Genomic DNA, 57,671 nt, shown 5'->3' with positions numbered 1-57,671 from the left:
CTGCTGCAACTGACATTCCCCCAATTCCCGAATCAAAAATACCAATTGGAGCATCTGCTGATGCGTTAGGCATAGGTTCTAGATCGGTAAATAGAGGTTGTATGGCTGTCATGGCTGTACTGAAGTGTCGGAAATTTTCACTTCCTAAAGCTTAAACCTCAAGTGCCTAATTGCAAGAGCAAATTACCACTTTTTAACTCTAAAATGGTTTCACCATTATCATTTTCGATGAGTGTTCCATAGTTCACTAAATGATAAAAAGACTGACGTTGAATAAGGGCGTTAATTCCAAAACGCACATGCACATAAGGACGTAGTTCCCCGTCATATTCACGCATAAAAATTGGATGTTCAGCATCGACCAAAATCACATCTTGATTAGTCGTGGTCAGTTGTAAAAACTGATCACCTGAAATTTCAACCTGATCTACCTGATTGACTAATAAAGGTTCATCTTCGACCTCAATTTCAATTTGTTCTACGGGGGTTTTCAGGTAGAATTTACCCTCTTCTTTCCATAGGACTTTGGTAAATAGATCTAATAGGGCTTGGCGCTTAATCAATTGACCTTCGTGCCACCATTCTCCATTGGCTTTAACCGTCAAATCCATTTTGCCGCAATGCTTTGGATGCCACTGCTCTAAAGGTGGAATTGACCTTTTGTGACTTTGCTGTACACCTTTTAAGTATTGTGCAATGTTCATTAAGTTTTTATCATCAGATAACGGTATTTTTCCCATATCCGATGGGGAATTATTTTGATTTACCATAGTTTATGCCTTGCTGACGAAAAAATATGACGACTCAGCCAATTGGCTAGATCATGGTTTAAAACTATACTAGCCAAAACGATAAAAGGCACAATAGCATATTTGCGCCTATGGATTAAAACACTCACGGCAGCACCGAATTTCTGAATATGACGGTTGCCACCTTTAAGTATTGAGGAGTCCTACATGGAACACATCGAACGTGAATCGATGGAGTTTGACGTTGTCATCGTAGGTGCAGGACCTGCAGGTCTATCTGCTGCGATTAAGATCCGTCAATTAGCGATTGAAAATAACTTACCCGATCTTTCTGTTTGTGTAGTTGAAAAAGGCTCTGAAGTAGGTGCGCATATCTTGTCTGGTGCTGTGCTTGAGCCACGTGCCATCAACGAACTTTTCCCGAACTGGAAGGAAGAAGGTGCGCCTTTAAACGTACCTGTAACTGAAGACAAGACTTTCTTCTTGCTTTCAGAAACAACATCTAAAGAAGTGCCTCACTGGATGGTTCCTAAAACCATGCATAACGATGGCAACTATGTTATCTCTTTAGGTAACGTGGTTCGCTGGTTAGGCCAAAAAGCTGAAGAATTAGAAGTATCTATCTTCCCTGGCTTTGCTGCATCTGAAGTGCTTTACCACGAAGACGGTACTGTAAAAGGTATTCAAACTGGTGACATGGGTATTGGTAAAGATGGCGAACCAACGCATAACTTTACACCAGGCTATGAACTTCACGCTAAATACACCCTCTTTGCTGAAGGTTGCCGTGGTCACTTAGGTAAGCGCCTGATTGCTAAATATAACCTCGATAAAAATGTTGATCCTCAGCACTACGGTATCGGGATTAAAGAGCTTTGGGAAATCGACCCTGCAAAACATAAACCGGGCTTAGTCATGCACGGTGCAGGCTGGCCATTGGCTGAAACAGCTTCTTCTGGTGGCTGGTGGTTATACCACGCTGAAAATAACCAAGTAACTTTGGGTATGATTGTGGACTTGTCTTATGAAAATCCACATATGTATCCATTTATGGAAATGCAGCGCTGGAAAACTCACCCACTGATTAAACAGTATTTAGAAGGTGGTAAGCGTATTTCTTACGGCGCACGTGCTGTAGTGAAAGGCGGTTTCAACTCATTGCCTAAATTGACTTTCCCGGGCGGCTGCTTAATTGGTGATGATGCAGGTTTCTTAAACTTTGCAAAAATCAAAGGCTCACACACTGCCATGAAATCAGGCATGTTATGTGGTGAAGCTGTATTTGAAGCCATTGCTGCCGGTGTAGAAAAAGGCGGAGATCTTGCCATCGCACGTGTTACTGAAGGCGAAGATTTATTCACTAAAGAATTAACTTCATACACTGATAAATTTAACAACAGCTGGTTAAAAGAAGAGCTTTACAACTCTCGTAACTTTGGTCCAGCAATGCACAAGTTTGGTCAGTGGATTGGTGGTGCATTTAACTTTATCGACCAGAATGTCTTTAAAGTGCCATTTACGTTGCATGACTTAAAGCAAGACTTCGCTGCATTGAAAACGGTTGATGCAACCAGCTTCAAGCCAAACTATCCAAAACCAGATGGCAAGTTGACTTTTGACCGCTTATCTTCTGTGTTTATTTCAAACACTGTTCATGAAGAAAACCAGCCAGCTCACTTGAAGCTGACTGATCCTTCAATTCCAGTGAATGTGAACTTACCGAAATGGGATGAGCCTGCTCAGCGCTACTGCCCAGCTGGTGTTTACGAAATCATGGAAGATAATGATGGTTCTAAACGCTTCCAGATTAACGCAGCGAACTGTGTTCACTGTAAGACCTGTGACATTAAAGACCCATCTCAAAACATCACATGGGTAACCCCAGAAGGTGGTGGTGGTCCGAATTACCCTAATATGTAATTCCTTGCGACACGGCAAAGCGTTGCTTTGCTAGCCGTGTCTCATACCCGAACATGTAATACAAAGAAGCCCCGATTATTCGGGGCTTCTTATTGGAATTCGCTTATTGAAAAGGCGGTATTTTTGCTACGTTTAAATTAAGATTCTTTTTATAAAAAATAAATGTGCCTAACAAAAATAGGCCAAGAAAACCAAAGTTTCGAGCTAAATCGAAGTACCAATCCGATTTACCAAACAATAAATCAATAACTAACATAAGCCCCATAAAACTTGTATGCAAAATCAGACTCATCTTTATTTTTGGTTCAGGAGCAAAATGTGTATTTCTATAACCCAACAGAATTGAGCCAAAAATAATAATAGTAACTAAAATAATGGTGGCAAGAGTTTCAGATAACCAAGAGGTCTCTATATGTAATAAACCAGCAATGCAGAAAAACCAAAGAAAAATAAATAAGCTTCGTTTCACAAAATATTCATTCATTTTTATGCGTCATTGATATACATCATTTTATAGATTATATAATGATTCTTATTTGTAAAAAATTATCATTTCAAATTAATTTTGAATTATTAATGGCTTCTAATAGTTTTTATTAGAAGCCTTATTATTCTATTACCCTTTCTTCACTAAGTAATGAAATTCTTTATGACCATTTTCATCTAAGCGCTCTTCTTGCAAAAGCAACTCATGGCCTAAATGCATACAAAATTTAGGAATATCCCACGAGGTCGAGTTGTCTGTTGCGAAGACTTCAACCACATCACCAGATTTAGATTTGCGGATGGCTTGATGCAACATCATGACAGGTTCAGGACAACGTAAACCACGTGTATTAATTTGGACAGTAGGTGAAATGGATTGTTCCGACATAACAAACTCGAACAAATAGAATTTTCACATTTTAGCATAAACAAATTACTGACCTGTTAACTGTAACTGGCTTTTACATAACAATATGCGTTTTGTCTTTTAGCTGGTTTTATAGATGCATATGCATCTTTTCTTCGGTATGATTCAAAGTATTCATTTGATAGATTGAGTCTTTAGGAAAGATCATGCAAGAGGAACCAAGTCCATCGTGGGGAATGCGAGGCTTACGTAAATGGTTAGGTACAGCACCAGAAACCCGTGATGAATTATTAAAATTAGTCCAAAATTCACGCCGCTTTTTAGAACCAGATACTGTTGCCATGCTTGAAGGTGTTCTTGACCTTCCTGCTACAAAAATTCGTGAAGTCATGACACCACGAACAGCAATGATCAGTTTGCAAGAAGATGATCAGTTACTTGATATTCTTGATGTACTGGTCGAGTCTGCTCACTCACGCTTTCCAGTCTTCTCTTCTGATCAGCCTGATAATGTTGTCGGGATTTTGCTCGCAAAAGATTTGTTGCCATTTCTAACTGAACCGAATACCAAAGTCGATATTCGAGTTCTTATGCGTCAGCCTTTATTTGTTCCAGAAAGTGCGCGTTCCGATCAGGTACTACGCATGTTGAAACATACTCAGACTCACATTGCGATTGTAATTGATGAATATGGTTCAACGGCTGGTCTTGTTACGCTTGAAGATATTCTTGAAGAGATCGTTGGCGAAATCGAAGATGAACATGACACTGCTGATGAAGATGCTCAGTACATTGTCCCTGACAATGACCATACAGTAGCAAATGCATGGATGGTGCAAGCACTTACACCAATCGAACATTTCAATACTGTTTTAGATGCTGATTTTTCTGACGATGAAGTAGAAACTGTCGGCGGTTTATTGCTTCAAGAGATTGGTCTGGTAAGTGATTTACAAGGTCAAACTGTTGAGCTTGGAAATTGGTTATTTACAATTGTTGAAGCAGATGCCCGCACTATTCATCTGATTCGAGCTGTACGTCAATGAGAGCATACTTTGAAAAGCTGTTAGATTCTTCGCAACAACAAAAACAGCTTCCTTTAATTTTTCCTTTACTCATTGCTTTATTTTCAGGTGCCGTATTCAGTTTTTCACTGGCACCTTATTATTGGTGGTGGTTGGCAATATTATCTCCTGCCCTACTCTATGCATCATTACATAAACGCTCAGCCAAACAAGCTTTTGCTATTGGCTGGAGTTATGGCTTTGGTTTATGGTTTGTGGGAGCTTTCTGGCTCTACACGTCCATCCATGTATATGGCGATACCAATGCGTTTCTAAGCGTTTGTATGATTGCCATTATGGCCCTTGTGATGGGCCTGTTTACCGCATTCCAGACTTGGGTTTACCGACGTTTCTTCCCTGAAACACCACTGACTTTCGCACCACTCTGGATTGTTTTCGAGTGGGCAAAAACTTGGGTATTTACAGGTTTTCCATGGTTGTTTGTGGGTTATGCTTTTACCGAACGTTTACTCGATGGTTATGCGCCTCTATTCGGTATTTATGCAATTTCCTTCGTCGTCATTGTATTAGCCTGTGCTTTAGTTGAAGTTCTACGTAAGCGTATTTTCTGGGTTATCCCTTCTGCCTTATTGGTTTTAGGCGCGTGGGGAGCATCATATATACAGTTTGTAAAACCTAAAGCTGCCAAGCCGCTTAGTGTTTCACTCATTCAAGGTAACATCCCACAAGATTTAAAATGGCTAACCGAATATCAAGTTAGAACATTAGAAATTTATGCTGGTTTGACTCAATCTGAATGGGGCCGTGATCTCATTGTATGGCCTGAATCTTCAATTCCACTCTTCCAAACTGACATTGAACCATTTTTGGATGCAATGGATGCACAAGCTAAAAAGAACCACACTGCATGGGTAACCGGAATTCCTTACTGGGATGTTACCAAATCACATGAAGTTGGTAGCCCACTGTATTACAACAGTATTATGGCTTCTGGAAGCGATTCCAGTGGTCTATATAAAAAGCAGCGTCTTGTTCCGTTTGGTGAATACATCCCTCTTTCAGGTCTACTCTCTTGGGTATTACCAGCCATGCAAAATGATATTAGCATGAGCGGTTTTACACGTGGCGAGAGGGACCAAAAACCACTTATGATTAAAGGGCACGCGCTTGCCGCTGCGATTTGTTATGAAGTGGCTTATCCAAACCTTACCCGACGTAATGCGGAAGATAGCGACTTCTTAGTGACTGTATCTAATGACGCTTGGTTTACTGGCACTGCTGGACCATTGCAACATTTACAAATGGTACAAATGCGAGCTAAAGAAAATGGCCGCTGGTTTATCCGTGCAACCAATACGGGTGTAACTGCCTTTATTGATCAAAATGGTCATATCACTGAACAAGCACCGATCGATAAAGAGTTTGTCTTGAGAGGTGATTTACCAGCCATGCAAGGTCAAACTCTTTATAACCGTTTAGGTGATTATCCAATTTTAGGATTTGCAGTATTACTGCTGGTGTTAGGTTGGGTTTATCGTCCACGTAAAGTTGACGTTTCTTTTAAATCCCGCCGCTAACTTACAATAACTTTGTACCCAGAGGCACTTCAAACTCTGGGATACAAAGTGCTACATCACCATCTGCATTATGAAATCCTGTCACCAAACATTCTGACTGAATAGGACCAATTTGTTTTTTAGGGAAATTCACTACAGCAACCACCAACTTACCAACTAAATCTTGTGGCTGATAGAGTTTAGTAATCTGCGCACTCGATTTACGTACCCCTAACTCTTCACCAAAATCTACATGCAAAATATAAGCAGGGTTACGTGCCTTTTCGAAAACTTCAGCTTGAATAATTTTACCCACGCGAAGCTCTACTTTAAAAAAATCATTCCACTCGATTTGTTCCATTTACTTTTTCTCATGTTCTTAAACATCTGATTTGAAGCATATAATATGTACAAATAAAGAAACACCCTCTTTTTATTTCCAGTTTTCAAAATTCGTGCTAAATTAAATCTGCTCATCAAAAAGCCGTAAACGTTTACGTCAATCAACGTGCCAACATACCTCCAACAATGCTTGGAGCTATTTGTTCAAAATATTTTTATATTTTTGAATGGCACTGGCGTTTGTTGGTTTACGGAGTCAAAATGCAAAACTCAAAATCTTTGTTTAGTTTTAAAAAACTTCCAAATCGCTATACATCTATCGTTTTACCCTTTCTTCTATCGATCATTATGACGTTTGTGGTTTCGATGATTAGTACATTACGAAGTTTGGGATTAGAAGAATTTTCCATTTATGTATGGATGTCTGCATGGGCTATTTCTTGGTTAATTGCTTTCCCAACGCTACTTTTTATATTGCCTGTTGTGCGTAAAATTACAGCAATGCTAGTACAACAGCCTGCTTAAATTAAAAAAAATAAAACGTAGATATTCAGTCTACGTTTTATCTAAAAATTTGGTTTTAAAATATTATTAAAAAGCGATCGATAATTGCAAAGATAAATAAGCAACTAAACTCGATAAAAAGACCATTGGTACATAACGATAGGCTTTAAAAAGCAATTGCTCATATTTAGTGGATATTTGTTTAGCTTGCCAGACACTCGCTTTTAATGCAGTAAAGAAGCTCACCATTAACCATGCACTCACAATACTTAATGCAAAGAAACCAATCATAATTTGGCTACTTCCTTCGGTATTAAGCCATAGCTTTAAAAAAACTTCGGCAATCGGCAATAAACCCAAAATCAATAGGACAGACTTCAGCATTACCCAATGAAACTGAGTCAGTTCATCTACTATGAGAAATGCTTTCATTTAATCTCTCCTTTTAATGTAATAAAGTGCTTTTTATTTATTATGCAAAGCTTTTATTTAAATATATAGCTTATTTTTCTCTACATTTTAACTTTCTTGTAACTATTAAATATGGGAATAATTCTTATTATAAGTCTTAAATATAACTATTAACTTTATTTTATATTTTTCAAAAACTTACTATATTTTCGTGATTAAGAAAGATTATCAATTCGTATTTATCAGTTTATCTTTTTAAACGAATTGATAATCTCCATTATATTTTCAATTAAGGTTGGTAATAAATATCTGCATCATTACCTTCACCGCCCTCTTTGCCGTCTGCACCAAACGAGTACAAATCAAAAGCTCGGCTATCTGCACCTGGAATTACATATTGAACATCATTTTTCCAACTATCTTTAGGATAACCACCTTTAACATATCCACCCGGCATCCAATTTTTTGCTGTAGCAGGCTGATTCACTAAAGCATCTAGTCCACCTTCTTGCATTGTTGGGAAATGACCGTTATCGAGCTTGTACTGATCTAAAGCACCAGCTACACCTTTTAATGTAATTTGAGTGGTATCAATTTTTGCTTTTTCACTACGCCCCATGACATTTGGTACGATTAGCGCTGCTAACACGCCTAAAATTACAATCACAACCATAACTTCAATGAGGGTAAAGCCTGAGGCACGTTTCATTCGAACACCGTTCGAACGAGCCGCAAGTCCGAAAGCTACGCTTGAGGAGCAGTCATTTAATAAAGAGCTATGCTCGGAATGGCACGTTGGCTCAAACTGATTTGAAACCGCAGATTCACTGTGTTGTTCCATCGCTGTTTCGCTTTGAATATTTTTTACTTTCATCATTATCTCTAATATCAAAGTTATTAAATCATATTGTTCATATTTACGATTGGCAGCATAACCGCGATTACAATAACCAGTACAATGCTTGCCATTAAAACCAGCATAAGCGGTTCAAGTAATGCCAGTAAGGTTGAAATAAATGTTGTAACCTCACGGTCTTGCATGGTCGATGCTCGTTCTAACATCCGGTCGAGCTCACCTGATGCCTCACCACTTCGAATCATTTGTACCATCATTGGTGGGAAATAACCACTGCGCTCAAGCTGCGTACCCAAGTTACCACCTTCTGTAACACGCTCAGCCGCATGGGCAATTGAATCGCGTATGACCCAGTTATTGGTGACGGCTGCACCAATTTTTAAGGCATCGACCAACGGCACGCCTGAACGGGTCAAAATAGATAAGGTACTGGCAAATCGTGCAGAATTAATACCACGTGACAGTTTACCGAATAATGGCAATTTGAGTGTTAATCGATCAAAAGCATAATGCCCAGCTGTTGTTTTTAGAAACCGTACAAATGCGACAATTCCCACAACTGCAAAAATAATAATAAACACCCACGCATGGCGAATAAAATCGCTCGCTTTCATTAAAGCGACCGTAATCCACGGCAGTGCATCTTTGTTCTGATCAAAGGTTTTAACAATTTCTGGCACAACAAAAGTCATTAAACCCATGACAATAGCAAATGACATCAGCATTAAAATGATCGGATAAATCATGGCGCCCTGAACTTTCTTTTGCATGGCAAAACGGTTTTCGGTGTAATCCGAGAGCTGATCTAAAATCAGATCTAAATGCCCCGAACGCTCACCAGCAGCAACTGTTGCAATATAGAGATCTGGAAAACGTCCAGATTGCTGCATACCTTGAGCCAATGAGTGTCCTTCCATGACTCGCGAACGAACAGACGATAAAAGATTTTGCACATGCGCTTTTTCACTTTGCTTGCTCACCGCACGTAAAGCTTCTTCTAAAGGAATTGCGGCTGCAACCAAAACAGAAAGTTGTCTGGTCATGAGTGCCAAATCATAGGCACTGAACTTTTTTTGAAATAACCCCTGACTCTGATGTTTATCTTTTTGTTCAACAGGGTCAACGCTAATTGGTGTCCATGCTTTATCGCGTAATTGTTGGCGAATCTGGCGTGCTGAGTCTCCCTCAAGCACTCCTTTTTGCTGCTTCCCTGAAGCATCAATGGCAGTAAATTGATATGCAGGCATGGTAATGTTCTAATTTTCCAAAAATAATAGTCGCTGCTGTTGCATCTATGCTACGCAATCATTCATATTCATTCTATAGCCTGTGTAGAATACCCAAGTCCTCTTCACGACGCTATGCCGTTTTTTAAAATTGACGAAATGAGCCTCTATGACCATAACGCCAAAGCCTGATTCAGTTGTTTATCGTGTGCGTGTTGCCGTACCTGTGCATCTGTACGACACTTTTGACTATACACTCACCGAAGCACAATATGAACGGGCTCAAGTAGGCTCACGCGTCGCTATTTCATTTGGGCGACAAAACCTGATTGGTATCATCACTGAAAAAGTGAATCCACATGAGCCATTTACAGGCAAATTTCAGCTTAAAGCCATTTCTGAACTTTTAGATGAACAACCTATTTTAGATGAACAAGTTTTAAGTTTATTGACATGGTCTGCACAATATTACCAATTTCCAGTTGGCGAGGTCATGCAAACCGCCCTTCCGGCTATACTGCGTCAGGGCAAACCGATGGACGTTTTGTTCCATCTCTGGAAAATTACTCCATGCGACAATGTTGAGGCACTGCTTAAACGCTCAGTGAAGCAACAAGATGCTTATCAGATTTTAAAGTTACATCCCTCTGGAACAACAGAGAACATTCTCAATTTAAGTGGCGTAGAAACTGCAACACTTAAAGCGCTAGAAAAGAAAGGTTTGGTTGAATGTACGCTTGAACCACACGACTTTAGCCCTACACCTGTTCAATTGGCACAAATGCCGCTCACGCTAAATGAAGACCAAAAGCAAGCAACTCAACAGGTTATTAAAGCACAGCATCAATACCAAGCATTTTTGCTAGATGGCTTAACGGGTAGCGGTAAAACTGAAGTTTATTTACACATCATGCACGAGGTGCTAAAGCAAGGTAAACAAGTACTGGTTTTGGTGCCTGAAATTGGTTTAACTCCTCAAACCATTTCTCGTTTTAAGTCTCGTTTTAATTGTGATATTGCTTTATTGCACTCTGGCCTTAACGATTCCAAACGGTTACAAGCATGGCAGCAGGCACAGACCGGAAAAGCATCTATTATTTTAGGGACACGCTCAGCGATCTATACACCGCTGCCACGTTTGGGCTTAATCATTTTAGATGAAGAACATGACCTGTCTTATAAACAGCAAGAAGGCTTCCGTTACCATGCACGTGATGTCGCACTATACCGAGGACACTTACAAAGCTGCCCAGTGATTTTAGGTTCGGCAACACCAAGTATTGATAGTTATTATTTGGTCGAAACTGGCAAGTTAACTTCACTGCAACTCAACAAACGTGCTGGACATGCACTTTTGCCCAAAATGCATTTGATCGATCTTAAAATTGTCAAAAAACAGCATGGAATTAGCCAGCCTCTTATTGAACAAATCAAACATACTTTAGCGAGAAAAGAACAGGTTTTAATCTTTTTAAACCGTCGTGGTTATGCACCTGTACTGGTCTGTGAGAGCTGTGGATGGCAAGCCAATTGTCCACATTGTGATGCACATTTTACTTTGCATACCCAGCCTTATTCTTATTTACATTGCCACCACTGTGGAACCATTCATCGCTTACCAGATCATTGTCCTGAGTGTCAGCAAAAGAGCTTAAAAACACTAGGCGCAGGAACAGCTAAGGTCGAAGAACATTTACAAGAATTATTTCCAGAGCATGACGTGATTCGGGTTGATCGTGACAGTACCAGTCGTGTCGGAAGCTGGCAAAAAATCTATGATCGCATTCATCAAAACAAGCCAACAATTTTGCTCGGTACGCAAATGTTGGCAAAAGGTCACCATTTCCCACATGTGACTTTGGTTGCCATTTTAGATATTGATGCAGGGTTACTCAGCGTAGACATCCGTGCGCCAGAACGTACTGCACAGTTAATTGTACAAGTAGCCGGCCGTGCAGGCCGTGGTGAACATAAAGGCCATGTTTATTTGCAAACATTAAGACCCGATCATCCTTTACTCACCACTTTAATTGAAAAGGATTATCGCGCGGTTGCCAAACAAACATTGGCTGAACGTAAAGTTGCTTTGCTACCGCCTTATCGCTATGCAGTACTCATACGTGCAGAGTCGAAAGATCGAGACTATACCTTGCATTTTTTAAATGAAGCTGCTGAGCAACTTCGCCAAGTTGCAGGTGAGATTGTTGATATTTGGGGACCTATTCCAGCACCGATGGAACGTAAAGCGGGGCGCTATCGTGCACACATGGTGATTTTATCTGCCGACCGCGCTCGTCTACATTTTTACTTAAGACAATGGTGGTCTCAATTGGTTCATGCCCCAAGACAGCATCAACTCAGGCTATCAATTGATGTTGATCCGCAAGAATTTAATTAGATGATTTGAATATCATGGTGTGAAGACGTCTTTTTCGTTTTACACTTAAAAGAGACTAATACATTCGAGGCAATGGATGTCATTCCTACTGCAAGCAACTATCTTTCTTGGAGCTTCTCTGATTTTAGTCCCTCTTGGCAAACGCCTAGGGATTGCAACAGTTTTAGGTTATTTATTTACAGGAATACTTCTGGGTCCTAGTGTTTTAAATATTGCTCATGACCCTGAAGCAATTATGGAACTTGCCGAATTCGGTGTCATTCTATTAATGTTCCTGATTGGCTTAGAATTAAGGCCACAGCGTTTGTGGGAAATGCGTGACTCTATTTTTGTAATGGGAAGTCTGCAAGTTCTTATTAGCGGTGGCGTTCTTATGCTGATCGTACTCTTCCTATTTCAACAGCAACTTGCTGTCAGCTTTGTGATTGGTTTTGCGCTGGCACTGTCTTCTACAGCGTTTGTATTACAGCTTTTGACTGAAAAACAGCAACTCAACACAACCTATGGTCAGCAGTCTTTTTCAATTTTGCTATTCCAAGATATTGCTGCGATTCCACTACTTGCAATTATTCCATTACTCGCAGGAACAGAGTCAACCCATCATGGTGTGGCTTATTTTGCGGCTATTATCGCAACATTCACTGGTCTATTTCTATTTAGTCGTTATGTGATGCGTCCATTTTTCCGTTTTGTTGCCAAAAGTGGAGCAACTGAACTCATTACGGCGGTAGGATTATTTATTATTCTTGCAGTCGTTTTGCTGATGGATACGTTAGGTATTAGCACGACATTAGGTGCTTTCCTCACAGGCGTATTATTAGCAGATTCCGAATTTCGTCACGAAGTTGAAGCCAGTATTGCACCGTTTAAAGGCCTACTGCTTGGCTTATTCTTTATGACCGTGGGTATGACTACTCAACTGTCACTATTGATTGAAATGCCGTGGCTTATTATTGGTGGAGCAATCGGCTTACTGGTGATCAAAACGCTGATATTGACCGCCATTGCACGCTATAAAAAATACAGTTGGAATAACAGCCTACTATTAGGAACTTGTTTAGCTCAAGGCGGTGAATTTGCTTTCGTCATTTTAAGCTTAGCTAAAAGTGAAAAGATTTTAACTCAAGCTTTATTAGAACCTGTGACTCTTATTGTGACTTTGTCGATGGTACTCACACCAGTGATTTACTGGTTTATGGCATACAAGGTCATTCCGCTTTTTAATAAAGAACGCCCGCCTGAGTATGATGAAATTCCTCAGCAAGAAAACCCGATTATCATTGCTGGTTTTGGTCGGTTTGGGCAAATTATTGCGCGTATTGCCCGCCTGCAACATCTAGGGTTTACCGCAATTGATAACAATCTTCATCAAGTCGACTTTGTCAGACGATATGGTGGATCACTTTATTATGGTGATGTGACCCAACCAGATTTACTACGCTCTGCGGGCATTGAAAAAGCCAAAGTATTTATTCTAGCGATTGATGATGTCGAAGATTCTATGAATGTGGCACGTCATCTCAGATTAAATTATCCAAACTTAAAGTTATTGGCTCGCGCTCGTGATCGCCATCATGTACATCTTTTAAGAGATTTAGGTGTTGAATATATTTGGCGTGAGACGTATTTATCTTCATTAGGAATGGCTTATCGGGCCTTACGAGAACTCGGTATCTCTGATGAGCAAGCCTATAACAATATCGAAATCTTTCGGGATTATGATGAGAAATTGCTCATACAACAGCAAAGTATTTATACTGATGAACAAAAGATCTTTGAAACGCATCGTAATGCTTTAGCCGAACTTGAGCATTTGTTTGAAAGTGATGCACAACAACAGGCCACTTCAAAACACGATGTGAATTTAAAGCGTCATTTACAGCCAAATCGCATCGACATTACACGAGATCATCTAGAATAACTTGAGATTTCGAAGAATGGCTATATTAAGGACTTATTCACATTGCCTAAATAATTGGAAAATGGACACCAAGCTGTCCTTTGTCCTACTTGCGGCTTCGCTGCATTCCCTAAGCTTGATTAAAAAGAAATTGTTATAATCTGCTTAGGGCCCTGGAGAATATTATGTCTGATTTACGCCAACGCTTTTATATAGAGAACTTTCCTGTTCGTGGGGAAGTCGTTCATCTAGAAGAAGCACTACAAACTATCTTAGCTCAACGTGACTATATGCCTGCCGTTAAAATTCTGCTAGGTGAAATGTTGAGTGCGACTGCATTACTTGCAAGTACACTAAAAATCAAAGGCCGTATCAGCTTGCAAATCCAGGCTAGCGGCACCTTTAAGTGGGCAATGGCTGAATGTAATCATTTAGGTGAAGTTCGTGCTTTAGCCGATTATGAAACCGATCCACGCTTCATTGAAGCAACAGACAGCAGTACAGTTCTCGGCGCTTTAGTTAACCCCGTTTTATTTATCAATATTGAACCGGAATTTGGCGAGCGTTACCAAGGCATTGTACCTCTTGATCAGGCAAATTTAGCGGGTTGCCTCATGCAGTATTACGACTTATCTGCACAAATTCCAACTCGAATTGTGCTAGCGAGTACTGCTAAGCGCTCTGGTGGTTTACTCATTCAGCTTTTACCACGTCATGATGACGAAGAGCAAAAGTTGGTTGATGAAGATTTATGGCCACGCTTGACCATGTTGACCGAAACATTAAAAGCTGAAGAGCTCACCAATTTAGATGCAACCGAGATCTTATATCGTTTATATAATGAAGAAGAGGTTCGTTTACCAGAAATTGAAGCACTCAAATTCGGCTGTACATGTTCAAAAGAGCGCTGTGCTAATGCGTTGATTCAAATTGGTGTAGATGCTGTTCATGAAACGTTAGAAGAACAGAACCCTATTCGTATGGACTGTCAGTTCTGTAATACGCAATACACCTTTACCGCTGAAGAAGCTTTAGCGTTATTTGGTGAGCATTTGAGTTAATCGTTAAACTTTATAAAAAGGCGGATATACCGCCTTTTTATTTATCCTTATTTTTTGATGATCGTTTTCAATATCTTATTTTAAATAAGATAATATAAGATTACTTTATAGCCCAATAAATAAGATACTTATATTCCATGAATTATTTTGATTATTTTCTATTTATTTTTAGCGTCATTATTATGATTGCTACCCCCGGCCCTGTCATGATTTTAGTTGCAAGCGCTGGACTTAAAGGTGGATATAGAAAGGCACTTGAAACAATTTTTGGTACAAATTTAGCCTCACTTATTTTAATTTTTATTTCAGTACTCGTTTTAAAGGGAGTACTGAGTGTTAACGATAGTTATCTCAATATTATCCGTATTTTAGGCTGTCTATATATTGGATATTTAGGTTTCACTATTCTTAAAGAAGTCATTCAGGCACCTCACCCTGAAGCGATACAAACAGTTTCGGCACAAAATGGTGGCTTCAAAAAGGGCTTTTTTGTCGGAATATCCAACCCGAAAGATATTATTTTCTTCTCTGCTTTCTTTCCGCAATTTGTTTCTATTACACCACAGCTCAACCTAAGTTTAACCATACTCACCCTGACATGGATTGTTTTAGACTTCTTAACTTTATCTCTGGTTTATGTATTTTTCCGCCGTCTTTCTAATAGCCATTTATATCCAAAAATATTAGGGCTTTGCGGCCTATTACTTCTATTGATTGCTATTTACGGCTTGTACCAAACTTTTATCTAAATACTTTTATCTAAATAATGAGAGGTATAGCCCTAATCCATCTATACCTCTTTCTCTCAATTTTATTTTTTAATAGAACAACTCTTATACAATCTAGCTTATTGAAAACTCTAAAAATCGTTTCATAATGAAATAAACCACACCATCCTGATAAAACATTATGGCTAAAAATTATTATGAAGAATTAGGGGTTACACGCAAAGCCTCTGCTGATGAAATTAAGAAAGCTTATCGAAAATTAGCTCGTAAATATCATCCTGACATCAGCAAAGAAAAAGATGCCGAAGAAAAGATGCAGGCAATTAATGTTGCCTACGACACGTTAAGCAATACAGAAAAAAAAGCTGAATATGACCAGTTATTAGATCATCCACAAGGTTTTAATAACTTTGGTCAGGGTGCTGCGCAAGGTGGTTTTGATGGAGCACAGTTTTATCGCCAAGGCTTTACAGGTGGTGAACAAGCAGACTTTAGCGGTTTTGAAGATTTATTTGGTCGCTTTGGTGCAGGATTTGGTGGTGGTCAACAGCAACACCAGAGACAACAGCGTAGTTATCGCGGTGAAGATCAACATGCCAGCATAGAGGTCGATCTTGATATTGCCTATCATGGATCAACGCAACAAATTACCCTGCAAATTCCGACCGTGAATGCTTATGGCGAACCTGAAGTTCAACGTAAAACCCTTCAAGTCAAAATACCAAAAGGTATGAAAGAAGGTCAGCAAATCCGATTAAGTGGACAAGGACAAAGTGGTATCAATGGCGGTGCTAACGGCGATCTCTATATTGAAATCCAGTATAAAGATACAGACCGCGTTCATGTCGAAGGCAGTGATGTATATTTGACTGTAGATGTAGCTCCGTGGGAAGCAGCGTTAGGTCAAGGTATTGAAGTAAAAACACCAGCTGGACCTTTAAACGTTAATTTACCTCACAATGCAAAACAAGGACAACAGCTACGTTTAAAAGACAAAGGGATACCTAATAAAACACCAGGGCATCTATACTTAATCTTAAATATTGTATTTCCACCTGCACATTCTGAAAAAGAAAAACAAGCCTATCAGCAACTGGCAGAAGCCTTTGCTTCATTCGAACCTCGTTCATCTCATTAGGGAGCAAGATTATGACAACCATTCATTATCGAGAAATTGTATATGACGGCCATACCTTTAGTGCTGAGGTCGTTGATGAACAATCCACGTTTGATCTACAACAATTCGCTCAAGCTTGTGGTCAAAGTCCCGACTGGATTATTCAACTAATTGAATATGATATTTTATCGGTCAATACCGCACCTGAAACCCATCAGTTTATGGGCGAAGATGTCTCTCGTGCTCGTAAAGCTTATCGTCTACAACGTGACTTTGACGCAAGTTTGGCAGCAGTTGCAGTGATGTTAGATTTGATTGATGAAGTACAACAACTTAGAAAACAGTTGAAGCATTTTCACTAAGATTTTTTCTTCTAAATAATCTTTCACACAGGTATGAGCTAACGTGATGGGCGGCATGGATGCCGCCTTTTGGACTGCGGTAACATGGATGTACCATCAGTCCAAGGAAGGGGTTTTGTTACTTTTGCCCAGTCAAAAGTAAGGATATGCCTAGACAATAAGTATCAAATTAATCCCTAAATTTGAGGCAGTACTAACAAATCAACTTTACTAATCTTTGAAAATTCCTATTACTTCAACCGAGTAATCTTCTCCACTTCCTTCAAAGTCTGCTTAATCGGTTCATATTCCAAAAACCAAAATAAATTCATCCGATCTTGACGGTGCTGTTGGGCCAATAAATCGATTACACTTCGTTCACCTCGCCCCACCAAATGCTGTCGATAAAAATAGTACAACAGAAAAATCGTACTAAGCAGCATGACCCCTAGCATAATCCAGAAACCAACTGGTGACTTAAGACCTGGAATAAACTCAAAATTCATTCCATAAATACCCGTTAAAAGAGTAAGAGGCGCAAAAACGGCGGTGATAATTGCAAGAATCCGCATGTTTTCATTGGTCTGGTTCGCAATGGCTGAAAAATGCAGATCAATTGCGGACTGAATTGCGCTACGCAATCGTAATGTATGTTTTTGAATACGTTCAACATGACTCATCAAATCATTTAAACGTACCAGTAAAATATCTTGTGAATTGTGGATATGCTTGCCAATCACATGGTGGTAATTTTCTACGATTTCATCTCTAAACTCTTGCAAGCTTTCAATTTGCTCCTCGCATAGATTTTCCACTTGCTGAAATGCCATATTCTCATGAAATAATTGATGCCATTGTTTAAAACGACGATTACCCTGAAGCAATTGCTGTTGCCAATGCTCGACTCTTCTCGTCAATGGTGAACGGATATCAAGATAGCCATCAATCATACTGTTTAGCAGCCGTAACGATAAATCGATTGGTGAATTTGGTAATTTACGGGTTTTATTTTGCTCTTCTAAAGTTCTACATAAAATGTTATCAAGACGTTGAATATAATTTTCAATAGACTTATTTCCCGGCTCACGCACACTAATCAGCACATCTGGCGTCAAAATAAAGCTAATTGGTGTAGTTGCCAAACCAAAAACACTGTCTTGGGATTCAGCATGTTTAATTTCATCATCAGGCGTAACTAGCTTTTTAAAAATCAGTAAGTCATATTCTTCAAGCGTGTCAAAGGCGCAAGGATGTTCAATATTCGAGATATCCCGCATATGAAACTCATTAATAACTACGCCTGAAAGCTTTTGAATCTCTTGTTGCCATTCTTCATTATGATTGACCACATCCGTTCTGAGACTATCAATCCAGAAAAACTCTAGAACATGTTCACTATGCTGTTCACGGCTTAAAAAAACATAGCCCTCAGCTTGATGGCGATAAAAGTAATAAACCTGCATACCACGATGATCTGTTTTGTATTACTTGCATCATGCCATAAAAAAAGTCCGCATCAAGCGGACTTTTTCATGTGACTAGAACAATTATGCTTGTTCAATGTCTTTCATAGTCAATTTAATACGACCACGATTATCAACATCAGCAACTTGTACTTTCACTTCCTGACCTTCTTTAAGAACATCAGTTACGTTCGCAATACGTTCATTTGAAATTTGCGAAATGTGAAGAAGACCATCAGTACCCGGCATGATGTTTACAAACGCACCGAATTCTACAATACGGATTACTTTACCGTCATAGATCTTACCTGGTTCAACTTCAGCAGTAAGTGCTTGAATTTTTGCAATCGCAGCACGAGCAGCAGCTTTAGTTTCACCAAATACACGAACTGTACCATTGTCTTCAATATCAATTGCAGCTTTAGTTTCTTCAGTAATGGCACGAATCGTTGCACCGCCTTTACCAATAACATCACGGATCTTGTCTGGATTGATGTTAATGACTTCAAATGTCGGTGCATGAGCGCTGATTTCAGGACGAGCACGTGAAATGACTTTATTCATTTCGTTAAGGATGTGCATACGACCAGCAAATGCTTGGTTTAATGCAACTTCCATAATTTCTTCAGTAATACCTTCAATCTTGATGTCCATTTGAAGTGCAGTAATACCGTTTTCAGAACCTGCTACTTTAAAGTCCATGTCGCCTAAGTGATCTTCATCACCCAAGATGTCAGAAAGTACTGCAAAACGCTCACCTTCTTTTACTAAGCCCATTGCGATACCAGCAACTGGTGCTTTAAGTGGAACACCCGCATCCATAAGAGATAATGACGCACCACATACAGAAGCCATTGAAGATGAACCGTTAGATTCAGTAATGTCAGATACAATACGAATCACATACGGGAAGCGGTCAGCTGCAGGAAGAACTGCTTGAACACCACGACGTGCTAAACGGCCATGACCAATTTCACGACGCTTAGGACCAGATTCACGACCAGTTTCACCTACAGAGTATGCAGGGAAGTTGTAGTGCAACATGAAATTGTCAGTTTTAGTACCTGACAATGTATCAACCATTAGTGCATCACGAGTATTACCCAAAGTTGTTGTTACCAACGCTTGAGTTTCACCACGTGTAAATAATGCAGAACCGTGTGCGCGATCTAATACGCCAACTTGAACGTCAATACCACGAACAGTTTTAGTATCACGGCCATCAATACGTGGTTTACCTGACAAGATGTTGTCACGTACTGTACGGTATTTAAGTTCTTCAAATAATTCGTTTACTTCGTCAGCAATACCAGTTTCGTCATTTTCAGGAACGAACTGAGCTACAGCTTCTGCATAAAGTGCATCAAGTGCTGCATAACGATCTTGTTTAACCGCAATCGTATATGCTTCAGAAATTTTAGCTTCGAAAGCTGCTTTTAATTGCTCAAGAAGAGCTTCGTTTTTGCTTGGAGCAACCCAAGTTGATTCAACTGCACCAGCAGCAGCAGCAAATTCTTTAATTGCTTGAACAGCAATTTGCATTTCGTCATGACCGAAAAGTACGGCACCTAACATTTGGTCTTCTGAAAGTTCTTTCGCTTCAGATTCAACCATCAGTACCGCAGATTCAGTACCCGCAACCACAAGATCAAGATCACTTTCTTTCAATTGTTCGTGGGTTGGGTTAAGAATGTATTCGCCGTTGATTAAACCAACACGTGCGCCTGCAATTGGACCACGGAATGGAACATCTGCAATTGACATTGCAGCTGAAGCACCGATCATTGCAGCAATGTCAGCATCCATAGTCTTATCAGAAGAAACAACAGTCGCTGTCACTTGGATTTCGTTATAGAAACCTTCTGGGAACAATGGACGAATTGGACGGTCAATAAGACGTGAAATTAAAGTTTCAGCTTCAGACTGACGACCTTCACGTTTACCATAACCACCTGGGATACGACCCGCAGCATATTGTTTTTCTTGATAGTTAACTGTTAACGGGAAGAAGTCCTGACCCGCTTTTGCTTTAGGTTGAGCAACTACTGCAACTAAAACAGTTACGCCGCCCATTGTAACTAAAACTGTATTTGCTTGACGTGCAACACGACCTGTTTCTAAAACAACAGTGTGTTGACCATATTGGAATTCTTTACGAACGATATTAAACATTGACATGTATTGTATTTTCCTAATTTTATTCTAGTGAGACCCCTAAGGTTTGGCATTCAGACTACACCGATTGGTAGATAAATGACAAAGCTTAGAAGCCATCACACTAGGCCAAAAATTTTAAATAATGTTAAAAGTTAAACGCAAAGAAGGAGCGCACAAGCGCCCCTTCTAAACATCACTTAACCTAAAATTAAGTGAAACTCTCTTTTCAGCGATAAAGCATTGCGACATGCGAAATAGCGAAAACAAAGTGAAAATCGAATTAACGACGTAAACCTAAAGCACCGATCAAAGCAGTGTAACGACCGTGGTCTTTACCATTTAAATAGTCAAGCAATTTACGACGTTGGTTAACCATACGAATCAAACCACGACGGCTATGATGGTCGTGTTTGTGAGCTTTAAAGTGACCTTGTAAATCATTGATTTGAGCAGTCAATAAAGCTACTTGTACTTCTGGTGAACCAGTGTCATTTTCAGCGCGAGCAAATTTAGCAATGATCTCTGCGCGGTCTGCATTAGTTAAAGCCATTCGATTTCTCCGAGATGCTTAAAAAAAAGTAAACGATATGAATCAGTTGAGGCAACTGACTGCCGTGCATCACTACAGCAAGTCGCCTATTTTAAGGTATCTATAGGTGGATTGCAAAATAGTTTTCAGTAACTTGTCATTTTAGACACTGACATGAGCATATTAACTCTGCACACTACCCTTGAATAAAAAGAAATAAGCGCGAGGAACGTGTGAAAATTTTTTCAACCAACACTTGTCCAGTACCGGACAATATTGAGCAAGTTATTCGTCGTAAAGATGAGGTTGCTGCTGAACAGGGTGGAATGACTGAACGCCAGATTCAAAAAATCTGGAACAGTGTAGAAGCATTATATAAAACCGGAAATTATCCACTCATTACTTTTTGTCTACGCAGACAAGGTAAAGTTCTACTGAACAGAAGCATTGGATATGCTCAGGGGAACTCTCCAGCAGGACTACAAGAGAATGCTTTGATTGCGACTCCAGATACACCTGTTTGCCTGTTTTCAGCATCAAAGATGATCACCGCCATGTTAATTCATCTATTAGATGAAAAAGGCGAAATCAATTTGCTTGATCCTGTGAGCTACTATATTCCGGAATATGGCGTAAATGGTAAACGCCGTGCGACTATCTTTCATTTATTAGCACATCGTGGCGGCATTCCCTATATAGACGGCGATGTCACACCAGAATTACTCTTTGATAAAGATCAAATTTTAAAACGTTTATATGCTGCCAAACCTGTGTCTCCTGCTGGTAACCACCTTGCCTATCATGCTGTTACGGCAGGTTATATTTTAGGAGAAGTGATTGAGCGGGTGACAGGGCAAGATTTACGTGAATTTGTGCATCAGACTATCGAAAAACCGATGGGAATGCCTTATTTCAACTATGGTTTAAAACCAGAGTACCGCTCAGAGGTTGCTTTAAATTGTGCAACCGGCCTACACCCCCGCCTTGGTACCGACCACTACCTGAACCATGTGTTAGGTGGAGGGTTGCAACTTGCAGTTGATGTCACAAACGACAACCGTTTTATGGACACAATTTGCCCAGCCGGAAACATCTATACCAGTGCAGAACAAGCTGGACGTTTCTTTGAAATGCTTTTAAGTGGAGGAAGCTATGGCGGTCAGCAAATCTTCAGTGAGAAAACGATTTTCAGGGCAACACTGCCGACTACAGGCGTTAACATTGATCGTACTTTATTAATTCCAATGCGCTATGCCTTAGGACCAATGTTAGGTAGTAACCCTGTAGGTCTTTTTGGTCCAATGACAGGACAAGCTTTTGGTCATTTAGGGTTCTCTAATATTTTATGTTGGGCCGACCCTGAAAGAGATATTAGTGTGTCTCTGTTAACAACGGGCAAATCTGTCGTGGGAACACACCTTCCTGCTTTAGCCAACGTGCTTTATCAGATTTCGACACAATGCCCACGCATTCCTAGAGATCAGCGCCGATCTTTGTTTGGTAGTGATTCACACGAAACTAACTTAGTATAAAAGCAAATAAAAAACCCAAGCATTTCTGCTTGGGTTTTTTGCGCTGTAGTTTTTGTTTATCGTGTTATTTCTGTTTTTATTATGGTTGGTGAGATGCTAGTCACATCCTTCTTGTTGTTTTAACTCACTTCCAGTGTCTTTGTTTCTATTTCCTTATGTGATGTATTGTGACACATCCAATTATGAAGAAAAGTAGTATTTTTCTTATCATCATGTAAGCAAAAACGTACAGGTCTGTATAATATTTGGTAAATAACCATTTTTAACATTTAACGTACAGTTCTGTATAACATATAACTTAACAATTCACAGGAAAAATGGCTGTTTAAAAATCATATTACAGATAAATATATTGATATTATTGATATAAATTTTTAAAAGAAAACATACTAAATAGAGGTCTAAAACAGATTTTTTTTGATAATTTTTTAGAAGTAAATTAAAACGTGAATATAAAAAAGCCCTGTAGTCTCTCCCAAAACTACAAGGCTTAGCGGCTGTAAGTTTCCTCTTTATACACCTACATCATTGTAAGTTCGCAGTCTCTCGACTTAAGCTATTATTATTGTGCGATTTTGCCCGACATTCCGTGCCAAGCTCGTTGTGTGTTTATAATCTCAAAAACGTGGGGTGTACTCTAGCAGCAAATATCTCGAATCTATGTAAGCTTTTTCTTACAAGGGTAAAAATATTAAGTTTGTCTTAACGAACTAACCGATTAACTTTCTGAACTAAACCACTTTTTCGTGTAGTACGAACTGTAAATGCCTGAACTAAAGCTTCTGGATGAACCAAAAGACTTACTACTTTTTTAGCTCGTGTAATCGCAGTGTAAATAAGCTCTTGGCTTAATAAATTCTTTGCAGCCTGATCAAGAACCACAGCAGTGTGTGTAAATTCAGACCCTTGCGACTTATGAATTGTTAAAGCGAATGCACTTTGGATACTTTTAGGTAACCGGTTTGCCGCCACCCATTTATTTAAACTTGGAAAATATACTTCAAATTGCTGTGGCTGAGTTCTATGCTCAAAACACAGGCCAATATCTCCATTTGAAATACCGAGCTGATAATCGTTATAAGTCATCATTACCGGACGACCTACATACCAACCACCCACTGTAACTATTGATAACTGTTGTTGTAGCCAGCGCTGCGCATACTGGTTTAACTGTTGTAAGCCAAATGGGCCGTGACGGACCGCCGTTAAAATACGGTAGTCATCGAATGCTCTTACTACGTTTTGAACCTGTTCAATCGAGCGTTCTTCTTTTAAATAGTTTTTTAGGCTCTTTACATAGCCTTGGAAACCTAACATGAGTTTCTGATAATAAATTTCGACTTCTGTGTGATTCCCTTCTGGTAAATACTCAAGCTGAACCACATCTGGCATGTCATTTTGTAAAACTATAGGCTTTAATTCAGAAACCTCAACAATATCAATCTCAAACTGCTGCAAAACCACTTCATGATTTTGTTGATAGGTTTGTGCCTGAATAAATTTAGCAACTTGCCCAATCAACGCCCCTTCAGCAAAACGACGACTTGTTTGTAATTGTACTCTGTTGTCGGCTAGTGCCTGTATTTGTTGCAAGTCAGCAAGTACTGCACCTACATCAACGGAAGCGAGCTGATTTGCATCTCCTAATAAAATAATTCGACAAGACTCTGGCACAGCCTCAAATAGAAGAGTAGCCAGATTTAAATCCAGCATGGAGGCCTCATCCACCACAATCACATCGTAAGGAAGCGGTTGTTTTTGATTAAACCGTGGTGTTTGACTATGCCCCATCCCTAATAATCGATGAATCGTTTGTGTTCCCTGATTTCTAAGCTCTTCACTCATTAATCCAGATTCAAGCAATTTAGGGTCATTAAATGAATTTTGTAGCGCCTCTTGCATGCGCTGTGCTGCTTTACCCGTTGGAGCAGCCATCGCCACACGAATATGCGGAATTGCTTGGCTAAGCACAGCAATAATACGTGCAAGTGTATAGGTCTTACCTGTACCCGGCCCACCCGTAATAATACTCAGGCTCTGCCGAGCAACCATTTGTAAAGCTGCCTGCTGATGAGGGTCTGTGAGTAAGCTTATATAGTCATCACAAGATACAGGCTGAATTAATTGTTGCTTTAATCGACAAATTTGTTCTGCAAGGCGTTGCTCTAGGTGCCAATATCGGTATAATGCCAACCCCTGCTCATCGTAGACGCATGGTGCAACTTTTGAAGTCGCTTGATCGGCTGATATAGCAAGTTGACCAAGTGCTGCAATTTGCTCTGGACTGACATCGATACAGCTATCACCTTGCAAGCTAGCTTCAATAAGCTGCTGTAAATAAGAAGCGGTATCTGGCACTTGTGATTGCTCAGTAAATGGAGCCTGATTTAAGAAGTTACTCCACGTTGTTAACCAGCTTAAATCGGCTTGTTCAGGGCTATTTAGATTGTCCACACACTTATCCACCTAGTTTTCCACACGCTTGTCCACATGGTTATAGACAGGCTTATCCACATGTCAAGTATTTGTTAATCTTAAAATTACCTAACTTATCAGCATTTTTCATGCGATTTTATCCTCAGCAAAATACCCCAAAATGGCATCAAGACGCAGAATAAACTCAATACTAGGTTGCCAGTAATAATACCCCTGCTCTGCTTCACCATTCATGCCACGCAAATAAAGATAAGTCGCCCCACCTAAATGTTGCTCAATTTGGTAATCCTGCATTTTGACTTGCAAATAGCGATGTAATGCCACCAAGTATAGACCTGCCTGTAGCCAGTAACTTGCTAAAGACATGCTTTGTGCAATGTTATCGCTACGATAATCAGCAAGATCCTCTCCTAAATAATTACTTTTATAATCGGCAATGTGATAGCGCTGTCCATCAAAATAAACCAAATCGATAGAACCATTGAGATAACGGGCCGAACGTGCTTCAAGTAGTTCCGGCATATTTAGGCCATATTCAGCAAAGAGTTGCTGAACACGAGTCATGGCTAAAACCCGATCCGACAATGCCAAATAAAAAGGAAACTCCGACAAATGCTGCTCTGGTTGGAGTTGGTTCAATCGGAAGCCCTGATAGAGTGGCGTTCGTAAAACATCTTGCAACCACTGTGCAACTGACTGATAAAGCAGATTCTCAGCGTCTTCTTCCTCTGGAAAGCTCTCTTTATATTTACTGATTAAATCTAGCCAGAGACTACTATAGTCATTTTTAAAACGACGACGTATTTCTATGACCCAGTCATCTGAACATTGAAAATCGATATGCTCAAAAATTTCATGCAGGAAATTACCAGCAAGCGTTCCTCGCGGAAAATTATTCTTTATCCAGTCAATCGGCTGAGCACTGATTGTTTCAACAGTGTTGACCAAGTCCAGCTCATCTTCTGCTAATACAACATCATTGCTCTGACTCGCCAATAAATCTGTGCCAACCTTATGTTTTAAATGCTGCGCCAAGTAACTGAAACTGGTTTTACCACGAGAATAAAAACGCTGTTCAGGAAACCCTTGTGCTTGTATTTTAATAATACTTGTTTGTTTGGCTAAATGAATTGCCTGTGGAATCTGCTCCAAAACCATTTCATCTGTACAGCAATGGTGCTGAAAAGGCTCATTCCTATTTTTCCAGAAAGCTAAGCCTGAAACTGATTTACCATCAGCATCTTGTAAAAGTGCATAGACGCGATGACTTGCTCGCGTAAGAGCCACATACCAAAGGCGATTCTGTTCAGCGAGCGCTCTTTCTTCGTGCTGCTTAAGTTCAACTTCATTCAAATAAGTCTTATCAGCAATCGCAACGACTCGTTGAGTTAACGTCTGGCTTGAGTCTGGCTGGATTACATCTTGGGTCGAAAAATTCAGAGTTTTGTTATTTTCTCGAAACGGCTTGTCTGCACCTAATAAGAAAACAATCTTAAATTCCAGTCCTTTTGACTGGTGAATTGTCATGAGCTGAACACCAGCTTCACTCGACAATTTACGTTCTAGCTCCCAATCACGGTCAAGAGGAGAACGCAACTGTTTGAGATACCAGTGATAAAGGTTTTGTGCCCCTGAGTATTTCTCACTGTGCTGACTCAAAATTTCAGTTAAATGACGCAAGTTCACCACAACCCGTTCATTATCTTTACTTTGAGCAGCCACCAAATTTTGCCAGATATCAAACTGGCTTAAACATTGTTGCCATGCAACTAAAAAACCCTGACTAGACCACAGCTCTCTAATACCATCAAAACCAGTCATGAACTGGCTTAAGCCTTCTGCTGTCTGCTCAAGTTGCAACAGTTGCTTCAAGTCCATGGCAAACAAACGGCTAATTAAAGCCCGCTTCACTTTTGCCTCATCGTAAGGATGAAGTATGGCTGTCAATAAAGCACCGACGTCTTGAGCAATTGTGCAATCAAAAACACTTCGTTTCGATGGACGATTAACTCGAATGCCTAAACGCTCTAACTCATATTGAACTTTATCAAGCCCATCATGATTACGAGACAATACCGCAATATCATCTTCGTTTAAGACTTGAATCTGAGAGTCTTTTTGAAAATATAAATGACCCTCATGAGAACGATTGAATAGATCTCGAATCTTCCATGCAACTTGCTGTGCTTCCGTTTCTTTGTCTTTGAGCATCAACCAGCGCAAAGGATGAGGATTATTATTGTTGTGTTCAATCAGTACAGGATGAGGCCGAGTACCTGCCCGAATCGGGTCATATTGGACCTGTTCACCAAAATCCATTTGCCGTTGAAATAACGCATCAACAACTTCAACCAGATCGCTTACCGAACGGTGGTTATGAATTAACTTATATTCGCGCCCATGTTTGGCTTGAATATCTTTATAGGCATTTAAGAAGGTGAGCATATCCCCACCACGGAAACCGTAAATTGCCTGTTTTCGGTCACCCACCATAATCATGCAGCCTTTCTGGTAACGCTGCGGATGGCGCCAAATACTGGCGAGCATGTCGTCTTGATCTTGGTTAGTGTCCTGAAACTCATCGACCAGAATTAAGGGATAGCGCGCCTGAACAAATACTGCAAAACGTTGTCCCTGCTCGCCCTTTAAAGCATCAGACAGTGTACGGATTTGCTGAGAAAAGGTCGTTTCGCCTTTATTTTGTAAAACCTGCGGTAGTCTTTTTTTAACTTCGACACACAAATAGGCCTTCAAATAAATATGAAGCTGGTCGAACTGCTCAGCATAGTTTTTCAGTACACCAAAGAGTTGCTGGATCTGCTGAACTGTAGGATGCTGATAAAACCCATCCGAAACTTCTGCGGGACATTTTTTAAAAACTTTCTGATCGGCAATTTGACCTAAAAACTTAAAAACAAGTTCACGCTGTGCTGATAGCGACCCATCAAAAACTAAAATACTGTCGCTTTGCGTTAAAACTTGCAGTAGCTGCGGTAAACATTCACTAAATAGTTTATTAAAAGCACCGTTTCGAAATACCGTACCACTCACATGCTTATAGTGTTCGCCATCGAGCTGGTAATAGTGCTCTAAAAGGCTTAAGTCAATTTCTGTCGCCAACTTTTTGAGCTGAGCAAGTTGTTCAAATTGAATTGTTGGTTTTTCAGGAAGCTTAAAATGAGCCGAACTAAAATTAAGTGAGTCTTCGACGAGTTTGACAAAACTATCAACACTCTTAAGTTCACCTGCCAGATACAAAGCATCAATCACGGTTTGAGGCTGAGACTGTATCCATTCACGTAGTACATCATGAATGAGTTGTCGGCTGTAGGTTTTTGCATCGTCGGTAATTTGAGCGCGTTCAATTTTGCCACTCTCAAAAGCAAACTCACGCAAGAGTTTTTGGCTAAAGCTATCGAGTGTCCCTACAAATAGCTCATCGAACTGATCTATAACTAATTTTAAACGCTCACACGCATAGGCAATACGCGTCGCAAAGCTTTTTAAAATGTGTTGGAGTAACAAATCAGGCTCTTGCTCAGCCTGCGTAATTAATTCGTGTTCTGTAAAACTGCGCTTCGTCTCTAAATAACGATACGTTTCGACCAAACGGGCACGAATACGGCTTTTTAACTCAGCAGCGGCAGCACGGGTAAACGTGGTCGCAATCACTTGTCGAGGCAAGTACTTTTCAAGAAAAATACGGACCATCAAGCTCGATAAAGTATAAGTTTTTCCTGTACCTGCTGAAGCTTCAATTAAGTGTAATCCACTAAAATCAATATCAATAATAGGTTGATAAGACACCTGTACTCTTGAGTTCATGTCTTACTCCGAATGTTGAAATTGAAAAACTGGATGATACAGATCATACGCAAATTCATCACAAGCATGTTGAAGCAAAGCTTGTGCATCTTGTTCTTGTAAAATAAAGCTCCAGTCTTTATGCAGCTTGCAAGCTTCATTTTGAGTCATATCCATTGTGGTAAATGACCCTGTTTCATTCCAGTATTTTAACAGCTCAGCATAGCTCTTCTCATCCAGTTTTGCTTTTTCTGCCTGATCTACTGTTTCCCACTGATATGCTTTGGCTTTTTCTAGCGGTTTTAATAATAAGGCTGCTGGCAAAACTAGTGGTTGTTGTTGTGCGTAACGCCAGATTTTAAACCACGGTTGTAAATATTGCCGAGCCTGTTCAGAACTCACTCCACTACAAATCACGGTTTGATCGCTAAAAACCACAATACGGCGTTTTTCAGCTCCTGCACTTCCCTCATTCAAATAAGCTAACCAAAGTAAGTGTTCCAACCAGACTTTCGCGCGTCTTTTTGCTCGGGCGCTTGAAGGTTCCATACTGACCCAATCCCGAGTTTCAGACTTTGGAACAGTAATATTCATATGAAGCTGTTTGGCAATTCGCCAAACTCGCTGAGTCGTTTCAGTTACCACTGGCGCGTATTGATGGAGGCGTTCAAGCAGGCACTCTTGTTCAAAAACACCTTGTTGCCATGCGCTGTATTTGACTTTACCTACAGGCAATTGATCAAGTAATACCTCAGGTTGTGCTTGTTGATCAGATTGCTGTAAAAAATGTCGAATTGCATAACGCCCTAAACCATCTAGTAACAAAGGTTCATTTTGGTCGAGCAGTCCGACACTTCCTAAGTTCTCTACTCCTAAAGTTTTCAAATATAGTCGTGCGGGGAACGTCACATCCTGTATCCACTGCTGGCTATCTAAAACCAACATGTCAGGGGCTTGCAGCGGATAGGTGGTATTCGCCCAAGGTTGACGATTTCCTGAGACTTGCTGAATTTGTGAAGCGACCTTAAACCAATGATCTTGGTAACGAACACCACTTTTTTCTACAGTAAAACCTTTCGGATCAAAAGGCTGTAAATGATGGAGGTGATAAAGCTGCTTTAATTGTGATGGAATTTCAATCCCTTCAACAACTACATTTTCAGGTACATCGTTTTCGGCTTTTACAATCAAGGCAAGGTGTTCACGGAACTCTTGAAGAATACTGGAAGGCTCTCTAACCTCGCCATCGTTCACATCAAACCCATTATAAAACAACCATAAATTTTCTTGGGCTAATAATAATGCATCTAAAAAAGCACCCTGATCATCTTCAAGACGAGAGCGGTCTCCTAACTGTTGACGCAATGCATCCATTAAATCAAATGGAACATGTGTATCACGGTTTGGGAATTGCCCTGCATCAAGATTTAACATCACTATTAAGCGATAAGGGAGCGGCCGAATGTGTCCAATTTGGGCAAAGGTAATTTGCCCTGTCGGTTCCGCTTGTGCACTTTGGCTTTCTAAAGTCCGTTGAATTTCTTCAATAATATAAGGTAGAGGCAACGTGATTTTGCGCAAAGTTCCTGTTTCTGTCTCTGCGTAATAGCTTGCGAGCGTCAACATTCGCTCTTGTTTTTTGACAATTTCCCGAACAGCTTTTAAAGCAGCAACACCCACCTGCTCAAATTCGACAATATCTTTACCCAGCACCTGAAGCCAATATTCAACCGTATAGACTTGCCCCTGTTCATGCAGGGTTAACCAATCACGGCGCTCATTCAAATCTTGATAAATCTGAATGAGTGCACCAATCAACTCAAAATCACCTGGTTGAACTTTGGCATAACTCAGCACCTGATTAAATGTTTCATGTACAGGCACAGCAATGCCTAGAGCCAATCGCTCTAAAGCAAATTTAAAACTATATCGATAATCGTCATCACCCTCACACAAACTGCGCTTGAGATGCTCTGCATCAAGTCCTCGTTTAAACCCTGCATCGGCAAGTAAATTTAAAATTCGCTCAACCTGAGCATATTCAAGTTCGTATCGTTGCTGAGTCGCATGCAAGCTTAACCAGTCAGCAAAATCATCAAAGCTAAAACGCCCTTGCATGAGCTGAATACGCCCAATCACGGCACGCCAAGCATTTAATGCATCGAGTGAGGCAACACCTGCAATTTTCACTGGTAAATGCACCCCCTGCTCAGTGGCAGTTGCATGAAATACACTCCGAATTAAAGGCTCTATATCGGTCAAATTGGGAACTAAAACCAAAATATCATTTGGACGACGCGGCTGCTCATGTGCTTTGGCCAACCAACCAATCAATTGCTCTTTTAGTACTTCAAGCTGACGTAAAGTAGAATGGCAAACGTGAATCTGAATAGAGTCATCGTCTGGGGCAAGATCATATTGCTTAGCTTGGGGTTCCACCAAATGCAAAATATCGGACTGAACTTTACCGAGTAAACTTTCAGGGAAATCATCCACAAAAGCATCAACCCATTTACCCTCTTCACCCGTAGATAAATTTGATAATAGCGAAAAGTGATCGCGGGCTTGTTTACCCAATCTTGTTAAAAGTGGATGTCTGGACTCACGTGCTTCAGCATTAAAGTTGAGTGTAAATTTATTAAAGAAATCGCTAATTTCAGCATCCGTTGCCTTAGGGTTTTTCGCAATAAAGCGCTCTTTCACCCCTAAGTCATAACGCTGTTTCCACAGTGGATCGACGCTATCTGCCCAATATTCTTGCGAAGGGTTATAGTGCAAAATTAGCACATCAATATATTGCCCTAAACGGCGCAAGAACTGTAACTGACTTGGCGGTAAATCCAATAATGTAAAGATCACCACCTGATGAGGTAATCTTGAAATAGCCCATTTACTGCGATCTGGATGTTCGATCTCTTGCCAAAACAACGCATCAATTTGCTGCATCTGTAAAAAGTCATCATGAAAATGTTGCTGCCACAACCAGCGCTGCCAACGTTCTAACTCTTGAGTTTGATGCAATGCAAAAGCAGTAACCTCTTCGTCTTTTTGCACAATATATTTTTCAATATCGAGCGCTCGCCCTTGCCCCCAAGCAGCCAACCAGTTCTCTGGACACGTACAACTATTTTCACAACCACGCTGACACTGTCCACGATAAATCATGTAGTTACTAAATAGATCGGCAACCTGCTCAGCGACCCAATACAGCATTTTTTGTTTTTTAAGTTGTTTATCTATGCCTTGCTCAAGCCGGTCTGCGCTGTCATAAATGCGCTGAACAATAGAATGGAGAGGATGTGAGGTATCTATGCTAATTGCATCAGGTTGTATAAATTCATACAAAGCCTGATGAACCCGCCATTTAAAAATTAAACGTGGAATGTTCGCTTTACGGACCTGTTCTTTATGGGTAGTTAAAACTTGCTGGTAGGCATACCACTGGAAACCTCGTACCCGTTGATGAAACTGGTAATTGGCACTCATGCCTTGCTGTTCTGCAAGTTTCTGTATTAGCCACTGCTCAACCGCAGGACTTGGAACAACAAAATGCTGTGTTTTCAAAACCTGTAAAGGATGCGTTGAAGTTTGCGATGTAGACGCTAATACACCTTGCAACAACACATCAATACGTTGGCTTTGAATAACATGAATCCCCATTTATTTCATATCCTGCTTGCATAATTTATGCACAAAATCATAAACATTCATTACTATACAACTGAATCTGACTATGTCACGTTGGTTTAAACACAGCATAATTTAACTTTAGGTGTCACTTACACTTGGTTTGAATGACGCCATCAAGAAACTTACACAGGTAGACATTATGAAAATTGATAACATTCCTGACTATATTGATCCTAGCCTAAATCTGGAACAAATTCGCGATGAGTGTCATGACCTCATCAAGAAAAGAGCTTACGTCTCAGCAGGAGCGGCAATTGTACCCATTCCTTTTTTAGACGTGGTGATAGATTTGGGAATTTTGTCGTACCTTATTCCAGATATCAATTCCCGTTTTGGCTTAGCACATGAGCACGTTAGTGTTTACGACCCAAAAACTAAAACTATTCATTGGGATGAATTACGTAAACGCGGTTTTGAATTTTCAGGTTTTGTAGTGGCACGTACTACTGTTAAAAAAACATTTAATGGTTTTTTGGGCAAAATCGTAACGAAACAGGTGACTAAATTTATACCGCTAGGCGGACAAATTGTAGCAGCAAGTTTAGGCTATTTCATGATGAAAAAAATAGCAGAAACTCACCTGAATGACAGTTACAATCTTGCAAAACGTATTCAGCAAAAAAGCCGTACCACTATTGTAAATTAGTAGATACCTTATGGCTGAGAGCTTAATCTGCTCTCAGCTGTTTTAAAACTGCCTTTAATACTTCTAGACGTGCAGTATATTTATCATCCGTTGCAACAATATACCAAGGTGCGTATTCAGTACTGGTTCGCTCAAACATATCTGCTGCCGCTTTTAAATAATCGTCCCACTTATCACGATTACGCCAATCTTCTGCGGTAATTTTAAAGCGTTTATGCGGTGTCTCTTCTCTGGCTTTAAAACGCTGTTCCTGCTCATCTTTGCTAATCGCTAGCCAAATTTTTACTACAATCGTTTGACTATCAAATAAATCTTTTTCAAAACGATTAATTTCGTCATAAGCACGCTGCCACTCTAAAGGTGAAGCAAAACCTTCGACACGTTCAACGAGTACCCGCCCATACCACGTCCGATCAAAGATCGTGATTTTTTCAGCCTCATTAATACGGTTCCAAAAACGCCATAAATAAGGATGTCGTGCCTCGTACCGTTCAGGTGCTCCAATACAATGAATATCATATTCACGCGGATCTAGGTTTTTAACAATTCGCTTAATTGCACCACCTTTACCAGCGGCATCCATCCCCTCAAAAGCAATCACGACATTGCGTTTATCAAAACGCATTGCATCAGCAATTTTTTTGCTGAGTTTATCGAGCTCTTTTTTATATTCAGCTTTTTCAAGTTGCTCATTAGAAGGTTTCAATAAACTCTCTGGAATTTTAGCTTGTTGCCATTTTCCTTTAACTTCAGTTTCATGGTCAGGAAGTTGACGCATGTGTTGTAAAAGGTATTGAGCAAAAAACTGATCGCGTTGTGTTTCATCTTCGCCATCAATAATGTACCAATCGTCGGTAAAACGGCGGCGTAACTTTTGCAAGGTGTCATATTGTTTTTTATTACGCCAGTCTAGACCATGAAGTTTATGCCAGTGTTGCTCTGACGGATCAATTTTGTCTAAACGTTTTTGCAATGATTTCCATGAAAGGTCGAACCAGACTTTGACTACATCGACATAATTATTTTTCAAATCTTGTTCAAACGCCCGCATACTTTCAACGTAAGCATCAAATCGCGCCTCATCTAAAGGTTCAGACACATGCGTTGCCGTAACAAGTAAATCGCTATACCAATTGCCAAACATCACCACTATTTGACCTTCGGTAGGAATAAACTCCGAATAAGATTGCCAAAATGCTTCTGTATCTGTCAGCACACGTGGTGCATCTGCTTTTACTCGTAAATATCTAGGATCTAACCACTCGCGAAGCTGCTTAACCGCCTCACCTTTTCCAGCCAGTTCAATACCACTCATTAAAATGAGTGTACTTTTAGCATTGGGCTTTCCGCGACTTTCTTTTAGGGCATATTGTGCTTCAATCAAATCGACCGAAAGCTGTTCTTCATCTCGAATTTCAAATTTTGGTTGTTGTTCACTCATAGTCCACGACTCTAATGATTTATTGTTTAATTTCGTTGATATTTAACTTATGCGGTTAAATGATGAATTGCTATACAAATTATGTCATTGCGGCCAAATTCCATCTAAAAATTGACGCATGAATCATTTTTTTTACATCTTCTCGCCATAGTACAAGGTTACAATGCCTCTTATGATTTTTTGTAAATAGCCCAATATTAGAGTCTTACATGTCTAAACTCGCTGCTTTTGATGAACTTTTACAACAATATAAAACATTTAATTATCACGACAATCCGATGCTTGCCCAACGTTTGCAAGATGTACAAACATGGCTAAAAGAACGGATGAAAGATACACATCATGAATTTTTCAACTTGCCTGAACATAAACTCATGGCACAGTATTTTTTAAATCGTTTATATGGTGGTCCAGAGTTTGATGCCCTTGCAGCACAAATTGAACGTCTATTGAAATATGCACATAAAGCCGAAAAAGTATTGCCTGAGAATGCGATTAAAACTGGAACTAAATCGGTAAGTTTAGCTGTGCTTGCCACTCAGCTTGATGAACAAGTGGCGATACAGCTTCTTGAGGATTATCCAGCTGACACGGTATTAACTGATGAAATCATGCGCTTAACCCTAACCAAACTTGATCAGGCAGAAGCTCGTTATCAACAACTTGCTCTTCTTGATGATTTAGGTACAGCACTCGATAAATATATGCGCTCATTTATGATGTTTACGGCTTTTAAAATGTGTAAAGGCATTGCCCAAAAATATCACTTCGAGTTGATGTATGATTTTATCCAAGATGGTTTTACTGCAATGAAACCGTTAAAATCAGCCGAGACCTTTATCAAGACTTTTACGGAAAAAGAACGCCAGATTATTGAAAATGTACATTCAGGGCATCCGAATCCGTTTAGAGTGTGATAAGGTCGGCACAGAGAAAAAATCAACCTTACGAAGTTGAGATTTTATTCATTATATTTGCATGATGATGCCTGTAAAAATAGACAAAATCTGTCATCATGCAGAACTTATTCCGTTTCACTTGAGTTTGAGTCTAGGAGAGACAATATGTCTAACGAAAACCAAAAGCCAACATCTCCAACTGAGCAGGCACAAAGTTCAGACAAAGTTAGCCCTTTCCTAAGCTCACCTTTACCGCAAGGTACCCCTCAAGGGCAACAACAAACTTTACAACAAACCTTAACTGATACACCGGTTAACGGTTCTGTACCGAAATACAATTTACCACGTGGTGCTGGCAATACTGGCAACGTGGGAGAAACCACACACTTTGGTTTCTCGACTGTTAAAACTGAAGATAAAGCTCAAAAAGTTGCAGAAGTTTTCCATTCGGTTGCAAGCAAATATGACTTGATGAATGACTTGATGTCATTTGGTATTCACCGCCTTTGGAAACGCTTTGCAATTAACATGTCAGGTGTACGCCGTGGTCAACATGTGTTGGACATTGCTGGTGGTACAGGTGATTTAGCGAAAGTATTCAGCCGCGAAGTTGGTCCTCAAGGCCATGTCGTTCTTTCAGATATCAATGAGTCAATGCTCAACGTAGGCCGTGACCGTTTGATTGATGCAGGCTGTACCAATGTCGACTTCGTACTTGCCAATGCAGAAACTTTAGAGCCTTTTGCAGATAACAGCTTTGATCTACTCACCATTAGTTTTGGCTTACGTAACGTGACTGATAAAGATGCAGCACTTGCTTCTATGTTCCGTGTATTGAAACCAGGCGGTCGTTTGCTTATTCTTGAATTTTCTAAGCCTGTATTTGAGCCATTCTCAAAACTTTATGACCTCTACTCATTCACTGCTTTACCAATTATGGGTAAATTAGTTGCCAATGATTCAGAAAGTTATAAGTATTTGGCTGAATCAATTCGTATGCATCCAGACCAACGCACCTTAAAAGGTATGATGGAAAATGCTGGCTTCCAGAACTGTGACTATCACAACCTTACTGCTGGTATCGTTGCCGTTCACCGTGGCTTCAAACTGTAAGGGTTAACGATATGTGGTCGATTCTGGCACTCGGTGCAGTCGAACGTATCATTCATCATCTGATCGATCTGGATGCGGTTACTCGCATTCAGCTTAATCAGTTACAGGGCAAAATGTTGCGTGTCGTAATCGACAGTCCGCAACTTTCTGTCGATGTATTCTTTGACCAAGAAAAAGTACGTCTTGAACCTACCGCAACAGGGCATAGTGAAAAGCCTTCTATTTTTGAACAACGCCCTTTTGATGAGCAATTCAAAATTTCTGAAGCTACAGCAACTTTGCATGTTAAAGATGTCATTGAGCTGATCAAACTATTGGTCAGCGATCCAGATCAGATTGGCAATATCCCATTGCAAGGTGATTATCACCTGTTACAGGATATTCAAAAAATCATGCAACAAGCTGAACCAGATTTAGCTGCGCACTTATCAAGATGGGTTGGTCCTCAACTTGCCCACGAAATTGGCAAGATTCAGCTTGCACCAAAACATTTAAAACGCTCTCTTCAAAGTCATCTGTTTTTTGCTGAAGATGCCTTAAAAGAAGATAGCGGTCTATTTGCCCCTCGCTGGGAAATGGACGATTTAAGCCAAGCAACGCGCAAGCTTAATCAAGACATTGACCGTCTAGAAGCAAGATTGCAGCAACTCAACGCACAACTACAACCCTCTCAAGACTAGGTAAGACTGTATATGATTCCGCACGTTTCACGTTTACTCGAACTTTGGCGTATTGCAGCGCACTATAGACTCGATACGTTGTTCCCTGCGGATGAATTACCAGTTAAAGCTCAACGTGCATTAAGTGTTATTAAAATGCACCCAGCCGCATGGTCTAGTCGTGAACGTAAAAATCCTTTAAAGCTCAAAGAAGCTTTGGAAGAGATGGGGCCGCTTGCAATTAAGCTTGGGCAATTACTGTCAACCCGACGTGATTTGATTCCACCTGAAATACTCGCTCAATTGGTCTTACTTCAAGATCAGGTAAAACCTTTTGATAGCAATGTTGCCAAACAACGTATTCAAGATTCGTTAAAAGCTGACGTAAATACCTTGTTTGCTCGCTTTGATGATCAGCCATTAGCTGCTGCGTCAATTGCGCAAGTTCATACTGCTGCTTTGCATGATGGTCGTGAAGTCGTTATTAAAGTGACTCGTCCTGACATTCGCAACCAAATTTTGCAAGACTTTGAAATTTTGGCGTGGTTAGGCAACACACTAGAAAGCCGCCTTGAAGCTGCGCGTGCGTTGCATTTAAGCGAAATTATTCAAGACTATCGCCAGATTATCTTAAATGAGCTGGACTTGAGTATTGAGGCAGATAACACCCGTCGTATGCGCCATTATTTTACTGGCTCAACCATGATGTATGTGCCTGAAGTCTACATGGACACCAAAGATGTCATGGTGGCAGAGCGTATTACAGGTGTTCCTATTTCAGATACGGCGACTTTTGACCGTCTAGGCATGGACCGCGCACAACTTGCAGAAAAAGGATTAACCATTTTCTTCACGCAAGTATTCCGCGATAACTTTTTCCATGCCGATATGCACCCCGGCAATGTCTTTGTAGAAACAATTAACCCAAGCAATCCACGCTTTATTGCGTTGGACTGTGCAATTATGGGCGAGTTATCTAAGCATGACCAGATGACGATTGCCCGCATGTTGCTTGCTGTAATGAACAGCAACTTTATGCAGCTCATTCAAATTGTGCACCAAGCTGGCTGGATTCCACCGGGTACAGACCAAGATGCGCTATCGCGTGAAATGCGTCGCACCGTTGGACCAATGGTGTCTAAACCGATGGATCAACTTGATTTTGCTGGCATCTTAATTCAAGTGATGGATATTGCCCGTCGCTTCCATTTAGAGATTCCACCGCAACTCATGTTGTTGCTAAAGACTTTAGTGCATGTTGAAGGCCTAGGGACCGATCTTTATCCGCAGCTCGACATCTGGAAATTGGCAAAACCAATTTTGACTGAATGGGTCAAAGCGAACATGAACCCAGTCAAAAATATAAAAGAGTTAGGACAACAACTACCTGACCTGCTTTTAGGTGCTCAAGATTTCCCAAGCTTAATTGTTGATAGTTTAAATGGTTTAAAAAATCAGTCTGCTTGGCAAGACCGTCAGTTACGCGAAATGCAGCAACTTCGTTTGCAAATGGAACATCAACAACGCCGCAGTTGGATGTTCGGCAGTACTATGCTGATTTTACTAACCATCGCGATTATTAGCCCTTGGTTTGTTTCGGTTATTTTGATTGTGCTGAGTAGCTTATTAGCACTTTGGCGTATATTGAAATAAATTCTAAATCCCTTGCAATCGCAAGGGATTTTTCTATGACAATAATTTAATTTTAAAAAATTTTTCTAGATCAGTGATAAGTTCATTGTTAAATTGAACCTATAAATACTTCAAAAGAATAAACAATGAAAACACCTCATTTTGCCATTATCGGTGCTGGTACAGCAGGTTTAGCAACTGCGATTTTGCTCGCTCGCGAAGGCAATAATGTGACTATTTTTGAACAAGTTGATGAATTATCTCCGGTAGGTGCAGGTCTTTTACTACAACCTGCAGGGTTAGCCGTATTTGAGCATCTTGGTGTACTTGATGAAGCCTTAACACTAGGTGCAAAAGTCACAGGTTTAGAAGGGCAACTTCCTGATAAACGCCTTTTAGTAAATAGTCACTATCATGAAGCGTCAACAAATCTTTATGGTTTAGGTATTCACCGTTCTACTTTATGTCACGTTCTTACTCAAAAACTTTCTCAATATTCAAGTCACATTACTTGGCGTATGAGCCACACAATTGAAAGAATTGAAGAACACCCTAATGAAACTCGGGTCTTTGGCTTTAATCACAACCAAAAGTTTGATGATTGCTTTGATGCGGTCTTAATTGCCAATGGCGCTCGTAGTCAATTGCGACCAAAAGCATGGGTAAAAGTCGATCAAGCTTATCCATGGGGTGCTGCTTGGAGTATCGTGCCTGAATGTTTAGCACTGAATCCCCAAATTCTGCATCAATTTTATGATCACTCCAAAATCATGATGGGGATTTTACCTACAGGGGCAATCCCTTCTGCACCCGAGCAACGACTTGCGAGTGTATTTTGGAGCCTACCTACTGCACAATTACCTACATTTTTGAAAGATGAGCAGTCTAAACAGACTTGGTTAAACCAAGTTTCAGAGCGCTGGCCTGATGTAGCAGAATGGTTAAAACAGATTTTGTACAACAATCAAATTCAACCTAAATGGCTATCTGCCCAATACCGTGATGTGGTGATGACTCAATTTGGGCAAGGCCGAATTGGTGTTATTGGTGATGCTGCTCATGCTATGAGCCCTCAACTGGGACAAGGCGCAAATATGGCTTTATTGGATGCTTGGGCTTTTTCTCAATCATTGCAACTTGCCCAAAAGAACCAAAATATTGACTGGTCACTCCTCTGGCAGCACTATCATCAACATCGCCGCTCTTCCACCCAGTTTTATCAATTCCTCAGTCGCTTATTAACACCACTCTATCAATCTGACCATTGGTGGGCGGGAGGTTTAAGAGATCTCGTGTTCCCTTGGATGTATCAGATCCCTTATTTTCGAAAAGAAATGGCAATCACAGTTTCTGGCTTAAAAGCAGGTCCATTTCAACAACTTGATTATCAGAAAATTGCTCAATATTGCGAAAAAGAAAATGCACTTAATTCAAAAAGTGAATCTCTTCCCGACTATTAACCTCACAAAAGAATAGCGAGTTATATATGAAAATCAGCCACCTTGATCATCTCGTTTTAACCGTTGCAGATATTGAAAACACCTGTAATTTCTATCAAACAGTATTGGGGTTTGAGGTCATTACGTTTAAAGGTGACAGAAAAGCTTTAAAGTTTGGGCATCAAAAAATTAATTTGCATCAACTAGGCAATGAATTTGAACCCAAGGCATTGCATCCAACTTCTGGATCTGCCGATCTGTGTTTTATTTCAGAGACACCAATTTCAGAAGTGGTTACACACCTTAATCAGTTAAATATTCAAATTGAAGAAGGCCCCGTCGAACGTACCGGTGCAATGCACCCTATTCTTTCAGTTTATATTCGCGACCCAGATCAAAATTTGATTGAGATTTCGAATAACTTAAACTTATAAGTTATTTAAAATTTACAGGGATATTTTGTAATTGTTTTTCAATATCCCAATTCTTAGGTTTCTTTTTTAATTCCCACCAATTAGCACCTGTCTCCAACCATTTCTTGCGGTACGCTTTTACAGATTCTTTAGTATAATCCTCATATCCAAATTCAACACCACAACAACCACAAATCTCAAAGTTTGGATTTTCCCCACTTTCACCCCATGGTTCTTCACATTGTATAAGCCCACATACTCGACAAGCAAAATTTTCTATTTTATCCAAAATTTATTTTCCTAAGTTATTTAATGAACGCAGGTAATTTTTCAATCTATTTTATTATAGAGATTAATTTTTAGCTGAAAAAGCGATTTAAAAAGTCTTATTCTATAAAAAAATATTATTTAATAACGCCCATCTTATGGAAAAATCATATAACTGATTTTTTATACAACAAGCATAGCCAACCCTAAGCACAAGCGCTACACTAGCTGCTTTCCACTCAATGGATTTCCACTCATGTCAAACTGGTTAGATGAAGTTAAATTTGATTCCAATGGTCTTATCCCTACCATTGCTCAACATCATCAAACCGGACGCATTTTGATGGTTGCGTGGATGAACCGTGAAGCACTCGCTCTAACAGCGGAAAAAAATCAGGCTGTTTACTTCTCTCGCTCTCGCCAAAAACTCTGGCACAAGGGTGAAGAATCAGGCCATTTCCAAACAGTTTATGAAATTCGTCTGGACTGCGATGCCGATGTCATTGTGTTACAAATTGAACAGCACGGCGGTATTGCATGTCATACAGGTCGTGAGTCTTGTTTCTACAGTAAACTTACCCCACAAGGTTGGGAAATTGTCGATGCACAGTTAAAAGACCCTACTGCAATTTACGGTGAAAATGCTAAAACAGAAGCTCACGATCACGCCCACACCACTGAACAAGTTGATGTACTTGCTCATTTAGGTCAATTGATGCAAGAGCGGAAGCAAGCGGAAGCAGATACCTCTTATGTTGCCAGCCTCTATAAAAAAGGCATCAATAAAATTTTAGAAAAAGTCGGCGAAGAAAGTGTAGAAACCATTATTGCTGCTAAAGATTTTGCAGTTCAAGATTCAGAAGCTCACTTAAACGATCTCGTTTATGAAACAGCTGATTTGTGGTTCCATACTATTGTCATGTTGGGTTATTTCGATCTTAATCCACAACTTATTATTGACGAATTAGCTCGTCGTCAGGGTTTATCTGGTTTAGTTGAAAAAGCTAACCGCAACAAGGTATAAAATCACTCAGTGTCGAATATTGAAAAACCTAAAGCTACCTATGAGCAAGCAATTGCCATAGACAACGCACGTCTTGGGCAATCATTTAAAGTGATTGCCTATGCAGGTACAGGTAAAACCACTACTTTACAAATGATTAGCGATGCCATGCCTGAGCGGCGCGGTATGTATTTGGCTTTTAACAAAGCGATTGCTGGTGAAGCCCAAAGCAAATTTCATCGCAATGTCGACTGCCGTACTTTTCACTCACTTGCCTTTCGTAGTGTGCCCCGTGGTGTAACTGACAAATTACGTCTACCGCGCTTAAGTCCAAGTTTTATTGCTAAAGAATATCGACTAGAGCCGATTACTTTACGACGCATGATGGGTGGGCGTTACGAGAAATATGTCTTAATGCCAAGCCGACTAGCAAGTCTTGTCGCCAATGCGGTGGGTTACTTCTGTTCAACGAGTTCTCAATACCCGGCACCTCGCCATATTCAAGCACCGAATTGGTTACATCCAGACGATATTATCGAATTACAAAAGCATCTTTATCCTGCTGTGGAACGTCGTTGGCTAGAGTCGATTGACCCGAATCATCAAGCCGGAATTGGCCATGATATTTACCTTAAACTTTGGGCATTATCTGAACCGAACATTCCTAGTGATTATGTGTTATTTGATGAAGCACAAGATGCCGACCCTTTAATGCTGGGTATTTTGCTTCGACAAAAAAATACGCAGGTCATTTATGTAGGCGATGCTCATCAGCAAATTTATGCATGGCGTGGTGCGATTAATGCTATGCAGCAATTACCATTACCTGAATCTCGCCTAACCACGTCTTTTCGTTTTGGTGAAACGATTGCTGACGTTGCCAATGCTTTACTGGGCGGCTTAAATGAGACTGTTCCTCTACTTGGCAATCCGAACCAGAAATCAAGTGTAGTTAATAAACCTCACACTAAAATGCGTGACGCAATTTTATGTCGCACTAATGCCCGTGCAATGGAACTTTTGTTGGCAGGTTTAGTTCATGGCGATAAAGTGAGTTTGCAAGCAGACCATCAAAAACTAAACCGTTTTGTAGATGCTGCAAGCCTCTTGAAACAAGGCAAACGTGTCACTGATGTTCCTGAGTTAGCATGGTTCAATTCATGGCATGATGTTCATGAATACTGTGAAACCAATGAAGGTAGTGACATTAAACCTTTGGTTAAATTGGTTGATGATCACGGGACTGACCCATTAAAGAAAGCACTTGCAAAGATTACACCCATTGAGCAAGCTGATTATGTCATCTCTACAGCCCACAAAGCTAAAGGGTTAGAATGGAACCGTGTTCATATTGAAGATGACTATCAATTTAAAATTAATGGCTTAGAACACAAGATTACAGATGAGGAGTTAAGATTACTTTACGTTGCCTGTACTCGTGCTAAAGTAAGTTTAAATATCCATCATCTTTATGATCTGATACAACAATTAAAACTAAGGGCGCCTTTAAGTCTTCGTCAATCGGTTGGTTGAAGCGCTCATACTTAGGTGAGCCTATGAAACTTGAATCGATCCAATTTAAACATATTGCTTTATTTCACGATCTTAAAATACAGTTTCAATATGAAAAACAGCCTATTACCTTAATTTTAGGTGAACAAGCAACTGGTAAAAGTATGTTACTCAAACATACTTACCATGCTTTAACTTGGTTCCCTGCCCGTCTTAAAGATTTACGTAGCCCTGGTATTGTCATGCCTGATCAAGACATTACTCAGTCGCGCCTACAATCAAGAATCGAAGTGACCATTCAAGTTCCAGCAGAAATTGGCCATTTACCTGAAAGTACCTCTGCCCAACAGGTGGATTCTTCACTATGTAGCTGGAAACTTTTTAAAACTCTAAATTCAAGTGGCATTGGGATAAGCCAAGTTGAAACGCAGCAACTTGATCAAACTATGGCCCTTTATCAGCAAGTCACAAAAAAAGATCCACTAGAAGGACTGCCCTTAGTCGCTTACTACCCAGCCGAGCGATTTGTAAATGATATTAATCTGCTGAATAAAAATTTACCTGGCATTACCCAATCCATTTCAGCCTATGACATTAGCCCACTGCCATTTACAACGTTTACCCGTTTTTTTGAATGGCTACGCGAAATTAGCGATATCGAAAATGCCCAAGCTGCACATCTCGTACAACGTATTATTTCCAAACAATCAGATCAGCAAGATCAAACAGAACTATTAAATGAGCTTCAAAAAGAGTTATCAGGGCAGCCTAAACAGCTCACCTCCCCGAATCTTTATGCACTGAAAAATGCATTAAATATTGTTCTGCCTGAACTTAAAGACCTATATTTGCAATATCAACCTCGGCTCCAGCTCATGGTTGACTATGAAGGTCAAACCCTACCGTTTCAGCAGCTTTCCAACACCACAAAAACTTGGATTGCGTTGCTAGGTGATGTAGCCCGTAGACTCTGTTTACTTAATCCCTTAAGTTTAAATCCTTGCCTCGAAGGTGAAGGGATTTTATTAATAGATCAGATTGATGCACAGCTCGACTCCACACATTGCACAGAAATCTTGAATCGGCTTCATCAGGCATTCCCGCGCTTACAAATTATTGCAACAGGAAGTCGTGAGGAATTACTTGAACATGCTTCCAACTATCAATGTTTAAAATTAGAACACGGTAAAATTAGCCATCTTGATTTAAATACAACCAAGCAACAGCTTGAAAACATCTATACATTGCTGCAAAGAAGCGAACCATTAACACAGTCTATAGAGGCACAACCTCTTAGCTTAATTGATCCAACACCATCTCCAGCACAAATTGGTGTTTTATTTCAGCAAATCCAAAATCTAAATGAGCAACAAAAAAATGAATTATTACGCATGATTCATGCTGGAGACACACCAGAAGAAAGCCCTTCTGTTTAAATTTTATGACCCATTTACTCTATTTTTATAGTGAAATTCGGCCTCACACAATATAGAGTTTAAGCAGGATTTTTAGGCTCTAAAATCACTAGATGTTGTTACTACATGTAATAACATCAGATTTTTACTGCTTTTTTAGTGTACAATAAATTTCATTTTGCGTTTTTATTCTTCAAGTTGCGCAATACAACTTGTTTCTCGCTTTATTTTCTAATTTGGTTGGGCTTTTCAGAATACAAGCCTTGGAAATCTCTTTGAATTCCTATCTGTTCTGAAATTAAAATTTCACTTTTAGGTCTCGGCCTAAATCACATATGGATACGAGTGTGCTACCGATAATTATCTTATTACCGTTAATATTAGGCACCACCCTTGTTTCATTGCTTCAACGGTTCTCACGTGGAGTAACGGCTTTAGGGGCAATCGGAGTCAGTTTAACCAGTTTTGGTTTATTACTGGCTCAAGCAAAAACTGTGCTTGGTGGTGCAAGCATTCAACAGAGCTGGGATTGGTTACCTCAATTAGGAATTAATCTAAGCTTCAGACTCGATGCTCTTGGTTTACTATTTTCTCTACTTATTACCGGTATCGGTACACTCATTTATATATACGCCTACTACTATCTTGGCCCTAAAAATTCTTTAAGCAAACTATATGCTTTACTCATGCTGTTTATGGCAGCAATGCTGGGTATTTCGCTCTCTAATAATCTTATTATTTTATTAGTCTTTTGGGAGCTCACCAGTATTTCATCTTTTTTATTAGTGGGTTACTGGAGTCATTATGAAGCTGCTCAACGCGGCTCTCGAATGGCACTCACTATTACAGGGATGGGCGGTTTGGCGTTGTTGGGTGGATTTGTTCTATTAGGACAAATCACTGGAACCTATGAAATTAATGACATCATGGGTATGAAAGATGCCATTCAAGCCCATTCCCTATTTATTCCAATGTTATTGCTTATTTTGCTTGGTGCATTTACGAAGAGTGCTCAGTTTCCATTTCATTTTTGGTTACCCAATGCAATGGCTGCGCCCACTCCGGTGTCTGCCTACCTACACTCTGCAACCATGGTAAAAGCTGGGATCTTTCTACTTGCCCGCTTACTGCCAATTTTTGTAGGGGCTGCGATCTATCACAATATCGTGACGTTTGTCGGCCTATTTACACTTTGTATGGCCGCATGTTTTGCCATTTTCAAAGAAGACTTAAAAGGTTTACTCGCCTATTCAACAATTAGCCATTTAGGTCTTATTGTCTGTCTACTAGGTATCGGTTCGCCTTTAGCTGTTGCTGCTGCCATTTTTCATATTATTAACCATGCGACATTTAAAGCAGCCCTGTTTATGCTTGCAGGGATTATTGACCATGAAACTGGTACACGTGATCTTCGAAAACTCAGTGGTATTTGGCAATTACTTCCTTTTACAGCCACATTAACCATGATCACCGCTGCTTCTATGGCAGGGGTACCACTCACCAATGGCTTTATTTCTAAAGAGATGTTCTTTACCGAGCTATTGGCGAATCTTTCAGGTTCAACAGTTATCTTTGCCAGCATTATTGCAACTCTGGCTGGTATCTTTGCAGTAAGTTATTCAATTCGCTTAGTGCATGGCGTGTTTTTTGATGGCCCAATTGGTAAACAAGTTCCAAATAAAGATGCACATGAACCCCCGATCGGTATGCGTGCGCCCGCCATTCTTCTTGCTGTGCTATGTATCTTGGTTGGAATTTTACCTTCTTTATTGGTAGAACCACTGGTCAATAGCGTAACGAGAGCAAGCTTGATGCAACCAGAATTTGCAGGAACTCATCTTGCAATCTGGCACGGATTTAATGCTCCTCTCATCATGAGTATTATTGCTTTAGTGGGCGGCTCACTCTTCTATTTTGCTTTGGCAAAAGATGGCATGATTCGTAAAATTGACCTTGACCCACGTCTTGGCAGATTACAAGGCCGTATTTTATTTGATTTATTTTTAAAACATTTATTACTCACAAGCCGAAAAATCAAACAAAAAACTGAAAATGGCTCATTGCAAAGTTACTTGTTTTTGATCATTGCTTTTAGCATCATCATGGTAACCATGCCGCTACTTAATCAAGGGCTCACCACAGGCACACGTGAACTCACTCATGCCCCATGGATTGCCATCGTTCTCTGGCTAACCTTATTCTCGGGTTGCTGGATGATGCTATGGTTCCACCATGAACGTATTAAAGCAGTCCTCATTAGTGGTGCAATTGGTCTGGTTGTAACGATGGTATTTGTCACCATGTCAGCTCCAGATTTGGCATTGACTCAAATTACCGTGGATGTTGTAACCACTGTTCTTTTATTAATGAGTTTATCTTTACTTCCACAGCTAACGCCTTATGAATCTCTGCGCTCAAGACGTTTAAGAGATGCCGCTTTAGCCATTGTTGGAGGCTTAGGGATAGGCTGGATTACGTGGCTGATTTTAACCCGTGATCATAATTCGATTTCATGGTTCTTTGCCCAACAATCTTTACCACTCGGTGGTGGTTCAAATATTGTAAATGTCATTTTAGTTGACTTCCGTGGTTTCGATACCTTTGGTGAAATTACGGTACTAGGAATTGCGGCTATTGGTTCACTTTGCCTCATGGATGGCATGCGTGTACATGGTACAACCATGACCCAAGGTCTCACCTACCGTTTTAATCCATCTCCGCTCATGTTCCGTATTACAGCCTCTTGGGTATTGCCATTAGCGCTTGTCGTAAGTGTTTATATCTTTATGCGCGGCCATAACTATCCGGGTGGTGGCTTCATTGCAGGTCTAATCACCTCAATGGCGTTAATCATCCAATATATTGCGCTAGGTCAAGACCAAACTGAACAATTACTCAAAGCAAAATCAGGACGTCTTTACGAAGTCTGGATTGGTTCAGGTTTAACAATTGCTGGGCTTACTGGTGTAGCTGCATGGTTCTGGTTACGCCCATTCCTTACCAGCGCGCACGTGTATGTTGAATTACCAATTTTAGGAAAACTACATTTGGCTTCAGCTGCAAGTTTTGACTTAGGCGTTTATATCACCGTTGTTGGTGCAACGATGTTGCTCATCTCTGTATTGGGAGACTCTCGCCACTCAAGTATGTCTGGTCCTGTAGTACCACATCGGGAGGAATCATCATGATCAGTTTAGAATTCTTATTGGCTTCTGCTATTGGTTTACTTGTTGCCACAGGTATTTATCTGATTTTGCGTGCTCGTACTTTCCCTGTCGTGCTTGGATTAGCTGTAATTGGCTATGCTGTAAACCTATTTTTATTTGCCATGGGCCGATTACAAATCAGCTCACAAGCAATTTTAACCGAAACAACAAAAATAACCGATCCACTTCCTCAAGCGCTGGTGTTAACAGCCATTGTGATCGGTTTTGCAACCACCGCTTTTATTGTACAACTGGCGCTGCGTAGCCGTTATGAGTCAGGTAGTGATCATGTTGATGCTAAAGAAGACATCTCTCCAACATACGACCCACGCGAGGATGAGCCGTAATGTTTGATTTTTTATCTTTCTGGCAAGAACATGCGCCTATTTTTAGCATTCTCATCCCGGCATTTACTGCTTTTATTTTATTACTGCTCGGCAACCCTGGAGCAGGTGCTTTAAAAGATGACTGGCGACAACCATGGCGTCGTGGCATTAGTCTTGTTTCGGCAATTGCTGGATTAATTACCGCAATTGTATATTTGAGCTTTGCAAGCACGGGCCAGATTACCATTTACCAACTGAGTGAATGGTCAGCACCGTTTGGCATTGTACTCGTATTAGATCGACTTTCTGCTTTTATGCTGGTACTGACCTATGCACTAGTTGTCCCAGTTTTATGGTATGCAAGCGACAATTGGGATACCCGTGGTCGCTATTTTCATGCCATGGTTCATTTCTTGTTAATGGGTATCTGCGGAGCATTTTTAACAGGCGATTTATTTAACCTTTTCGTCTTTTTTGAAATCTTGTTGATGGCTTCGTATGTTTTGCTTTTACATGGACAAGGCAAGCCACGCTTTCAGCTGGGTGTTCACTACGTCATTATCAATCTGTTAGCCTCTGCCCTATTCTTAATTGGCCTTGGTATGATTTATGGTAGTGTGGGTAGCCTCAACATGGTGGATGTTTCACGTCTTATCCCCACACTCGAAGCAGATCAACATAAATTAGCCGTAGCAGGTGCGTTACTTTTATTTGTAGTGTTTGGCATTAAAGCAGCCATGCTTCCTGTAGGTTTTTGGCTACCAAAAACTTATGCTATTGCAAGTACGCCTGTAGCTGCAATTTTCACCATTATGACCAAGGTCGGTATATATTCGATTTTGCGTGTGAATGGAACTGTATTTGACGATGCGCTTAGCCAAGAAATCTTAAAAAGCTGGTTACTTCCTATTGGTTTAATTACATCACTCTATGGTGTGATTGGAGCAATTGGAGCAGATCGATTACGTCGCTTTGTCGGGTTTATGGTGCTTTCTTCAATTGGCACCTTGCTCACGGCAATTGCCATGTCGAATACACAAGCATGGTCTGGCGCATTATATTACTTAGTGCACAGTACGCTGATTGGAGCAGCTTTTTATCTATTTTGTGGATGGATAACCTCACAACGTGGAGATTTTAAAGATCACTTAAAAGTTGCTCCAAGAATCAAACAAGAAAAAGCGGCTATGCTGACTTATTTCTTGATTGCCATGATGCTCGCGGGTTTACCACCTTTTAGTGGTTTCCTTGGAAAAGTATTCATTTTACAAGCGACCGTTGAAACCAGTTATCAAGCATGGATCATTGGTGTGATACTTGTTGTTAGCCTATTAAGTATTATTGCTCTAACACGTGTTGGCTTTATCTTGTTCTGGCGAGCAACACCTCCTGAACAAGATCCAATCCATCCTGCTTATATTCTTTATCGGGCCTTACCAGAACGAGCCCCACCACGTAATGATAAAGTCATCTATGTGTTACTTGCTGGCTTAATGGCTTATGTCGTATTTGCTGCACCTATTCAGCATTACACATTAAGTACTGCTCAGCAGATTCAAGATCATGCGCTTTACCAACGCACTATTCTTAAAGTAGATCAAAACGGTGAATTTATCAGCGTGCAACCATTTGATCCCGCTTACCTACCAGAAACTAAATATGGGGGTGAAGTTGAAGATCATAATGCTTACCTCATTCCTGATATTATTTCGAAAGATACCTTCAATGGTGAACATATTTCAGAATATAAACATCGACAAATTCAGCAACAGGACAAACTACAAACGCCTACCATTGTTGATGAAAGTCAATTGAAACCTATGGAGCCATAACAATGCAGTTATCTCATTTGCTTGAACGCTGGTTTCCACATCCATTTGTTTCCGTTCTTATCATTTTATTTTGGCTGATGCTGTCACATAGTCTTGATGCCAGTGATCTTTTGACGGCTGTGCTTTTAGGCTTGATCATTCCTCGTTTAGTCAAACCGTTCATTACTCGCACACCGCATATTCACTGGAAACCTGCTGTTAAATTATGCTTTGTAGTTCTTTGGGATATTGTGATTTCTAACTTTCGAGTAGCAAAGCTCGTTTTAGGACCTACCAAAAATTTACATCCTAAATGGTATCGTGTGCCACTAGAAACAGAACATGAGCAGGTCAATACATTACTGGCGATGATCATTACGACAACGCCAGGTACTGTCTCTGCGGGTATTGATCAGGAACGTGGAGATATTTTGGTTCACGCCTTGAGCACGGATGATACCGAATCTGACATTCAAGACATCAAACAACGCTATGAAATTCCACTTATGGAAATTTTTGATGTAAAAAGCGAAACGGAGGCAAGTGTATGACAATCCTACCCTATGCTCTAGGTATTAGCTTAATTGCCATTACAATCTCTATGCTACTTTGTCTTTTCCGAATGGTAATCGGTCCATCAATTGTAGATCGACTTTTAGCACTCGATACTCTTTTCTTAAATGCAACTTGCCTCATTGTTGTGCTAGGCATTTACTGGATGACGACCTCTTTATTTGAAGGAGCGCTATTGGTTGCTATGCTAGGCTTCGTGTCTACAGCAGCTTTAGCTCGTTACTTCACAACCGGCCATGTTGTCGATTAAGGAGAGATCAAAATGCAGTTTGTAATGGAAATTATTGTTTCGGTCTTTCTGGTTTTTGGCGCTTTCTTTATGTTAGTCGGCTCAATTGGTATGGTCCGCTTACCTGACTTATTCATGCGCTTACATGCACCCACAAAATCGAGTACGTTAGGATTAGGCAGCTTCTTGATTGCTTCCATGATCTTTTTTGCTTTTCAAGGTCGCTTTGGTTTTGCCGAGCTACTGATTACACTTTTAGCTTTTATTACCGCACCGGTTTCAGCAAATTTAATTGCTCAAGCTGCGCTACATTTACGTTTGCGCTCGCTTAGTGGAGAAGTTCCCGAAGCAATTGAACGCCCTTTGCCTTGGGATCGTTATAAAATTGGACAGCGTTTCTCGCAAAATAAACCTCCTATGGACCCTCCTAAAGAATAGGCGAAAAAACCAACCAATAAAAAAGCCACCCAAAGGTGGCTTTTTTATTTTTAATTTATATTACTGTTCGTCATCTGACTCGCGTTTCGGTAAATCATTTACCGCTTTCTCGATCAGACCAAACATATAGTTACCATACGCATTAGTCTTATCATAATGGAAACGCAATCTTGGCGTAATACGTGTCTTGATACGACGGCTCAATTCATGACGCAAGAAACCAGAAGCTTTATTTAATACGTCTAAAGTTTCTTTATTTGCTGCTTCACTTTGCTCATCACCAAGCTCACGTCCCATTACAGTGACATAAACTTCAGCATAACCCATGTCTGCACTGACTTTCACCGCAGAGATGGTCACTAGACCACCTAAGCGAGGATCTTTAAGCTCCTGACGGATCAGCTCAGACAACTCGCGTTGTACTGAATCCGCCATGCGCTTTAAGCGTTGGCTACCCGCCATTAAAGACTCCGTTTAATCAATTGAACATCATAGACTTCGATCTTATCTTTCACTTTGATGTCTTTATAACCTTTCACCGCAAGACCACATTCCATACCGGCACGAACTTCTTCAACCACTTCTTTATAGCGACGAAGAGATTCAAGCTCACCTTGGAACACAACCACGTCATCACGTAATACGCGAATCGGTTTATTACGATGCAATACACCTTCAAGTACCATACAGCCTGCTGCTGCACCAAACTTACTTGAGTGGAATACTTCACGTACTTCAGCAACACCCAAGATAGTTTCACGATGTTCAGGAGCAAGTTTACCACTCATGGCATCTTTCACATCATCAATCAATTCATAGATGATGCTGTAGTAACGAATATCGATACCGTCTTGGTCACTTCTCTGACGAGCAGTCGTATCGGCACGAACGTTAAAGCCCAACAATACAGCTTCTGAAGATTCAGCAAGAATCACATCAGACTCAGTAATCGCACCAACACCCGAACTAATTACACGAACTTTTACTTCATCAGTAGATAATTCATGTAAAGCTGCATTCAATGCTTCTAAAGTACCACGTACGTCAGTTCTTAAAACAACGTTCACTGTAGGAACATCTTTTTTGCCCATTGACGACATGATATTTTCAAGACGCATTGCGCTTTGACGATCAATACGTTTTTGACGTTCACGATCAGCACGAGCATCAGCAACTTCACGTGCTTTCTTCTCGTCATTTACGACAAGAACTTCATCACCTGCCATTGGAGCATCTGGAAGACCCAGAATTTCTACTGGAATAGATGGTCCTGCTGATTTAATAGGCTTACCATTTTCATCAGACATTGCACGGACACGACCATATGATGAACCTGCAAGAACAAGGTCACCAATGTTTAATGTACCGTTTTGAACAAGAATAGAAGTTACTGCACCACGGCCTTTATCAACACGCGCTTCAATAACAACACCTTGCGCAGCACCTTCAGCAGATGCTTTTAATTCCATCAATTCTGACTGAATAAGAATTAAATCAAGGAGTTCATCAATACCTTGTCCACTGTGTGCAGAAACCTTAGCAATCGGAACATCACCACCCCATTCTTCTGGAACGATTTGTTTCGTTGTTAATTCATTTAGCACACGGTCTACATCAGCAGATTCTTTATCCATTTTGTTGATTGCAACAATAATTGGAGTACCTGCTGCACGCGCATGGTCAATTGCTTCTGCAGTTTGTGGCATTACACCGTCATCTGCTGCAACAACCAATACAACGATATCCGTTGCTTTAGCACCACGTGCACGCATTGAAGTAAATGCAGCATGTCCCGGTGTATCAAGGAATGTAATGATTCCTTTGTCTGTTTCAACGTGATATGCACCAATATGCTGGGTAATACCACCTGCTTCGCCTGCCGCCACTTTCGAACGACGGATACGGTCAAGCAATGATGTTTTACCATGGTCAACGTGACCCATAATGGTAACAACTGGCGGACGAGTTGTTTGCTCACCACGTGCTTCTTCAGCCGCTTCAAGCAAGTTATCTTCCGCTTGTGTATCAGAAACTAAAACAGGGTTATGGCCCATTTCTTCAACAACAAGTGCTGCTATATCTTGATCAATAGCTTGTTCTTGATTAACCAACTCACCCATTTTCATAAGTGATTTGATAACTTCACGTACTTTAATCGCCATTTTTTGAGCAAGATCGGCAACAACAATGCTTGAACCGATTTCTACATCATAAACTTGCTTTTTAACTGGCTTTTCAAATCCATGCTTATTTGCCTGACTTGATTTTAAACCACGTTTGTTATGGTTAACAAAGCTTTGCTCTTCTTGACCACGACGACCACCTTTTTTACCCGCACGAGGGTTAGTGGTTGCGCCACCGCGTTTAATTTCACGGTCTTCTTGCTTAAATGAATCTTCATAAGCTTGGCCAACCAGACCTGAAGCAAGTGGAGAATCATCAATCACACGAATTGTCGTAGTAGCTTCGTCATTTGAATACTTAGACGCCATTTTGCGCATTTGTTCAAGTGTACGTTGCTGAGCTTCTTCAGCCGCTTTACGACGCGCAGCTTCTTCAGTCGCTTTTAACTGAGCTGTTTGTGCTTCACGCGCTTTCTTTTGCTCTAATGTTTCTGCTGGTTTTGGTGCAGGTTTTACTGTACCACCACCACGTCTTTTCACGACTACAGCAGCTTTAGGAGCTGTCTGTGCAGCGCTATCTTGTTGATGAGCAACACGCATAGCATCTAAAGTTGCTTTTGCTTTTTGCTCTGTTTGAAGACGCGCGTTTTGCTGTGCAGTGTCACGCGTTTGCTGTTCTACACGTGTTTTAGCTTCAGCTTCTGCACGTGCTTTAGCTTCAGCTGCAATTTGTTCAGGGTTTGGTTTAGCAAAAACCTGTTTTTTACGTACTTCTACGTTAATTGTTTTTGCTTTACCTGAAGTACTTGCAACTTTAGCGGTACTGGTTGTTTTACGTTTCAACGCAATTTTTCCTGTGTTACCACTTTCCTGACCATGCACTTTTTTCAAATGATTGACTAAAGTATCCTGTTGTTCAGTGGTAATAATATCGTCTGCTGTACGTTGAGGCAAACCTGCTTCACGAGCCTGTTCTAGGAGCTTCTCAACAGGACGTTCTACACTGAGAGCTAACTCTTTAATCGACTTGTCCGTCATATTTCATCTCCTAGTTAAACCATGATTCGCGAGCTTTCATGATCAATTGACCTGCTTTTTCATGATCAAGACCTTCAATATCAGAGATATCATCAGTAGCCTGATCTGCCAAATCGTCGACAGTAATAATACCGCGCGCGGCAAGCGAGTAAGCGATCTCAGAAGTCATGCCTTCCATAGTTAGAAGGTCTGCGCTCGGTTCTTGAATATTTTCTTGCTGTTTCAAAGCATCAGTAAGTGCTGCTTCTTTTGCACGACTTTGCAATAACTCAACCAATTCAGCATCAAGCTCAATTTCGTCAAAAGTTTCAGCTGGAACATAAGCAATCTCTTCTAAAGAGGTAAAGCCCATTTCCACCAATGCCATTGCTAAATCTTCTTCAATATCGAGACGTGATACAAACATGTCAAGATATTGCTGAGCTTCATTTTGCTGACGAGCACGATACTCTTCTTCAAGCATCATGTCGAGTTTGTAGCCAGTTAAATCAGAAGCTAAGCGAACGTTCTGGCCTTGTGAGCCAATCGCACGAGCCAATTGATCGCTGGTTGCAAAAATAATATCGGCACTTCTTGCATCTTCATCAAGCACGATGCCTGAAACATCAGCTGGTTCTAATGCACTTGCAATGTACTGAGCTGGATCATCAGACCAGACCACTACATCAATACGTTCACCGTTTAACTCTTGTTGTACTGCTTGAATACGCGTACCACGCATACCAATACATGCACCGACAGGGTCAATACGATGGTCATTTGTTTTCACTGCAATTTTAGCACGAACGCCTGGTTGACGTGCCGCTGCTTTAATTTCAATAATTTCTTCAGAAATCTCAGGAATTTCTTTTTTCATTAAAGCAATTAACATTTCAGGCTTAGCGCGTGATAACAACAACTGAGCGCCACGACCTTCACGGTTCACATTGTATAAAATAGCGTTCATACGTTGTTTCGGGCGAAGAATTTCTTTAGGAATCATTTCTTCGCGCGCAAGATAAGCTTCTGCGTTGTCGCCTAAATCGATAATAAAGCCATCTTTGGTTTGTTTTTTCACTTCACCGTAAATCAACTCACCAACTTTAGACTCGTATGCATCAGCAACTAAAGCACGCTCAGCTTCACGAATTTTTTGTACAATAACTTGTTTTGCAATTTGTGCAGCGATACGACCAAACTCAATAGATTCTACTTCGAGTTCACGTACATCACCAATTGACCATTTAAATGGGTCAAGGTCAGAAATCGCATCTTGGCAAGCTGGCATTTCATGATCTTCATCTGCCACAACAGTCCATTGACGGAACGTACTGTAATCACCAGTTTTACGATCAATTTCTACACGAAGCTGAGCTTCTTCAGCATGCGTACCTTCGTAAAATCTTTTCTTCGTTGCGGCAACTAGAGCTTGTTCTAAAGCCTCGAAGATCGCTTCACGACTAACACCTTTTTCATTACTAACCGTTTCAACAACGGTAAGAATTTCGCGGCCCATAAGTCACCTACCGATTTCTTATAAAATTTAAATAAATTTAATCTTGATAGATCAAGTTTGCTTTATCGATATTGTTGCTGTCGATCTCAAGCACATGCTGCCCATCAACTTCAACCTGAATTTCTTCATTTTCAAGGTCTACTGCGATAAGTTTTGCTTGAAATTTACGACGGTTTTCTACTGCTGCAATCAAACGCAAAGCAATTTGTTGTCCAATGTAGCCTTGTAACTGTTCTAGTTGAAAAAATGGACGATCCCAGCCCGGTGAAGAAACTTCTAATGAATACTCACCTGAAATTGGATCATGAACATCCAGCATTGCGCCGACTTGTTGTGTTACACGCACACAATCTTGTACACCAATACCACGGCCTTGTTCTACTTCGCCATCTTCATCAAGTACAGGCTCAGCATCTTCACTTACCGCTTTGTCGATATAAATACGCAATAATGAACGTTTGCCTTGTGGGAGAAACTCGATTCCCCAAAGGTCGACACCACATGCTTGTACTGCAGGAACAATTAAGTCATGCAATGCTTGGGATTTATTTGATAATTTCATTTACTCTCGTCATTCTCGTGCGATTCAATCGGTTGTTTTAACCGACACAGACCTACTATAGTGAAGCATGACTATTTGACCAATTGATGTCGAAACTACACGATAGCGATACGATAACCAATAAAAAAGGGCGTTAATCGCCCCTGTCTTGCACAGAAAACAATAGTCCACTGTGCAAAAAGGCCCACTTGTTTGTGAGCCTCTTTTAAGAAACTTGGTAGCGGGAGCTGGATTTGAACCAACGACCTTCGGGTTATGAGCCCGACGAGCTACCAGACTGCTCCATCCCGCAACAACGTGCAAAAATTATATACAAATATCAAATAAAGTCAATGTAAACTTACTAGATATTTGCCTGATTAAGTTGCACCTTAATCAAATTGGTAGCGGGAGCTGGATTTGAACCAACGACCTTCGGGTTATGAGCCCGACGAGCTACCAGACTGCTCCATCCCGCAACAAAAACAAACCACACGCATCAACTTTCTGGTTAAAAGCTGGTGCGGAAGGGGGGACTTGAACCCCCACGCCCGAAGGCACTACCACCTCAAGGTAGCGTGTCTACCAATTCCACCACCACCGCAGCTTGTGGGACGCATTCTAGTGCTTCCCACCACAAAAGGAAAGCCCTATTTCGAATTATTGACTCGTTTTTGGTGCAGTTGGCGAAGTTTCAGGCAATGTGCTTGGTGTTGGCGCAGTAGTTTGTACAGTTTTTAGACTATAAGCCTCTGTAGTTTGCTTTTTCGCAAAAACAGCTAGGGTTAAACTAGTCACAAAAAACAAGGCTGTTAACACAGCAGTAAGGCGAGTAAGGAAGTTAGCTGAACCCG

Annotated in this window: 48 protein-coding genes and 3 tRNA genes (2 of these 51 cut by a window edge); 27 read left to right on the top strand and 24 right to left on the bottom strand. The window is 40.5% G+C overall.

Features of this window, described 5'->3' with window-relative positions; translation table 11 throughout:
• Both murI and HL290_RS10715 read right to left on the bottom strand, forming a co-directional pair.
• Positions 1-112: the beginning of a glutamate racemase gene (murI, locus tag HL290_RS10720; protein WP_017391348.1), read on the bottom strand. The gene continues 755 nt to the left of window position 1, outside the view; the window shows 112 of its 867 coding nt (coding positions 1-112); the start codon lies at positions 110-112; its stop codon lies off the left edge, out of view.
• Between the two features lie 46 nt (positions 113-158).
• Positions 159-770, bottom strand: a complete 612-nt coding sequence (locus tag HL290_RS10715) for a DUF1285 domain-containing protein (RefSeq protein ID WP_132070979.1) — start codon at positions 768-770, stop codon at positions 159-161.
• A 186-nt stretch (positions 771-956) separates the two neighbouring features.
• Here HL290_RS10715 and HL290_RS10710 point away from each other — a divergent pair, with 186 nt between their 5' ends.
• Positions 957-2,669 (top strand): electron transfer flavoprotein-ubiquinone oxidoreductase, encoded by a 1,713-nt coding sequence (locus HL290_RS10710; RefSeq protein WP_198496461.1) that lies wholly within the window; start codon positions 957-959, stop codon positions 2,667-2,669.
• 103 nt (positions 2,670-2,772) lie between these two features.
• On the opposite strand, the gene HL290_RS10705 is transcribed toward HL290_RS10710, so the two are convergent.
• Together HL290_RS10705 and tusA are read right to left on the bottom strand one after the other, a co-directional pair.
• The gene (locus HL290_RS10705) at positions 2,773-3,153 is read right to left on the bottom strand and encodes a hypothetical protein (RefSeq protein WP_198496460.1); all 381 of its coding nucleotides are present in this window, start codon (positions 3,151-3,153) and stop codon (positions 2,773-2,775) included.
• Between the two features lie 132 nt (positions 3,154-3,285).
• On the bottom strand, positions 3,286-3,543 hold the full coding sequence (gene tusA, locus HL290_RS10700; protein WP_005037115.1) for a sulfurtransferase TusA: 258 nt from the start codon (positions 3,541-3,543) through the stop codon (positions 3,286-3,288).
• Between the two features lie 185 nt (positions 3,544-3,728).
• On the opposite strand from tusA, the gene HL290_RS10695 reads away from it, so the two are divergent.
• Both HL290_RS10695 and lnt read left to right on the top strand, forming a co-directional pair.
• Complete coding sequence (locus HL290_RS10695) at positions 3,729-4,568, top strand: HlyC/CorC family transporter (protein WP_004794939.1); 840 nt, start codon at positions 3,729-3,731, stop codon at positions 4,566-4,568.
• Complete coding sequence (lnt, locus tag HL290_RS10690) at positions 4,565-6,124, top strand: apolipoprotein N-acyltransferase (protein ID WP_198496459.1); 1,560 nt, start codon at positions 4,565-4,567, stop codon at positions 6,122-6,124. Before HL290_RS10695 ends, lnt begins: the two co-directional genes overlap by 4 nt.
• Before the next feature lies 1 nt (position 6,125).
• On the opposite strand, the gene HL290_RS10685 is transcribed toward lnt, so the two are convergent.
• The gene (locus HL290_RS10685; RefSeq protein ID WP_198496458.1) at positions 6,126-6,464 is read right to left on the bottom strand and encodes a tRNA-binding protein; all 339 of its coding nucleotides are present in this window, start codon (positions 6,462-6,464) and stop codon (positions 6,126-6,128) included.
• 242 nt (positions 6,465-6,706) lie between these two features.
• On the opposite strand from HL290_RS10685, the gene HL290_RS10680 reads away from it, so the two are divergent.
• Positions 6,707-6,970 (top strand): DUF2798 domain-containing protein, encoded by a 264-nt coding sequence (locus tag HL290_RS10680; protein WP_198496457.1) that lies wholly within the window; start codon positions 6,707-6,709, stop codon positions 6,968-6,970.
• Positions 6,971-7,036: 66 nt separating this feature from the next.
• Here HL290_RS10680 and HL290_RS10675 read toward each other — a convergent pair whose 3' ends face one another.
• From HL290_RS10675 to gspF, 3 genes are all read right to left on the bottom strand, one after another.
• Positions 7,037-7,381 carry a hypothetical protein gene (locus HL290_RS10675; protein ID WP_003654643.1) on the bottom strand — a complete coding sequence of 115 codons (345 nt, stop codon included), beginning with the start codon at positions 7,379-7,381 and terminating at the stop codon, positions 7,037-7,039.
• 268 nt (positions 7,382-7,649) lie between these two features.
• Positions 7,650-8,234, bottom strand: coding sequence for a type II secretion system major pseudopilin GspG (gspG, locus tag HL290_RS10670; RefSeq protein ID WP_198496564.1), 585 nt, complete (start codon positions 8,232-8,234; stop codon positions 7,650-7,652).
• Positions 8,235-8,257: 23 nt separating this feature from the next.
• Positions 8,258-9,463, bottom strand: coding sequence for a type II secretion system inner membrane protein GspF (gspF, locus tag HL290_RS10665; protein ID WP_005045048.1), 1,206 nt, complete (start codon positions 9,461-9,463; stop codon positions 8,258-8,260).
• 148 nt (positions 9,464-9,611) lie between these two features.
• Between gspF and HL290_RS10660 the strand changes: the two genes are divergently transcribed.
• From HL290_RS10660 to HL290_RS10635, 6 genes are all read left to right on the top strand, one after another.
• Positions 9,612-11,840 carry a primosomal protein N' gene (locus HL290_RS10660; protein WP_017391354.1) on the top strand — a complete coding sequence of 743 codons (2,229 nt, stop codon included), beginning with the start codon at positions 9,612-9,614 and terminating at the stop codon, positions 11,838-11,840.
• A gap of 76 nt (positions 11,841-11,916) precedes the next feature.
• On the top strand, positions 11,917-13,761 hold the full coding sequence (locus tag HL290_RS10655; protein WP_198496456.1) for a monovalent cation:proton antiporter-2 (CPA2) family protein: 1,845 nt from the start codon (positions 11,917-11,919) through the stop codon (positions 13,759-13,761).
• Between the two features lie 164 nt (positions 13,762-13,925).
• Positions 13,926-14,801 (top strand): Hsp33 family molecular chaperone HslO, encoded by an 876-nt coding sequence (hslO, locus tag HL290_RS10650; RefSeq protein WP_004640903.1) that lies wholly within the window; start codon positions 13,926-13,928, stop codon positions 14,799-14,801.
• A gap of 137 nt (positions 14,802-14,938) precedes the next feature.
• Positions 14,939-15,550 (top strand): LysE family translocator, encoded by a 612-nt coding sequence (locus HL290_RS10645; protein WP_045436893.1) that lies wholly within the window; start codon positions 14,939-14,941, stop codon positions 15,548-15,550.
• A gap of 160 nt (positions 15,551-15,710) precedes the next feature.
• A complete protein-coding gene (locus HL290_RS10640; protein WP_198496455.1) occupies positions 15,711-16,667 on the top strand; it encodes a DnaJ C-terminal domain-containing protein in 957 nt (318 codons plus the stop codon).
• A gap of 11 nt (positions 16,668-16,678) precedes the next feature.
• Positions 16,679-17,008, top strand: coding sequence for a chaperone modulator CbpM (locus HL290_RS10635; RefSeq protein ID WP_045436891.1), 330 nt, complete (start codon positions 16,679-16,681; stop codon positions 17,006-17,008).
• Between the two features lie 230 nt (positions 17,009-17,238).
• On the opposite strand, the gene HL290_RS10630 is transcribed toward HL290_RS10635, so the two are convergent.
• From HL290_RS10630 to rpsO, 3 genes are all read right to left on the bottom strand, one after another.
• Positions 17,239-18,450 (bottom strand): magnesium transporter CorA family protein, encoded by a 1,212-nt coding sequence (locus HL290_RS10630; protein ID WP_198496454.1) that lies wholly within the window; start codon positions 18,448-18,450, stop codon positions 17,239-17,241.
• Positions 18,451-18,534: 84 nt separating this feature from the next.
• The gene (gene pnp, locus HL290_RS10625) at positions 18,535-20,622 is read right to left on the bottom strand and encodes a polyribonucleotide nucleotidyltransferase (RefSeq protein WP_198496563.1); all 2,088 of its coding nucleotides are present in this window, start codon (positions 20,620-20,622) and stop codon (positions 18,535-18,537) included.
• 265 nt (positions 20,623-20,887) lie between these two features.
• Positions 20,888-21,157 carry a 30S ribosomal protein S15 gene (gene rpsO / locus HL290_RS10620; protein WP_002114951.1) on the bottom strand — a complete coding sequence of 90 codons (270 nt, stop codon included), beginning with the start codon at positions 21,155-21,157 and terminating at the stop codon, positions 20,888-20,890.
• Positions 21,158-21,369: 212 nt separating this feature from the next.
• On the opposite strand from rpsO, the gene HL290_RS10615 reads away from it, so the two are divergent.
• The gene (locus HL290_RS10615) at positions 21,370-22,668 is read left to right on the top strand and encodes a serine hydrolase domain-containing protein (RefSeq protein ID WP_075431253.1); all 1,299 of its coding nucleotides are present in this window, start codon (positions 21,370-21,372) and stop codon (positions 22,666-22,668) included.
• 702 nt (positions 22,669-23,370) lie between these two features.
• Here the strand turns inward: HL290_RS10615 and recD are convergent.
• The 3 genes from recD to HL290_RS10600 form a co-directional block, all read right to left on the bottom strand.
• Positions 23,371-25,122 (bottom strand): exodeoxyribonuclease V subunit alpha, encoded by a 1,752-nt coding sequence (recD, locus tag HL290_RS10610; RefSeq protein WP_017391361.1) that lies wholly within the window; start codon positions 25,120-25,122, stop codon positions 23,371-23,373.
• Between the two features lie 108 nt (positions 25,123-25,230).
• Entirely contained in the window at positions 25,231-28,929 is a 3,699-nt protein-coding gene (locus HL290_RS10605; RefSeq protein WP_198496453.1) for a UvrD-helicase domain-containing protein, read from the bottom strand.
• Positions 28,930-28,932: 3 nt separating this feature from the next.
• A complete protein-coding gene (locus tag HL290_RS10600; protein ID WP_198496452.1) occupies positions 28,933-32,568 on the bottom strand; it encodes an exodeoxyribonuclease V subunit gamma in 3,636 nt (1,211 codons plus the stop codon).
• Positions 32,569-32,737: 169 nt separating this feature from the next.
• On the opposite strand from HL290_RS10600, the gene HL290_RS10595 reads away from it, so the two are divergent.
• Positions 32,738-33,244, top strand: coding sequence for a hypothetical protein (locus HL290_RS10595; RefSeq protein WP_151799192.1), 507 nt, complete (start codon positions 32,738-32,740; stop codon positions 33,242-33,244).
• Positions 33,245-33,266: 22 nt separating this feature from the next.
• On the opposite strand, the gene HL290_RS10590 is transcribed toward HL290_RS10595, so the two are convergent.
• Complete coding sequence (locus HL290_RS10590; protein ID WP_198496451.1) at positions 33,267-34,685, bottom strand: phosphate--AMP phosphotransferase; 1,419 nt, start codon at positions 34,683-34,685, stop codon at positions 33,267-33,269.
• 209 nt (positions 34,686-34,894) lie between these two features.
• Here HL290_RS10590 and HL290_RS10585 point away from each other — a divergent pair, with 209 nt between their 5' ends.
• From HL290_RS10585 to HL290_RS10560, 6 genes are all read left to right on the top strand, one after another.
• The gene (locus tag HL290_RS10585; RefSeq protein ID WP_198496450.1) at positions 34,895-35,602 is read left to right on the top strand and encodes an FFLEELY motif protein; all 708 of its coding nucleotides are present in this window, start codon (positions 34,895-34,897) and stop codon (positions 35,600-35,602) included.
• A gap of 147 nt (positions 35,603-35,749) precedes the next feature.
• Positions 35,750-36,697 carry a bifunctional demethylmenaquinone methyltransferase/2-methoxy-6-polyprenyl-1,4-benzoquinol methylase UbiE gene (gene ubiE, locus HL290_RS10580; protein ID WP_004640878.1) on the top strand — a complete coding sequence of 316 codons (948 nt, stop codon included), beginning with the start codon at positions 35,750-35,752 and terminating at the stop codon, positions 36,695-36,697.
• 11 nt (positions 36,698-36,708) lie between these two features.
• Positions 36,709-37,377, top strand: coding sequence for an SCP2 domain-containing protein (locus HL290_RS10575; protein ID WP_198496449.1), 669 nt, complete (start codon positions 36,709-36,711; stop codon positions 37,375-37,377).
• Positions 37,378-37,389: 12 nt separating this feature from the next.
• Complete coding sequence (locus HL290_RS10570; protein WP_151743568.1) at positions 37,390-39,009, top strand: ABC1 kinase family protein; 1,620 nt, start codon at positions 37,390-37,392, stop codon at positions 39,007-39,009.
• Between the two features lie 125 nt (positions 39,010-39,134).
• Positions 39,135-40,448 carry an FAD-dependent oxidoreductase gene (locus HL290_RS10565; protein ID WP_198496448.1) on the top strand — a complete coding sequence of 438 codons (1,314 nt, stop codon included), beginning with the start codon at positions 39,135-39,137 and terminating at the stop codon, positions 40,446-40,448.
• Between the two features lie 26 nt (positions 40,449-40,474).
• Positions 40,475-40,861, top strand: a complete 387-nt coding sequence (locus HL290_RS10560; protein WP_017391366.1) for a VOC family protein — start codon at positions 40,475-40,477, stop codon at positions 40,859-40,861.
• Between the two features lies 1 nt (position 40,862).
• On the opposite strand, the gene HL290_RS10555 is transcribed toward HL290_RS10560, so the two are convergent.
• Positions 40,863-41,129 carry a hypothetical protein gene (locus HL290_RS10555; RefSeq protein ID WP_017391367.1) on the bottom strand — a complete coding sequence of 89 codons (267 nt, stop codon included), beginning with the start codon at positions 41,127-41,129 and terminating at the stop codon, positions 40,863-40,865.
• 234 nt (positions 41,130-41,363) lie between these two features.
• Between HL290_RS10555 and hisIE the strand changes: the two genes are divergently transcribed.
• The 9 genes from hisIE to HL290_RS10510 all read left to right on the top strand — a co-directional run bounded on the left by hisIE (position 41,364) and on the right by HL290_RS10510 (position 51,620).
• Positions 41,364-42,131: a bifunctional phosphoribosyl-AMP cyclohydrolase/phosphoribosyl-ATP diphosphatase HisIE gene (gene hisIE, locus HL290_RS10550; protein ID WP_198496447.1), complete on the top strand. Its 768-nt coding sequence runs from the start codon at positions 41,364-41,366 to the stop codon at positions 42,129-42,131.
• 9 nt (positions 42,132-42,140) lie between these two features.
• Complete coding sequence (locus HL290_RS10545) at positions 42,141-43,643, top strand: UvrD-helicase domain-containing protein (protein WP_003654600.1); 1,503 nt, start codon at positions 42,141-42,143, stop codon at positions 43,641-43,643.
• Between the two features lie 23 nt (positions 43,644-43,666).
• Positions 43,667-45,058, top strand: coding sequence for an AAA family ATPase (locus tag HL290_RS10540; protein ID WP_198496446.1), 1,392 nt, complete (start codon positions 43,667-43,669; stop codon positions 45,056-45,058).
• A gap of 314 nt (positions 45,059-45,372) precedes the next feature.
• A complete protein-coding gene (locus HL290_RS10535) occupies positions 45,373-48,225 on the top strand; it encodes a monovalent cation/H+ antiporter subunit A (RefSeq protein ID WP_198496445.1) in 2,853 nt (950 codons plus the stop codon).
• Positions 48,222-48,590: a Na+/H+ antiporter subunit C gene (locus tag HL290_RS10530; protein WP_005037171.1), complete on the top strand. Its 369-nt coding sequence runs from the start codon at positions 48,222-48,224 to the stop codon at positions 48,588-48,590. Before HL290_RS10535 ends, HL290_RS10530 begins: the two co-directional genes overlap by 4 nt.
• The gene (locus HL290_RS10525) at positions 48,590-50,401 is read left to right on the top strand and encodes a monovalent cation/H+ antiporter subunit D (protein ID WP_132071012.1); all 1,812 of its coding nucleotides are present in this window, start codon (positions 48,590-48,592) and stop codon (positions 50,399-50,401) included. Before HL290_RS10530 ends, HL290_RS10525 begins: the two co-directional genes overlap by 1 nt.
• A 2-nt stretch (positions 50,402-50,403) precedes the next feature.
• Positions 50,404-50,931, top strand: coding sequence for a Na+/H+ antiporter subunit E (locus tag HL290_RS10520; protein ID WP_005037176.1), 528 nt, complete (start codon positions 50,404-50,406; stop codon positions 50,929-50,931).
• Positions 50,928-51,203 (top strand): monovalent cation/H+ antiporter subunit F, encoded by a 276-nt coding sequence (locus tag HL290_RS10515; RefSeq protein ID WP_005037177.1) that lies wholly within the window; start codon positions 50,928-50,930, stop codon positions 51,201-51,203. Before HL290_RS10520 ends, HL290_RS10515 begins: the two co-directional genes overlap by 4 nt.
• A gap of 12 nt (positions 51,204-51,215) precedes the next feature.
• Positions 51,216-51,620 (top strand): Na+/H+ antiporter subunit G, encoded by a 405-nt coding sequence (locus HL290_RS10510; protein ID WP_005037179.1) that lies wholly within the window; start codon positions 51,216-51,218, stop codon positions 51,618-51,620.
• Positions 51,621-51,680: 60 nt separating this feature from the next.
• On the opposite strand, the gene HL290_RS10505 is transcribed toward HL290_RS10510, so the two are convergent.
• From HL290_RS10505 to secG, 8 genes are all read right to left on the bottom strand, one after another.
• Positions 51,681-52,082 carry a ribosome-binding factor A gene (locus tag HL290_RS10505; RefSeq protein WP_003654587.1) on the bottom strand — a complete coding sequence of 134 codons (402 nt, stop codon included), beginning with the start codon at positions 52,080-52,082 and terminating at the stop codon, positions 51,681-51,683.
• Positions 52,082-54,781 (bottom strand): translation initiation factor IF-2, encoded by a 2,700-nt coding sequence (infB, locus tag HL290_RS10500; protein WP_198496444.1) that lies wholly within the window; start codon positions 54,779-54,781, stop codon positions 52,082-52,084. The genes HL290_RS10505 and infB overlap by 1 nt, the downstream gene beginning before the upstream one ends.
• 10 nt (positions 54,782-54,791) lie before the next feature.
• The gene (gene nusA, locus HL290_RS10495; protein WP_198496443.1) at positions 54,792-56,276 is read right to left on the bottom strand and encodes a transcription termination factor NusA; all 1,485 of its coding nucleotides are present in this window, start codon (positions 56,274-56,276) and stop codon (positions 54,792-54,794) included.
• A gap of 37 nt (positions 56,277-56,313) precedes the next feature.
• Positions 56,314-56,838, bottom strand: a complete 525-nt coding sequence (gene rimP / locus HL290_RS10490; RefSeq protein ID WP_003654583.1) for a ribosome maturation factor RimP — start codon at positions 56,836-56,838, stop codon at positions 56,314-56,316.
• 215 nt (positions 56,839-57,053) lie between these two features.
• Positions 57,054-57,130: transfer RNA gene (locus HL290_RS10485), tRNA-Met, on the bottom strand.
• 89 nt (positions 57,131-57,219) lie between these two features.
• Positions 57,220-57,296: transfer RNA gene (locus HL290_RS10480), tRNA-Met, on the bottom strand.
• A gap of 40 nt (positions 57,297-57,336) precedes the next feature.
• A tRNA-Leu gene (locus HL290_RS10475) sits at positions 57,337-57,421 on the bottom strand.
• 56 nt (positions 57,422-57,477) lie between these two features.
• Positions 57,478-57,671 carry the 3' portion of a preprotein translocase subunit SecG gene (gene secG / locus HL290_RS10470; protein ID WP_092710024.1) on the bottom strand. It continues 136 nt past the right edge of the window, so 194 of the gene's 330 nt are visible here — the last part of the coding sequence; its start codon lies off the right edge, out of view; it ends in the stop codon at positions 57,478-57,480.

This window comes from Acinetobacter sp. AC1-2 (assembly GCF_016124155.1).
In the GTDB taxonomy this organism is placed as follows: Bacteria; Pseudomonadota; Gammaproteobacteria; order Pseudomonadales; family Moraxellaceae; genus Acinetobacter; species Acinetobacter calcoaceticus.
Note: the sequence above shows the minus strand (reverse complement) of the source record. Positions and strands in the feature narration are given on the sequence as shown.

Bases quoted from the DNA above. Each gene is read 5' to 3' on its own strand.
- rpsO (WP_002114951.1), bottom strand. From the start codon at position 21,157: ATGGCTTTAACTAATGCAGACCGCGCAGAGATCATTGCTAAATTTGCT.
- HL290_RS10510 (WP_005037179.1), top strand. From the start codon at position 51,216: ATGCAGTTTGTAATGGAAATTATTGTTTCGGTCTTTCTGGTTTTTGGC.
- HL290_RS10570 (WP_151743568.1), top strand. From the start codon at position 37,390: ATGATTCCGCACGTTTCACGTTTACTCGAACTTTGGCGTATTGCAGCG.
- HL290_RS10560 (WP_017391366.1), top strand. From the start codon at position 40,475: ATGAAAATCAGCCACCTTGATCATCTCGTTTTAACCGTTGCAGATATT.
- HL290_RS10645 (WP_045436893.1), top strand. From the start codon at position 14,939: ATGAATTATTTTGATTATTTTCTATTTATTTTTAGCGTCATTATTATG.
- pnp (WP_198496563.1), bottom strand. From the start codon at position 20,622: ATGTTTAATATCGTTCGTAAAGAATTCCAATATGGTCAACACACTGTT.
- HL290_RS10595 (WP_151799192.1), top strand. From the start codon at position 32,738: ATGAAAATTGATAACATTCCTGACTATATTGATCCTAGCCTAAATCTG.
- HL290_RS10505 (WP_003654587.1), bottom strand. From the start codon at position 52,082: ATGGCGGGTAGCCAACGCTTAAAGCGCATGGCGGATTCAGTACAACGC.
- HL290_RS10715 (WP_132070979.1), bottom strand. From the start codon at position 770: ATGGTAAATCAAAATAATTCCCCATCGGATATGGGAAAAATACCGTTA.
- HL290_RS10685 (WP_198496458.1), bottom strand. From the start codon at position 6,464: ATGGAACAAATCGAGTGGAATGATTTTTTTAAAGTAGAGCTTCGCGTG.
- HL290_RS10630 (WP_198496454.1), bottom strand. From the start codon at position 18,450: ATGCAGGTTTATTACTTTTATCGCCATCAAGCTGAGGGCTATGTTTTT.
- HL290_RS10600 (WP_198496452.1), bottom strand. From the start codon at position 32,568: ATGGGGATTCATGTTATTCAAAGCCAACGTATTGATGTGTTGTTGCAA.
- HL290_RS10675 (WP_003654643.1), bottom strand. From the start codon at position 7,381: ATGAAAGCATTTCTCATAGTAGATGAACTGACTCAGTTTCATTGGGTA.
- ubiE (WP_004640878.1), top strand. From the start codon at position 35,750: ATGTCTAACGAAAACCAAAAGCCAACATCTCCAACTGAGCAGGCACAA.
- HL290_RS10540 (WP_198496446.1), top strand. From the start codon at position 43,667: ATGAAACTTGAATCGATCCAATTTAAACATATTGCTTTATTTCACGAT.
- HL290_RS10575 (WP_198496449.1), top strand. From the start codon at position 36,709: ATGTGGTCGATTCTGGCACTCGGTGCAGTCGAACGTATCATTCATCAT.
- tusA (WP_005037115.1), bottom strand. From the start codon at position 3,543: ATGTCGGAACAATCCATTTCACCTACTGTCCAAATTAATACACGTGGT.
- lnt (WP_198496459.1), top strand. From the start codon at position 4,565: ATGAGAGCATACTTTGAAAAGCTGTTAGATTCTTCGCAACAACAAAAA.
- HL290_RS10660 (WP_017391354.1), top strand. From the start codon at position 9,612: ATGACCATAACGCCAAAGCCTGATTCAGTTGTTTATCGTGTGCGTGTT.
- hslO (WP_004640903.1), top strand. From the start codon at position 13,926: ATGTCTGATTTACGCCAACGCTTTTATATAGAGAACTTTCCTGTTCGT.
- gspG (WP_198496564.1), bottom strand. From the start codon at position 8,234: ATGAAAGTAAAAAATATTCAAAGCGAAACAGCGATGGAACAACACAGT.
- HL290_RS10705 (WP_198496460.1), bottom strand. From the start codon at position 3,153: ATGAATGAATATTTTGTGAAACGAAGCTTATTTATTTTTCTTTGGTTT.
- HL290_RS10525 (WP_132071012.1), top strand. From the start codon at position 48,590: ATGTTTGATTTTTTATCTTTCTGGCAAGAACATGCGCCTATTTTTAGC.
- HL290_RS10605 (WP_198496453.1), bottom strand. From the start codon at position 28,929: ATGAACTCAAGAGTACAGGTGTCTTATCAACCTATTATTGATATTGAT.
- HL290_RS10565 (WP_198496448.1), top strand. From the start codon at position 39,135: ATGAAAACACCTCATTTTGCCATTATCGGTGCTGGTACAGCAGGTTTA.
- HL290_RS10520 (WP_005037176.1), top strand. From the start codon at position 50,404: ATGCAGTTATCTCATTTGCTTGAACGCTGGTTTCCACATCCATTTGTT.
- nusA (WP_198496443.1), bottom strand. From the start codon at position 56,276: ATGGGCCGCGAAATTCTTACCGTTGTTGAAACGGTTAGTAATGAAAAA.
- HL290_RS10515 (WP_005037177.1), top strand. From the start codon at position 50,928: ATGACAATCCTACCCTATGCTCTAGGTATTAGCTTAATTGCCATTACA.
- HL290_RS10585 (WP_198496450.1), top strand. From the start codon at position 34,895: ATGTCTAAACTCGCTGCTTTTGATGAACTTTTACAACAATATAAAACA.
- HL290_RS10680 (WP_198496457.1), top strand. From the start codon at position 6,707: ATGCAAAACTCAAAATCTTTGTTTAGTTTTAAAAAACTTCCAAATCGC.
- infB (WP_198496444.1), bottom strand. From the start codon at position 54,781: ATGACGGACAAGTCGATTAAAGAGTTAGCTCTCAGTGTAGAACGTCCT.
- gspF (WP_005045048.1), bottom strand. From the start codon at position 9,463: ATGCCTGCATATCAATTTACTGCCATTGATGCTTCAGGGAAGCAGCAA.
- HL290_RS10695 (WP_004794939.1), top strand. From the start codon at position 3,729: ATGCAAGAGGAACCAAGTCCATCGTGGGGAATGCGAGGCTTACGTAAA.
- HL290_RS10655 (WP_198496456.1), top strand. From the start codon at position 11,917: ATGTCATTCCTACTGCAAGCAACTATCTTTCTTGGAGCTTCTCTGATT.
- HL290_RS10635 (WP_045436891.1), top strand. From the start codon at position 16,679: ATGACAACCATTCATTATCGAGAAATTGTATATGACGGCCATACCTTT.
- HL290_RS10710 (WP_198496461.1), top strand. From the start codon at position 957: ATGGAACACATCGAACGTGAATCGATGGAGTTTGACGTTGTCATCGTA.
- HL290_RS10590 (WP_198496451.1), bottom strand. From the start codon at position 34,685: ATGAGTGAACAACAACCAAAATTTGAAATTCGAGATGAAGAACAGCTT.
- rimP (WP_003654583.1), bottom strand. From the start codon at position 56,838: ATGAAATTATCAAATAAATCCCAAGCATTGCATGACTTAATTGTTCCT.
- HL290_RS10640 (WP_198496455.1), top strand. From the start codon at position 15,711: ATGGCTAAAAATTATTATGAAGAATTAGGGGTTACACGCAAAGCCTCT.
- HL290_RS10535 (WP_198496445.1), top strand. From the start codon at position 45,373: ATGGATACGAGTGTGCTACCGATAATTATCTTATTACCGTTAATATTA.
- hisIE (WP_198496447.1), top strand. From the start codon at position 41,364: ATGTCAAACTGGTTAGATGAAGTTAAATTTGATTCCAATGGTCTTATC.
- HL290_RS10530 (WP_005037171.1), top strand. From the start codon at position 48,222: ATGATCAGTTTAGAATTCTTATTGGCTTCTGCTATTGGTTTACTTGTT.